This is a genomic window from Thiorhodococcus mannitoliphagus (genome assembly GCF_010915725.1).
GTDB lineage: Bacteria > Pseudomonadota > Gammaproteobacteria > Chromatiales > Chromatiaceae > Thiorhodococcus > Thiorhodococcus mannitoliphagus.
This window is the reverse complement of record NZ_JAAIJR010000041.1, coordinates 1-42857: the sequence shown is the minus strand read 5'-3', so window position 1 is coordinate 42857 and position 42857 is coordinate 1. Positions and strand designations below refer to the sequence as shown.

At 62.2% G+C, this 42857-nt stretch carries 31 protein-coding genes; 22 read left to right on the top strand and 9 right to left on the bottom strand.

Translation table 11 applies throughout. The features are described 5' to 3' along the window. Positions 1 to 110: 110 nt before the first annotated feature. Entirely contained in the window at positions 111 to 716 is a 606-nt protein-coding gene (locus G3480_RS11805; protein WP_164654087.1) for a glutathione S-transferase N-terminal domain-containing protein, read from the bottom strand. Positions 717 to 1380: 664 nt separating this feature from the next. Between G3480_RS11805 and G3480_RS11800 the strand changes: the two genes are divergently transcribed. The 3 genes from G3480_RS11800 to G3480_RS11790 all read left to right on the top strand — a co-directional run bounded on the left by G3480_RS11800 (position 1381) and on the right by G3480_RS11790 (position 6382). Further along, positions 1381 to 2391, top strand: a complete 1011-nt coding sequence (locus tag G3480_RS11800) for a hydrogenase small subunit (protein ID WP_164654086.1) — start codon at positions 1381 to 1383, stop codon at positions 2389 to 2391. Positions 2392 to 2498: 107 nt separating this feature from the next. Further along, positions 2499 to 4223 carry a nickel-dependent hydrogenase large subunit gene (locus G3480_RS11795; protein ID WP_164654085.1) on the top strand — a complete coding sequence of 575 codons (1725 nt, stop codon included), beginning with the start codon at positions 2499 to 2501 and terminating at the stop codon, positions 4221 to 4223. Positions 4224 to 4387: 164 nt separating this feature from the next. Further along, a complete protein-coding gene (locus G3480_RS11790; protein WP_164654084.1) occupies positions 4388 to 6382 on the top strand; it encodes a PKD domain-containing protein in 1995 nt (664 codons plus the stop codon). A 511-nt stretch (positions 6383 to 6893) separates the two neighbouring features. Here G3480_RS11790 and G3480_RS11785 read toward each other — a convergent pair. Continuing rightward, positions 6894 to 7115, bottom strand: coding sequence for a hypothetical protein (locus tag G3480_RS11785; RefSeq protein WP_164654083.1), 222 nt, complete (start codon positions 7113 to 7115; stop codon positions 6894 to 6896). Between the two features lie 344 nt (positions 7116 to 7459). On the opposite strand from G3480_RS11785, the gene G3480_RS11780 reads away from it, so the two are divergent. Next, positions 7460 to 9022, top strand: coding sequence for a universal stress protein (locus G3480_RS11780; protein ID WP_164654082.1), 1563 nt, complete (start codon positions 7460 to 7462; stop codon positions 9020 to 9022). 21 nt (positions 9023 to 9043) lie between these two features. On the opposite strand, the gene G3480_RS11775 is transcribed toward G3480_RS11780, so the two are convergent. Then, positions 9044 to 9634, bottom strand: a complete 591-nt coding sequence (locus G3480_RS11775; protein ID WP_164654081.1) for a metallophosphoesterase family protein — start codon at positions 9632 to 9634, stop codon at positions 9044 to 9046. A gap of 46 nt (positions 9635 to 9680) precedes the next feature. Beyond that, a complete protein-coding gene (locus G3480_RS11770; RefSeq protein ID WP_164654080.1) occupies positions 9681 to 10616 on the bottom strand; it encodes an AraC family transcriptional regulator in 936 nt (311 codons plus the stop codon). Between the two features lie 701 nt (positions 10617 to 11317). Here G3480_RS11770 and G3480_RS11765 point away from each other — a divergent pair. The 13 genes from G3480_RS11765 to G3480_RS11710 all read left to right on the top strand — a co-directional run bounded on the left by G3480_RS11765 (position 11318) and on the right by G3480_RS11710 (position 28342). After that, positions 11318 to 12697: an ABC transporter substrate-binding protein gene (locus G3480_RS11765; RefSeq protein ID WP_206171684.1), complete on the top strand. Its 1380-nt coding sequence runs from the start codon at positions 11318 to 11320 to the stop codon at positions 12695 to 12697. Between the two features lie 153 nt (positions 12698 to 12850). After that, positions 12851 to 14167 (top strand): ABC transporter substrate-binding protein, encoded by a 1317-nt coding sequence (locus G3480_RS11760; protein WP_164654079.1) that lies wholly within the window; start codon positions 12851 to 12853, stop codon positions 14165 to 14167. 90 nt (positions 14168 to 14257) lie between these two features. After that, complete coding sequence (locus G3480_RS11755) at positions 14258 to 15178, top strand: carbohydrate ABC transporter permease (protein ID WP_164654078.1); 921 nt, start codon at positions 14258 to 14260, stop codon at positions 15176 to 15178. Between the two features lie 15 nt (positions 15179 to 15193). Further along, on the top strand, positions 15194 to 16015 hold the full coding sequence (locus tag G3480_RS11750; protein WP_206171683.1) for a carbohydrate ABC transporter permease: 822 nt from the start codon (positions 15194 to 15196) through the stop codon (positions 16013 to 16015). Positions 16016 to 16079: 64 nt separating this feature from the next. After that, entirely contained in the window at positions 16080 to 17216 is a 1137-nt protein-coding gene (locus G3480_RS11745) for an ABC transporter ATP-binding protein (RefSeq protein ID WP_164654077.1), read from the top strand. A 93-nt stretch (positions 17217 to 17309) separates the two neighbouring features. Next, a complete protein-coding gene (locus G3480_RS11740) occupies positions 17310 to 18098 on the top strand; it encodes an L-iditol 2-dehydrogenase (protein ID WP_164654076.1) in 789 nt (262 codons plus the stop codon). A 126-nt stretch (positions 18099 to 18224) separates the two neighbouring features. After that, a complete protein-coding gene (locus G3480_RS11735; RefSeq protein ID WP_206171682.1) occupies positions 18225 to 19625 on the top strand; it encodes a mannitol dehydrogenase family protein in 1401 nt (466 codons plus the stop codon). A 137-nt stretch (positions 19626 to 19762) separates the two neighbouring features. Beyond that, entirely contained in the window at positions 19763 to 21097 is a 1335-nt protein-coding gene (locus G3480_RS11730) for a carbohydrate porin (protein WP_240905769.1), read from the top strand. A 148-nt stretch (positions 21098 to 21245) separates the two neighbouring features. Further along, positions 21246 to 23789: a phosphoenolpyruvate--protein phosphotransferase gene (gene ptsP / locus G3480_RS11725; protein WP_164654074.1), complete on the top strand. Its 2544-nt coding sequence runs from the start codon at positions 21246 to 21248 to the stop codon at positions 23787 to 23789. Positions 23790 to 23805: 16 nt separating this feature from the next. Then, complete coding sequence (locus G3480_RS11720; protein WP_164654073.1) at positions 23806 to 25905, top strand: PTS transporter subunit EIIC; 2100 nt, start codon at positions 23806 to 23808, stop codon at positions 25903 to 25905. A 606-nt stretch (positions 25906 to 26511) separates the two neighbouring features. Further along, positions 26512 to 26646: a hypothetical protein gene (locus G3480_RS28955; protein ID WP_276611699.1), complete on the top strand. Its 135-nt coding sequence runs from the start codon at positions 26512 to 26514 to the stop codon at positions 26644 to 26646. 751 nt (positions 26647 to 27397) lie between these two features. Next, positions 27398 to 27763, top strand: coding sequence for a DUF1924 domain-containing protein (locus G3480_RS11715; RefSeq protein WP_164654072.1), 366 nt, complete (start codon positions 27398 to 27400; stop codon positions 27761 to 27763). 12 nt (positions 27764 to 27775) lie between these two features. Beyond that, positions 27776 to 28342, top strand: a complete 567-nt coding sequence (locus G3480_RS11710; RefSeq protein WP_240905768.1) for a diheme cytochrome c — start codon at positions 27776 to 27778, stop codon at positions 28340 to 28342. Between the two features lie 157 nt (positions 28343 to 28499). Here G3480_RS11710 and G3480_RS11705 read toward each other — a convergent pair whose 3' ends face one another. The 5 genes from G3480_RS11705 to G3480_RS11685 all read right to left on the bottom strand — a co-directional run bounded on the left by G3480_RS11705 (position 28500) and on the right by G3480_RS11685 (position 34455). Beyond that, positions 28500 to 29318, bottom strand: coding sequence for a shikimate 5-dehydrogenase (locus G3480_RS11705; protein WP_164654071.1), 819 nt, complete (start codon positions 29316 to 29318; stop codon positions 28500 to 28502). Between the two features lie 129 nt (positions 29319 to 29447). Further along, positions 29448 to 30155, bottom strand: coding sequence for a response regulator (locus tag G3480_RS11700; RefSeq protein WP_164654070.1), 708 nt, complete (start codon positions 30153 to 30155; stop codon positions 29448 to 29450). Then, a complete protein-coding gene (locus G3480_RS11695) occupies positions 30152 to 31684 on the bottom strand; it encodes a sensor histidine kinase (protein ID WP_164654069.1) in 1533 nt (510 codons plus the stop codon). The genes G3480_RS11700 and G3480_RS11695 overlap by 4 nt, the downstream gene beginning before the upstream one ends. Then, a complete protein-coding gene (locus G3480_RS11690) occupies positions 31685 to 33130 on the bottom strand; it encodes a TrkH family potassium uptake protein (protein ID WP_164654068.1) in 1446 nt (481 codons plus the stop codon). Between the two features lie 539 nt (positions 33131 to 33669). Further along, complete coding sequence (locus tag G3480_RS11685; RefSeq protein ID WP_164654067.1) at positions 33670 to 34455, bottom strand: IclR family transcriptional regulator; 786 nt, start codon at positions 34453 to 34455, stop codon at positions 33670 to 33672. Positions 34456 to 34689: 234 nt separating this feature from the next. Here G3480_RS11685 and G3480_RS11680 point away from each other — a divergent pair, with 234 nt between their 5' ends. The 5 genes from G3480_RS11680 to oadA all read left to right on the top strand — a co-directional run bounded on the left by G3480_RS11680 (position 34690) and on the right by oadA (position 42581). Continuing rightward, on the top strand, positions 34690 to 36933 hold the full coding sequence (locus G3480_RS11680; protein WP_164654066.1) for a phosphoketolase family protein: 2244 nt from the start codon (positions 34690 to 34692) through the stop codon (positions 36931 to 36933). Positions 36934 to 37178: 245 nt separating this feature from the next. Then, positions 37179 to 38510 (top strand): four-carbon acid sugar kinase family protein, encoded by a 1332-nt coding sequence (locus G3480_RS11675; RefSeq protein WP_164654065.1) that lies wholly within the window; start codon positions 37179 to 37181, stop codon positions 38508 to 38510. 136 nt (positions 38511 to 38646) lie between these two features. Then, positions 38647 to 40065, top strand: a complete 1419-nt coding sequence (locus tag G3480_RS11670; RefSeq protein ID WP_164654064.1) for an acetyl-CoA carboxylase biotin carboxylase subunit — start codon at positions 38647 to 38649, stop codon at positions 40063 to 40065. Between the two features lie 157 nt (positions 40066 to 40222). Continuing rightward, positions 40223 to 40621: a four helix bundle protein gene (locus G3480_RS11665; protein ID WP_338114121.1), complete on the top strand. Its 399-nt coding sequence runs from the start codon at positions 40223 to 40225 to the stop codon at positions 40619 to 40621. A gap of 136 nt (positions 40622 to 40757) precedes the next feature. Continuing rightward, positions 40758 to 42581, top strand: coding sequence for a sodium-extruding oxaloacetate decarboxylase subunit alpha (gene oadA, locus G3480_RS11655; protein ID WP_164654063.1), 1824 nt, complete (start codon positions 40758 to 40760; stop codon positions 42579 to 42581). Positions 42582 to 42857: the final 276 nt, after the last annotated feature.

Here is a 42857-nt window from a genome sequence, read left to right as displayed (position 1 = left end):
CCTTTCGCAAAGGGGGGCTAGGGGGGATTTCGGGCGGCATCGCTCGCATCGGGAAACAATTGATGGACACTTGCTAAGGCGTTGCGAGCCCATGTTCGCCGCCTTGGAGATCAGGCCGGCGGCGCCGTCGCGATCATCGACGGGCGCTGGCTGAATTCCGCATACCAGTCGGCCAACGCGGGACGTGTATCCCGCCACTCGCCGGCCGCGCCGCGCAGGTCCAAGTAGCCCAGTGCGGCAGCGACCGCGATGGTGCCCAGATCGACGCGCTCCTTCAGCGCCTCGACGTCCTGCTCAAGGCTGTCCAAGGAGCGCTCGATGGCGCGCCGCTTGAGGTCCAGCCACCAGTCCCAGCGCAGTGCCTCCGGGCGCTTCTCCAATTCGATGAAGATGAGGATGGCGCAGTCCATGATGCCGTCCGCCAATGCCTGATCGCAGAGGACTCGGCAATGCATCTCGCCGGTCCGCGGGATCATGGGCCGTCCGACCTGTTGGCGATCCAGGTACTCGCAGATCACCGCGCTATCGAAGAGCGCCCGGCCGTCGTGGAGCACGAGGGTTGGGACCATGGATAGCGGATTTTCGCGGGTCAGTTCCTCTGGCTCGGACCAGCCGTCGATCGTCTCGATCTGGACCTGGTCGATGAACCCCGTCTCATGCAGCAGGACCGTGACTTTGCGCGCATAGGGTGAGGTGAGTGAGTTGCGAAGCAGCATGATGTCCCCCCGTGTGTGAACTGCAACCTGGAGCCGGGAGTTTACGCTGGATCCCAATCCCTGACTGCGGATTTTTAGAAGTTTAGCGAATACTGATGCTTCTGGCCTCTCTCCTCGGCGGCCTGGGCCAGGTAGAAGCCAGGCGATGGCATTGAACTCGGGATTCCTCAGGGTGCCGATCACCTCGCGGCGCACCAATCCCATTTCTTCGATTGATCCGGCAGGGAAAGAAGCAGGTGCCGCCGGTTGCGCCCTCGGCCGCGCCCAGATCGTGCCGAGCGTGGCAAGGCCGCCCGCGCGACATTGACCGGCTGCCCTTAAGGTTTTCTTAAGGCTCAATGCATTAGGGTGATCGTCACTTGACCCAGCTGCGTCCAGCGTGACAGGCGTCCTGCTCTTCAGGGCTCGCTGCCGAGGCCGCTCAGTGCTCGACAGATTTGGCCTGACACGCCGGAAGGGGCAAGAAATTGATAAATAGCTGCGAAATGCGAACTCCGTCTAGCTAAAGCAAGTTTTTTATCACGATAATTGTCTGGCGGGACAAGGATTGATAATTATCATGGACTTTGCTGCGTTCGCAGCATGCTGGAAGCGCCGCTCGGCCGCGATGCGCGAGGAGTCTGCCTTTCTGCGGCCCCCCTAAATCCATGAGGAGGCACGCTAGATGAGCTGCGACGAAACCTTTACCGAATTCCTCACGCGCCGAGGTGTATCGCGCAGATCCTTCTTGGCCTTTTGCGCCACGACCGCCTCGGCGCTCGCCCTGCCCGCCGAGGCGGCGCGACAACTGGCCGCCAATCTTGCGACAGCCAGGCGACCGAGCGTCATCTGGTTGTCCTTTCAAGAATGCACTGGCTGCACCGAATCCCTGACCCGCTCCGGTGCGCCGACGGTGGAGGCGCTGATCCTGGATCACCTCTCGCTGGACTATCATCACACCCTGCAGGCGGCCTCTGGAGCGGCGGCCGAGCAGGCGCGACGCAACGCCATGGCGGCCAACTACGGGAGCTATGTCCTCGTGGTCGATGGATCCATACCCACGGCAGACGGCGGGGTCTGGTCGACGATCGCCGGTGTCACCAACCTGGAGATGCTCCGCGAGACCATGGAGGGGGCCGCCCTGGTGATCGCGGTTGGGACCTGCGCCGCCTATGGCGGTATTCCAGCCGCCGCTGCGGTCACCGCGCCCCGCCTGAATCAGAGCGGAGCGCGCAGTGTCGGCGATTTGATGGATGCCGGCGCCATTCCGTCACTCCCCCTTGTCAACGTGCCGGGCTGCCCGCCGGTCCCGGACGTGATTTCCGGCACCATCGCTTACTTCCTCGCCAACGGGTCATTGCCCGAGCTGGACGATCAGAACCGCCCCCGGGCCTATTACGGCAAGACGGTGCATGAGCGGTGCCCGCGGCTCTCGCACTACCGAAATGGCGAGTTCGCCTTCGCCTTCGACGATGAGGGGGCGCAAAAGGGGTATTGCCTCTACCTGCTGGGCTGCAAGGGACCGGAGACCCACAACGCCTGCCCAAAGGTGCGCTGGAATCTCAATACCAGCTTTCCGATGCACTCGGGTCACGGGTGTTTGGGCTGCTCCGAGGCCGCGTTCTGGGATCGTGCCATGGCGGTGGACGGCAGCGGATTCACCGGAAGCTGCTTCTACCCCGACATCCGCCCCTGAGTCGACGGGGCTCCTGACTTCCAACCGCGCCGCCCGATTGCGTCCACGGGCGGGCGTGCCCGCCAGGTGCAAGGCGCTGGGCGGGCGTCATCGAACGGAGAGAATCCATGAGCACTGTCGTCGTCGACCCGGTCACGCGTATCGAGGGTCATCTGCGTATCGAGGCGGAGACCGAGAACGGAATCATTTCCCGCGCCGCAAGCTCCGGCACCATGCTGCGCGGGATCGAAAATGTCCTCATCGGTCGCGACCCGCGCGATGCCTGGGCCATCGCTCAGCGTATCTGCGGGGTCTGTACCCTGGTCCACGGGATCGCCTCGGTGCGGGCGGTGGAAAATGCCCTGGCCTACCCCATCCCGCCCAACGCGGAGTTGATCCGTAACCTGATGATCGGCGCCCAGTTCGTCCACGATCATGTCATGCACTTCTACCACCTGCACGCCTTGGACTGGGTGGACGTGGTCTCGGCGCTGGACGCGGATCCGAAGGCGACCTCGGATCTGCAGAAGTGCCTGAGCCCCTGGCACAATTCGTCGCGGTCATACTTCGCGGATGTGAAAGAGCGCCTGAGCGGATTCGTCGGCAGCGGTCAGCTCGGTATCTTCGCCAACGGCTATTGGGGGCATCCCGAGTACAAGCTGCCCCCCGAGCTGAACCTTCTTGCCTTCGCTCACTATCTCGAAGCCCTCGACTGGCAGCGCAAGGCGTCTCGGCTGCATGCGCTCTTCGGCGGCAAGAACCCGCACCCGAACTTCATCGTTGGCGGCGCCCCCTGCGCGCTGGACGGCAAGTCGGGCGCGACCGCCCTGGATGCTCAGGGCCGCGCCTTGGTCGTGGATGTCATTGCGGACATGCGTCGCTTCGTCGATGAGGTCTATGTCCCGGATACCCTGGCCATCGCCCGTTACTACAAGGATTGGGCCAGGCGCGGGGAGGGCGTTGGGAACTTCATGACCTACGGTGAGTTCCCTGATCCCTTCTTCGGAGCCGACGACACGAGCCGGCTCTTCGTCCCCCGTGGGGTCATTCTCAACCGGGATCTTTCCAACATCCATCCGGTGGATCTGGACGACGAGACTCAAGTGCAGGAGTACGTCAGTCACTCTTGGTACAACTACAGCGGCGGCCAGGATCAACCGCTGCACCCCTATGCGGGCGAGACGCGTCCCAATTACACGGGGCCTCAGCCGCCCTACGACAACCTCGCGATGGATCAGGCGTATTCCTGGCTCAAGTCGCCGCGCTGGAAGGGCAAACCGATGGAGGTCGGTCCCCTCGCGCGGGTGCTCATGCTCTATGCCTCCGGGCACGCCGAGACCAAGGCGTTGGTGGACGGAACGCTCTCGCAACTCAAGCTGCCTCAGGGCGCGCTCTTCTCAACCCTCGGGCGCATCGCCGCCCGCACCCTGGAGACCAAGCTGCTCGCCGACAAGATGTCGGTCTGGTGCGACCAACTGCTGAGCAACCTCCAGGCGGGAGACAGTCGCACCCACAACGACGACTTCTTCTATCCAGACACTTGGCCGACCAGTGCCCAGGGCGCCGGTTACACCGAGGCCCCGCGCGGCGCGCTGGCTCACTGGGTCGTGATCGAGGACGGGCGCATCGCCAATTACCAGGCGGTGGTTCCCAGCACCTGGAACGCGGGGCCGCGGGATGCCCAGGGGCAGGAGGGGCCTTATGAGGCCGCGCTGCGGGGGCATCGTATCCACGACGCTCAGCAGCCGCTCGAGATCCTGCGGACCATCCACAGCTTCGACCCCTGTCTCGCTTGCGCGGTGCATCTGGTTGATCCGGATGGAGAGTCGCTGGTGCGGGTTACGGTTACCTGAACCCCGTCCGGCATGGTCGGCGTGGTCTCGCGCATGGAATGGATTCCAGGCGTATCCGCGCCAACAAGCGTCCCATCGATCGCTCCTGCTGACCGCGAGGCCGTGGTCGGCCAGGAGACGAGCGCTTCACTCTGGACGCGGTTTGACGATTTTCGAGACTCGATATGCCTCATTCAAAGATGCCCCATTCGATCAAGAAACCTTCCTGGGCGGTCCTGATGGTGCTGCTCTCGGTGTGCCTTGGGTCCGGACCAGCGGCGGCCAAAAGCGCTAATGACTACGGTCCAGCCGTCGACACCTATTGCCAAAGCCTAGACGGATCCGCCCCCTTTACGTCGCAGGGCTGTCAGCTCTGTCATCTGAGTTCGAACTACTCGACTCCCAAGGGCAGCACCTGGGATTGGTATGGGAGCGGCAATTTCAGCCCCTTCTGCACCGGCCCTGTGGCCAATCGCGCTCCAAACGGCACCATTACGGACCCGGCCTCCAACCAGCAGATTGCGGTTGGCGGCACCCTGATCTTCCAAGGCACGGGCTCGGATCCGGATGGCGACTCCCCACTGAGCTATAGCTGGAACTTCGGCGTCTCCACCGCGACCGGCGCTGGCCCCCATGTGGTGTCTTATCCGAATGCAGGGACCTATACCACCACCCTGACGGTCTCTGACGGCGCGCTCTCGGATCCGACTCCGGCGACCAGAACCATCAGTGTTCAGGCGGCATGCGCCGGTGCGGATGCTGACGGCGATGGCTACTACGCCAGCGGTGTCAACTGCGGCCCGCTGGATTGCAACGACAGCGATCCAGCCGTGAACCCTGGCGTCGTCGAGATCTGCGGGGACGGCATCGACAACAACTGCGACGGCCTAAATGCCTCCTGCTCTGCGGCGTGTCTCGACAACGATGGCGATGGCTACAGCCCGGACGGCGGGATTTGCGGCCCCGAGGATTGTGATGATACCGACTCGAACATCAATCCCGGCGCCATCGAGATCTGCGACGACCGTGTCGACAACGACTGTGACTGGGCCATGGATGAGAGCGACGAGGAATGCAACGGTCGGGACTGTCTTGGCGAGAATTTCCCTGTCTCGGACCTCGGTCTGCTCATCAGTCGAGATCCCTCGCACGACCCCGCCGAGCCGCTCGACGGACTCACCGTCTCCGGCGATATCTATGTCTTCATCCCCGAGGTGTCGGGCATTACGGCGGTTCGCTATTACCTCGACGAAAACCTGTACACCAGCCTTTCCCGGGCGCCTTGGGACTTGGTGAAGGGCGGGCAACCCTTCGACACCCGGACCCTCGACAACGGTTGGCACTCGATCCGTGTCGAGGTCGACCTGAGTGGCCAGAGGACTGGTGATGATGATGACGACGAGGATCGGGATGATCGGGATGATGACCGTGATCGGAGCTACAGCCGCGAGCGAGACGATGACGATGACGATGACGGCGAGCGGAGTGCGAGGACTCAGACGACCAACGCCAGCTTCCTGGTCGAGAATCTATCCCAGAATCAGGCGCCAAGCTGTGCCATCGACGCCCCGGCCGACAATAGGACCATCAGCGAGGGTGAAGCCCTTGACTTCGCCGGGACAGGGGCGGATCCCGACGGCAACCTGCCCTTGACCTACGCCTGGAGCTTCGGCGGGGCTGCCGCCGCTTCCAGCGCCGAGGATCCAGGAGCGGTGACCTTTAACCAGGCCGGCAGCTACCAGATTAGCTTCGTGGTCACCGACAGCGCCGGTCTACCCTGCCCCGAGCACGCCACACGATGGATTAGGGTCGAGGAGCAATCCGGCGAGGACGACTTTAGCGCGCATGCCATCAGCACTCGCTATGTCAAGGATGGGCACGAGGACGACTGGAAGCGTCGCCCTGATTTCTGCCGGACCTGCCATGGTGCCGACCTCCGGGGAACCGCCGCGTCCGCGACCTTTGCCGCCCGCGTCTGGCCCTCCAAGGAGCGTCAGCCCGATGGCTCAAGGCTCAAGCACTATGCCAAGGGAGACATCGTCGGCTGTCTGGAGTGTCATCGGGCGCCGGAAGACGAGGATGACGACGACCGAGATGACGATGATGACGATAGGGATGATGGCGATAGGGATGATGGCGACCGAGATGACGACGATAGGGATCGGGATAGGGACGACTAAGAAAGTGACCATCAACACCTTCCCCCCTTTCGCAAAGGGGGGCTAGGGGGGATTTCGGGCCGGATCGCTCGTATCGGGAAACAATTGATGGGCGCTTTCTAAGGTAGTGTCCGTCAACAACTTCCCCCCTTTCGCAAAGGGGGGGGCAGGGGGGATTTCGGGCGGGATCGCTCGTATCGGGAAACAATTGACGGGCGCTTTCTAAGGGGCGATAGGCCCCCATTCGTCGCCATGCCATCTGATCGCGCGGGCAGGGAGTGCCCGCCCAATCCGCCCTCTCGGCACAGCGTCTTTGAGCATCCGTTCGCGCTGACATTGAGGTTGTGCCACGCGTTTTTCTCAAAATCAGCCGCTATGCGAAGGTCGCGACTAGGAGCCTGTCCGACTTGGGGGGGTCGAAGCGAGGAAGTGGGAGAGCGAGGCCATTTCGTTCCGGTTTTGAGGCGCATAGTGGTTCTATGTAACGAAAAAGCGGGGCGAAAGGGACCGTTCTCCCGATTCCGCAGCCGATTCATCCTAAGTCGGACAGGCTCCTAGGCAAAGATTCCTTGTTGACGTTCGCATAGGACGCGGCAAGTCTCGCGTCTTCGCGGCGAAATTCGCGCCCCCAGCCAGCATCTGTGGACTTGACGATCTCTTCGCCTTCCAGGTCGAATATCCAGTCCTCGATCCCGCCCTGCATCTTGATCCCGCCCTGCATCTTGATGACCTGATAGCCCAGTTTGCTCAACATCAAGGTCGCAACCGAGCTGCGCCTGCCTGGTTGAGTTCATCAAGGCGCTGCCGCAGCTGACAAAAGAAGGTCGTGCAAGGATCGAAGTCTTGTTCTCTGGTGCGAACATGGACTGCAGTTTAGCTGACGAGGTATCCAGTCAGGTTTAGCGAGCATCCCCGGAGGGTTCGATGAGTCCCGCAGATTTCCAAGGTCGCGCAACGGTGGCGGAAGATTTTCGTCTTGCCCGGCGTCGCGCTGCGCTGCGATCGATTGTTGCCCGCTTGAGCGGAAAATCTGCCGAGCTCCTATCCTACGAGGACGTAAGGCAAAAGCTGCGGGGGCGCGAGACGTCGGCCCGCAAATTGACAGATATTCCGCTGAACGCAATCGTTGGCAGCTCGGGACGCTACAAGGAGTTTACGCGTGACTTCTTGCCCGGCAAGACCGTCGACGCAGACCGCTGGATACGCGTGAAGCTGGCGATGATCGGTGCGCGAGGGGTACCCCCGATCGAGGCCTATCGGATCGGTGATGTCTACTTCGTGCTGGACGGCAACCATCGCGTATCCGTTGCGCGCGAGATGGGGTTGACCCATCTGGAAGGCTATGTCACCGAGGTGAAGACGCGATTGGCCCTCTCGGCCAACGTCCGCCCCGATGATCTCATCGTACAGGCGGAGTACACCGACTTCCTCGAGCGAACCCAGCAGGATGTGTTGCGACCAGACGCCGATCTGCGGCTGACCGCCTCCGGGCGCTACCCAATCCTGTTGGAGCACATCGACGTTCATCGCTATTACTTGGGCCTCGATCAGCGCCGAGAAATACCCTACGCGGAGGCCTTCACAAGCTGGTTCGACAATGTCTATCTGCCGGTCGTGCAAGTCATTCGCGAACGAGGACTGTTGCGGGATTTTCCGGAGCGCACCGAGACCGACCTCTATCTGTGGATCTCGCAGCACCGTGGTGAGCTTGAAAAAGCGCTCGGCTGGCAGATCAGCGCCGACACGACCGCTCGCGACCTAAAACCCCACCACGACGCCGGTCATCGGTCTATCCCCGCCAGAGAGCGCCTGTTACAGGTGCTGACGGTAGACCAGCACCCGGCGACTCAACGCGTGCCGACAGCAGAGCAGCTGCGGCCACGACCTGAGCGAAAAGATCGCGTCGTCGACGCCCTGCTGGTGGCGATCGATGGCGAAGAGTCCGGCTGGAATGCATTGGACCAGGCCTTGCTGACGGCTCGCCAAGAAAACGCGCGCCTGCTTGGGCTGCACGTCGTCCCCACAGAAGACCGTCGTTCGAGTCCGCAAGTCAAGGCCATCGAGGAGGCGTTCGAGCAGCGCTGCCGTAACGCCCAGATTTCGGGACGACTCGCGGTCGACGTCGGCAAGACTGCGGAAACCATCTGCAAGCGCGCGCGCTGGGCCGACCTGGTGATCACTGGCCTGGTGCCGCCGGCAAAGGGGGGTATCCGAACCCGGCTCGGCTCCGAGTTTCGCACCTTGATGCGCTGCTGCCCGCGATCCGTCTTGGTCGTCCCTGGTAAGTACGGTCCGCCGCAGCATGCCCTGCTTGCCTATGACGGCGGCCCCAAATCCGAAGCCGCGCTCTATGCGGCCACCTACCTGGCCGGCTGGCGGTCGCTTACCCTGGCCATCGTTACGGTCAGCGACAGCGTCCAGCGCGCGTCACGCATTCAAGCCCCGGCTCGATCCTACCTGGAGCAGCATAGTATCCAGGCCGAGTGGATCCCGCGCAAAGGTCCGGTCGCACAAAGGATTTTGCAGGAGGCGAGGGAGCGCGAGATCGATCTCATTCTGATGGGTGGCTACGGATCCATTGCGATGGTTGAGGCGGTATTCGGCAGCACCGTGGACGATGTGCTGCGAATGAGCAAGAGCCCTGTCTTAATCTTGATGTAAAGGACCATGGAAAACGGCACTTCAATACTCGAAAAGATGGTACCCGTAGCCATTGATGATGACTGTCTTGCCGTATTGGCATCGGCGTGGATTGCTTGAATAATCGAGATGGGCGTGACCGTGAAGAAAATACTTGGGTTGATAAGCGCCGATAATGTCTCGAAATATCTTGAAGCCGTGATGCGCTGTGTCCGCCAGGTCATTCAAACCCAAGGCTGGCGCATGGGTCACTAGAATATCGATCTGTCCGCCTTTCCACCACAATGCCGGTTTCATCCTGAGGAATCGGCGTTTCATTTCGGCCTCGGTATATTGGTATGGCCCTGGCTTGTAGCGCATCGACCCGCCCAGGCCCATCATGGTTACGCCTTCATGGGTGATCACCTTGCCGTCTAGGAGCGTCCATCCTGATGGCGGGCTCTCGATGAAGCTGACATCATGATTTCCCGGGACGTAGTAACAGGGCACATTCAACATCGATAGGACGAAATCCAGGTAGCCCGGGGCCAAGTCACCACAAGAGATAACGAGATCCACCTGCTCAAACACCTCTGGATCATAATGATCGTACAAGGCGGGCGATACCGCGTCTGAGATCAATAAGATCTTCATTGGTGACATGCTGATTTAGACTTTCTTCCGTCTGCTCTCTCTTGTGCTATGGCAATGCCATTCCAGCAGCACTGCCGCTCGTGGCCTCATTGCAATCTCGCGATAAGCGCTCTCGAGTCTGACGCCTATATTCGCGCGGTGTCATCTTTTTATGCTCAAGAAACCGGCGGTTGAAGTTGGCGATATTGGTGTATCCAACGTCGTAACAGATGCTGGTGATGTGCTGATCGGTCGTAGACAACAATTCGCATGCCTTACCGATCCTGATCTGAGCCAGGAATCCGCAGAATGTGGTGCCAGTCGTTTTGCTGAAGAAACGAGAAAAATAGCTTGCGTTCATATTGAGTAGATTCGCAGCCTGGCTGAGCGATATCTTCTCCTGGAAATGCTGCGCCATAAAATTCACGACGATGTTGATCTTCTCCACGGCAAGGTCATTGGCAATGGTCTCGACATAGCCCGCTGACAGCGTCCTTTGCTCAGAGTGCCGGGCCAACTCATGAAGAAATTGGCAGAAATAGCTGAGTCTCGTTAGGCCGGACGAATCGCGGATCTTGGACATATAGTGACTAGCTTGCTGCTGCATGCCCGCGAACTCGATGCCCAGGCGCGCACTCTCCATCAGGGGCAGGACTTCGCAGAACTCAGGCAGCAGTGCTGCGGCGCCTTCGATGGTCGAATGATCGAATTGCACAAGCATGTCACGCACGGCGATACGATCCGCGCACGCGATATCGCTGATCCAATTATGTGGTAGACGAGGCCCGGTAAGGATCAAGCAGCCGGGCTCGAACTCCCCGACGTAATCACCGACGAACACTCGGCCCGAAGACGCGACAATGTAGTGGAGTTCGTAGGCGTTGTGGTGATGCCAGCGTACCAGGGGGCTGGGATATCCATGCTCAAGATAGTGAATCGTTCCGGAGTGAGGTGGGCTGAGTTCGAACTCAGGGGCTCTGTCTTCACTATCTGAACCCTTCATGTTTTGAGGCTCCCGCGACTCATGGCGCAGATCCAGCCGTGTCCGACTTCGGTCGACGCCCGCGCATGACGCAGCAAAGACTCGATTGCCGCAGTCTGGTGTGAACTTGTCGACTGAAGCCAAGTGCCGGACCTCTGCTTAGAAAGCGTCCATCAACAACTTCCCCCCTTTCGCAACGGGGGGTAAGGGGGGATTTCGGGCGGCATCGCTCGCGTCGGGAAACGATTGATGGACACTTTCTTAACGCCGACTGGCACTGACGGATAGCGAGCGCAGGCTGGTCATATCCGAACCACACTGACAGAACGCCGTTATCTATAAGGTGGCTCAGGAGGCACGAGAAGCGGCGATGCTTTGTCATCTTCGAAAGTCTATTAGCGGTTACTCATGCATCTGCGCTGAGGCTGCGAAAAGCCCCGGTTGCGCCAGCTAGAGTCGTCCTGGATTGGGTCTTAACTGATTGTTTTGTAATGTACTTGTCGGGCTTTGCGCCAATCTTCCAAGGCCTGTGGTCTGTTCCGAGTATAGGACCTTCTTCGTGGAATCTGAAGTCTAGGAGGTAAAAAGAGTACTGATATTCTACAGATGGGTATGAGAAGTCTGTGCGTTGTTAGGCTAACTTCTGATGATCAGATTGATCGATCAATCAGATTGATCGATAAAGAAGAACAACTAGACCACAGGCGAGGAGAGGCAATGTCATGAAGAGTGCCCTATCGACAATCATCTGCACCCTCATGTTTGCGATGGTGGTCAGTCCCGCGCTGGCGCAATCACGGGTCATTAAGATTGCTACGGTCAACAATCCCGAGATGCTTGTGCTTCAGGAGTTGTCGAAGCAATTCGAGGAGCAGAATCCCGACATTCAACTCGATTGGCAGCTCTTCTCCGAAAACGAGCTTCGCAGCTATTTGGCCCGAAGCTACCTCCGACAGGTCGGTCGGGCATCGGAGCCAGCCCCTGGCGCGGGCCTGCCGCCGGAAGTAGAGCAGTTCGACATCGTTACCCTCGGCAACTACGACATCCCGATTTGGGTCAATTGGGGCTGGCTGGTGCCGCTGAAGGTCTTGCCCGCCAGTTACGATGTCAAGGATTTGCTGCCCCGGGTTCGGAAGGGCTTGTCGCAGGGAGGCGTGCTCTATGGTTTGCCTTTCTATGGCGAGAGTTCGATGACCTATTACAGGACGGATCTGTTCCAGAAAGCTGGGCTGACCATGCCCGATAACCCCAGTTACGAGGATATCGCGCAGTTCGCCAAGGCGGTTCACGATCCAGACAAGGAGGTTTATGGGATTTGCCTACGCGGCAAGGCCGGTTGGGGCGAGAACATGGCCTATGTGTCTACCTTGGTCAACACCTTCGGCGGTGGCTGGTTCGACGAGCATTGGAATACGACGATTGACAGCCCGGCGTGGAAAGAAGCGGTCGCCTTCTACATCGATCTGCTGCACAACTATGGCCCGCCGCATGCCACCCGAAATGGATACAAGGAGAACCTGGCGCTCTTTGCGCAAGGGCATTGTGGGATCTGGGTCGACGCCACCGTAGCCGCCGGATTCTTGTCCGACAACGCCAAGTCCAAGGTCTCCGGCAACCTCGGCTTCGCGGCGGCACCGATTGCGAAGACGCCGAAGGGGTCTCACTGGCTGTGGTCCTGGAATCTCGCGATCTCCGCCTCGGCCGAGGCTCCTGAAGAGGCCCTCAGGTTCCTGGTCTGGGCGACATCGAAAGACTACATCGATCGGGTCGCTCAGCAGGACGGTTGGGCTGCGGTTCCGCCGGGTACGCGCCAATCGACCTACAGCAACCCCGATTACCTCAAGGCAGCCCCTTTCGCGGGAGCCGTCCTTGATGCGATGCAAAGCGCTGATCCGAATGACAGCACACTGCAACCGACTCCCTATTCCGGAATTCAGTTCGTCGCCATCCCCGAGTTCCAATACATCGGCACCCAAGTGGGGCAATTCATCAGTGCCGCCCTCGCGGGAAAGCTGTCGGTCGACAGCGCCCTCGCAGCCGCCCAGAACGCCACATCCCAGACCATGCGTTGGGCGGGTTACACCACCGGCTATCCGCAATAGGGTGCCCTTTGTGTGCCGCGCCCTCCCGTCCCGCGTGACGCCGAGCAGCCCCAAGCGCCTTGGGTTGTTCGTTCTCCGATGACAAGAATGTGTTGAACAGAGACTGGTAGAAGACTGACAACAATAACCAATCATCCCGAGGAGACACCGCCGATGAACCATCGATTCTTGACCGCCTCACTTGCCGCTGTCGCCCTGACCTTGTCCGCCGAGTCCGGGGCCGAAACCACGCTCAGTATCGGCACGGTGAACAACGGCGACATGATCATCATGCAAAAGCTCTCGCAGCAGTTCGAAGCGCAAAACCCGGACATCAAGCTCGATTGGGTGGTGCTGGAAGAGAATGTGCTGCGCCAGCGTCTGACCACCGACATCGCCACGGGTAGCGGCCAGTTCGACGTCGTCACCATCGGTACCTATGAGGTGCCGATTTGGGCGAAGCGCGGCTGGCTGGAAGGGCTGGACAATCTGCCGGCGGACTATGATGTCGACGATGTCTTAATGGCGGTCAGGGAAGGGCTGTCCTATGAGGGCAAGCTCTACGCCCTGCCGTTCTACGCCGAGAGTTCGCTGACCTTCTACCGCACCGATCTGTTCGAAAAGGCCGGACTGACGATGCCGGACCAGCCGACCTGGGATGTCGTCAAGCAATTCGCCGCGAAGCTGACAGACAAGGACGCCGGAATCTACGGCATTTGCCTGCGCGGCAAGCCGGGCTGGGGCGAAAACATGGCGCTCATTTCCACCATGGTGCATACCTTTGGTGGTCAGTGGTTCGATGAAAACTGGAACCCCACCATCGATTCGCCAGAATGGAAGAACGCGGTGGGCACCTATATCGATCTGTTGACAGAGTACGGACCGCCAGGTGCCAGCTCCAATGGCTTCAACGAGAATCTCGCGCTCTTCACCAGTGGTAAGTGTGCCATGTGGATCGACGCCACGGTGGCCGCGGGTCTGGTGTTCGATCCCGCCGAGTCTCAGGTGGCTGACAAGGTTGGCTTCGCTCAGGCCCCGATTGCGAAAACCCCCAAGGGCAATCACTGGCTTTGGTCCTGGGCGCTCGCGATCCCAACCTCGTCAGACGCCAAGGACGCGGCGCTGAAGTTCATCACCTGGGCAACCTCTAAGCCCTATGTCGAGCTCGTTGGCGAAAAGTTTGGTTGGGCCAAGGTCCCGCCCGGGACCCGCAAATCCACCTATGAAAACCCGCTGTACGTCGAGGCCGCACCCTTTGCCAAGCCTGTCTTGGAGGCGATTCAAACCGCCAATCCGTCGGACCAGACGCTGAATCCCGCACCCTATACCGGGATTCAGTATGTCGGTATTGCCGAGTTCCAGGGCATCGGCACCCAGGTCGGTCAGATGATGGCCGGTGTGCTGGCGGGACAGATGTCGGTCGATAACGCCCTGAGATCCGCGCAGTCGTCTGTCAAGCGCACCATGCGCCAGGCGGGCTATCCCAAGTAGAGCCGTGCCGTCCTTCCGCCTTCGATCTTCAGATCGGAGGTGGGAGGTCTGCAGCTTGAAATTGACGCCCGTCTTGAGGAGGTGACTCAAATGACCACTGCTGCAAATCCAAGCGTGACGGCTGGCGAGCAAAAACAAAAACGGACGAAGCGAGAGATCGACACGCGACCACTCTTGTGGCCATCGGTGATCGTTCTCTTTCTCTGGATGATCGTCCCGTTGGGGATGACGATCTATTTTTCGTTCATTCGCTATAACCTGCTCAATCCGGATATCTCCGGGTTCGCCGGCACCGAGAATTATGCCTTTCTGTTCGAAGACCCGGCGCTCTGGGCGTCCCTGTGGAATACCCTGATTCTGACCGGTTCGGTGCTGGTCATTACCGTGGTTTTCGGCACCCTGCTCGCTGTGCTCTACAACCGCGAATTCTTCGGTCGGGGCGTGGCGAGGTTGCTGGTCATTGCGCCCTTCTTCGTCATGCCGACGGTCAGCGCCCTGATCTGGAAGAACATGATGATGCACCCGGTCTATGGGTTCCTCAGTTGGCTGCAAAGCAGTGTCGGCTTGACCCCCATCGACTGGTTCACCCATTACCCGATGCTGTCCATCATCATCATCGTCTCCTGGCAGTGGGTGCCCTTTGCCTTCCTGATCCTGCTGACAGCCATTCAATCTCTGGACAAAGAGCAGCAAGAGGCCGCGCGCATCGACGGCGCCGGCCCCATTGCCATGTTCTTTCACATTACCCTGCCTCATCTGGCGCGGGCCATCTCGGTGGTCATCATGATCGAGACCATCTTCCTGCTGACCATCTTCGCCGAGATCTATGTCACGACCTCGGGCGGTCCAGGGCTGGCCACCACCAATCTCGCCTTCCTGATCTATTCCGTGGGTTTGTTGCAGTTCGACGTGGGCTATGCCTCCGCTGGCGGCGTCATCGCGGTAATCCTGGCCAATATCGTGGCCATCGTCTTGGTGCGTACCGTCTCTCGCAACCTGCATCAGACTTGATTGAGGAGCGACATCATGAAACAGATGGCCAACGAAAAACGATGGACCACGGTGATTGCCTGGCTCGTCGCCCTAGTGATCTTTTTTCCCATCTTCTGGATGGCACTGACCGCCTTCAAGACCGAGACCGAGGCATTCTCCGTCCCGCCGTCGCTCTTCTTTAGCCCGACGCTGGATAACTTCGTCGAGGTGTTCGCCCGTAGCGATTACCTCAAGTTCGCCTGGAACTCGGTCGCGGTGTCCTTCGGCTCCACGCTGCTGGCGCTCGCGTTCGCCATCCCGGCGGCCTACGCCATGGCCTTCTTTCCCACCAAGCGCACGCCTGGGACCCTGCTGTGGATGCTATCGACCAAGATGATGCCCCCGGTCGGCGTACTGATTCCCATCTACCTGTTGTTCAGGGATATGGGTCTGCTCGATACGGTCACCGGGCTCCTCATCGTCTTCACCCTGATCAACCTGCCGATCGTGATCTGGATGCTCTACACGTACTTCAAGGACGTACCCGGCGAGATCATGGAGGCGAGCCGTGTCGACGGCGCAACCCCCATGCAGCAGTTGTTCCTGCTGCTGATCCCGCTGTCGCTGCCGGGCATCGCCTCAACCGGTCTGCTGACGGTGATCCTGGCCTGGAACGAGGCCTTCTGGAGTCTCAACCTGACCAGCTCCCAGGGCGCGCCACTGACCGCCTTCATTGCGTCCTTCTCCAGTCCGCAGGGCCTGTTCTGGGCGAAGCTCTCGGCGGCCTCCGTGATGGCGATTCTGCCCATCATGATCGTTGGCTGGATGAGCCAGAAACAACTGGTCCAGGGGCTGACCTTTGGCGCCGTCAAATAAGATTTCAGCGGATCCTTTTGCGCGTTCGCAATCAATCCGACTGAGCTAAACGAGGAGTTCCGCAATGGCTGAGGTCACACTACGTAATATCCGCAAGGCCTATGGCGACGTCCAGGTCATCAAGGGTGTCGATCTGGAGATCAAGGACCGCGAGTTTGCCGTCTTCGTCGGCCCCTCCGGCTGCGGCAAGTCCACCCTGCTGAGGATGATCGCGGGACTTGAAGAGATCACCGACGGTGAACTCTCGATCGGCGGCCGCCGGGTCAACGATCTGTCCCCGTCGGAGCGGGGGATCTCCATGGTGTTCCAGACCTATGCGCTCTACCCGCACATGACGGTGCGGGAGAACATGGGCTTCAGCCTGAAGTTGGCCAAGTTGCCCAAGGCGGAGATCAAGCAGAAGGTCGACGAGGCGGCCCGCATCCTCAAGCTCGAGCCGCTGCTGGACCGCAAGCCCAAGGCGCTCTCCGGGGGTCAACGCCAGCGGGTCGCCATCGGTCGGGCCATCGTCCGCAATCCCCAGGTGTTTCTGTTCGACGAGCCCCTGTCCAACCTGGATGCGGCATTACGGGTGCAGATGCGCATCGAGATCGCCCGGATGCACAGCGATTTCGACGCGACCATGATCTACGTGACCCACGATCAGGTCGAGGCCATGACCATGGCGGACAAGATCGTGGTGCTGCGCGATGGGATCGTCGAGCAGGTGGGCTCGCCGCTGGAACTCTACCATCACCCGGGAAACCGCTTCGTCGCCAGCTTCATTGGCTCACCCACCATGAACTTTCTCGAGACCGAGATCCAGGCGATCGAGTCCGGAAGCGTCACGGTCGGGCTTCCGGGCGGCTCCCGGATCAAGGTTCCGGTTGAAGGGGAGGGCCACACACCCGGCGAGAAGGTCACCCTGGGCGTGCGCCCTGAACACATGGTCGAAGGCGGCGGGGCCGATGGGGAAATCAGGGCGAGCGTCCTGGTGGTCGAGCGGCTCGGCGGGTCGACCTTTACGCATGCGGAGGTCGAGGGCAACGAGGTCATCACCGCAGCCCTCGAAGGCAACAGTGAGGTGAAGATGCGCGATCAGGTGCTGCTCGGCATCAAGGCCGATACCTGTCACCTATTCGGCAGCGACGGCATCGCCTTCAAGCAGATCGAACGACACCCGCTCGCCGATATCGCGCGCGCCGCTCCAGCAGCGCACTGAAGAGCGCTGATCCTCGAGCAGGGCGTGTCTGCCATGCGGTCATGAGCCCCGCGCCCGTCAATCGTCATGAATCCCGAGAAGGGGTAAGCCAGAATGACCCAGGTCCAGACCGAGCGGCTGAAGGGTAAATCAGCAATCATCACGGGGGCTGCACGCGGAATCGGTCAGGCATTTGCTGCGCGCTATGTGCAGGAAGGTGCTCGAGTCGCCATCGCTGATATCAATATCGATATGGCTAAAGAGACTGCCAGCAAGCTCGGCGATGCTGCGATTGCGGTGCATCTCGATGTCACTCAACAGGATTCGATTGACGCTTCGGTGGAGCTGGTCGAGGAGTGCTTTGGTGGTATCGATATTCTCCTCAACAACGCGGCATTGTTCGATCTTGCGCCCGTCGTGGATATCACTCGGGAAAGCTACCAGCGGCTCTTCTCGGTCAACGTTCAGGGTGCCTTATTTATGCTGCAAGCGGTCGCCAAGTCCATGATCAGGGCAAATAAGGGCGGCAAGATCATTAATATGGCAAGCCAGGCGGGGCGTCGTGGAGAATCCTTGGTTACGGTTTATTGCGCGACGAAGGCGGCCCTCATCAGTATCACCCAATCCGCAGGGCTCGACCTCATTAAGTATGGTATTAATGTCAACGCCATCGCCCCTGGTGTCGTGGACGGGGATCATTGGGAGCATGTCGACGCCTTGTTCGCGCAATACGAGCATCGCCCCTTGGGAGAGAAGAAGCGGTTGGTCGGTGAGGCAGTGCCCTTTGGGCGGATGGGGCGCGCCGAGGATCTGGCCGGCATGGCGGTTTTTCTCGCCTCTGAAGAAGCAGACTACATTGTCGCGCAAACCTATAACGTCGATGGCGGAAACTGGATGAGCTGAGTCGCGCCGCAGCGACTTTCCAGTTCAACGCGACTTTTGAGAATGATTATGGCTACAAAGCTTTGCGCAAGGAATCTTGGCAGTATTTCCGCTGTCGCGGCAGTTCCTACCTATGATCGCGCACTCTTGTCACCCGGAATTCTGCATTTCGGCGTCGGAAATTTCCACCGCGCACACCAGGCCCTGTATCTCGATCGATTGTTCAATACGGGCGTCGGTCACGACTGGGCGATCATCGGCGCTAGCGTCATGTCGTCGGACGAGCGATTGCGGCAATCCCTCAAGGAGCAGGATTTTCTCAGTACGGTCGTGGAACAATCGGCGACCGAGAGCAACGCCCGAGTGACGGGTGCGATGGTCGATTTCTTGATGCCTGGAAACAGTGCGGACATCATTCGTTCACTCGCGGATCCGGCGATAAGAATCGTCTCCTTGACCATCACCGAGGGCGGCTACTTTATCAACCCGGGCTCAGGTGTATTCGATCCCAGGCACCCAGTGCTGATTAGCGATAGCGCCGATCCAGAGAACCCCAAGACCGTCTTCGGCTTGATGATCGCTGGCTTGAAAGAGCGCCGCAGCGCGGGCATTCCACCCTTCTCGATCTTGTCTTGCGACAACATCCCGCACAATGGTCGCGTGACTCGGGATGCAGTGGTCGGATTGGCGCGCTTGTCCGATCCCGGACTCGCCGATTGGATCCAAGACAAGGTGGCTTTTCCGAACAGCATGGTTGATCGCATCTCGCCGGCCACCAGCACGCGCGAGCGTGAACTCTTGGCGAGGGATTTCGGCATTGAAGACGCTGCGCCTGTGTTTTGCGAGCATTACTCACAATGGGTCCTAGAAGATCGGTTCACGAGCGGCCGACCTGCCCTTGAAACGGTCGGCGTCCAGTTCGTGCCCGATGTCACGCCTTACGAGACGATGAAGATCCGAATGCTCAACGGCGGACACGCGACCATTGCTTATGCGGCCGGCCTCTTGGGAATCCAGTATGCGCATGAGGCAATGGAGCATGCATTGCTGCGACCTTTCCTCGCGAAGGTCGAGCACGACGAAATCATCCCCATTGTTCCACCGCTTCCGACGACCGATCTCAATGCGTATTTCACCTTGATCGAGGAGCGGTTCTCGAATCCTAAGATTGCCGATACCGTGCGTCGGCTTTGCTATGACGGTTCCAATCGGCAGTCGAAATTCATCACCCCTTCGATCAATGACCGGCTCAAGGTGGGAGCCGATATACAGGGTTTAGCGCTGGTATCGGCGCTGTGGAGTCGCTATTGCTTCGGGACCCTGGAGAACGGCCAGGAGATCGAGCCGAATGATCCCGAGTGGAGTCGGCTGAACGCGGTCGCTCACTTGGCTCGGCAGGATCCGCTGGCCTGGCTTGCGATGGATGATATCTACGGCGAAGTCGGTCGGGTGCCGCTCTTCCAGGAGCGTTTTTCGGCGGCCCTTCTTGCCCTCTATGCGGAAGGTGTCGAGTCCGTCCTCGCAGGATATTTGGAGGGGGCGAGTTAAAGGGTTCAATGAACTGCGTATGCAGATTCCGGGGCAATGCCAACAACAATCAAATGATCGCGGAATTCGTAGAGCAGGGGTCGGCAGGGTTTGTCGGCTCACGCATCTCCGGCCGCATCACCAGCGGAGCGAACGCAATGACCAACCGAATCACGAGCCAAATGATTCAGGATGAATGCAACTGGATTGGGCCGGGCCTCCCGGCGACGGCCATCCTTCTGGCGTTGACAGCGCCAGGAGTTCTGGCATCGGACTATCCATCGAGCGACTACCTTCTCTCTGACTCTGAGACAAGGGATGCCTGGAAGGGGCATGGGGTCAGTTTCGGGCTCGGTTATACCTCAGAGCCCATGTTCAACATCGTCGGCGGGGAGAAGCTCGGCGGCACCTATGCCGACAACATCGCCCTGGAGTTTGGCTTCGATCTCGAACGCATTCTCGGCATTCCTGCGACTAACCTGGTGATCAAGGGGTCAAAACGAGATGGAACCTCGGTCTCGGAGCGCTTCGTCGCGCCTTCGGAGGGCGGAAACCAGTTCACCGTGCAGGAGCTCTACGGCGGGCAGAATGTCAAACTCGTCGATGTCCGGTTCAACACCCTGCTGTTGGATGAGCGGCTGATGCTCTCCTACGGGCGGCTCACGGCGAACAGCGACTTCCTGAGCTCGCCATTGAACTGCCAGTTCATCAACAATTCCTACTGCGGCAATCCAAAACCGGTCTTCCTGCAGAACCCCTTCACCTTTACCTCCTACCCGCTGGCAACCTGGGGCGCATTGGCTCGCTATGACACGCCGTCGCGTGTCTGGACCCTCCAGGCCGCCGTCTATGACGGCGATCCCACCGGCAAGGGAGGGGACCCGGCGAGCCCTGACCACAACCAACACGGCACCAGTTGGGGTGTGGGCAACAACGGGGTGACCATGGTTGGCGAACTCCACTACCACGTCAACCGCGATTCCGATACGGCCCTGCCGGGCACCTACAAGGTCGGCGGCTACTACATGACCGGCGACTTCCTGGACGTCGCGAGCACGGACAACTCCACTACGACCGGAAGTGCCATGGGTTGGGTGATGGCCGACCAGATGCTCTACCGGGAGAAGCCCGGCGCGGACCGGGGGCTGTGGGGTTTTGGCTCCCTGGTGTTCAGCTTCACCAATGACACCAACCCCATGCCCTGGTATGTCAGCGCCGGTCTCGTCTACGAGGGATTGTTCGAGGCTCGGCCGAGGGATACCACGGGTGTGGCCATCAGCAGTGGTTGGTTCGGTGATGAGGTCAACGTTGCGCGCACTGCCGAAGGCCTGCCGGAGAAAGACTATGAGGCGGTCATCGAACTGAATCACCAGTTCGTCCTCGGCAGGGGCATCAGCATCCAGCCGGATATCCAGTACATTATCCGTCCGGCGGGAACCGGCGACATCGATAACGCCTTTTTGATCGGCGCCCGGGTCAGCGTCAACTTTTGAGCGATTCGTCTACACTGCATCCAGGCTCAATGGTCCGATCAACAGCAAGCGCCTCGCACTCAGGGTGCGAGCAACAGCCTCGCTCCCCTAAGGCGATTGACAGACATCGCCTTAGGGCGACTACCACCGGAATTAGGAGTACAGCGCCTTGGCTTCACTGATCCTGAAGGCGCCGCTCGACGGCGTTGTCGTGCCCTTGGAACAGGTTCCGGACCCGGTCTTCGCGCGGAAGATGGTCGGCGATGGCGCGTCCATTGACCCGACCAACCAGTTGCTCACCGCGCCCTGCGAGGGTCGCGTGACGCAGTTGCACCGGGCACATCATGCGGTGACCCTGACCACTGCCGACGGCATCGAGGTGATGATGCACATCGGCCTCGACACCGTGAACCTCAAGGGCGAAGGCTTCACCGCCAAGGTCGCGGAGGGTGACCAGGTCAAGACCGGTGACCCACTGATCGAGTTCGACGCCGATTATCTGGCAACCCACGCCAAGAGCCTGCTGACTCAGATCCTGGTGGCCAACATGGAGCGGGTGTCGTCTCTGGCGGCTGCCAGCGGATCGGTCATGGCAGGCAGTGATTCCTTCCTGACCATCCAGACCATCCCCTCCGATGCCGCCGAGGCCGAAGCCGCCGGCAAGACCTCCAGCTCAGAGGCCATCCTCATTCCCAACGCCACCGGCCTGCACGCGCGCCCGGCGGCGGTGCTGGCGAATCTGGCCAAGCGCTTCAAGTCGCGCGTGCTGCTGACCCGAGGCGACGACCAAGCCAACGCCAAGAGCGTGGTCTCGATCATGGGCCTGGAGATCGCGCAGAACGACAAGGTGGTGATCGTCGCCATCGGGCCGGATGCGGACTCGGCCATCGCCAGCATCGCGCCGCAGCTCGCCGCCGGACTCGGTGACGAGGGCACGGCGCCCGCCCCGGCACCGGCGACCACCGAGCCGGACCCGGCCAATGCCCCGGCGCCGCGACCGCGCTCGGATGATCCCAAGGTGCTGCTCGGTGTTGCCGCATCACCTGGACTTGGCGTCGGGCGGGTGTTCCAGTTGCGCCGCGACGAGATCGATGTCCCCGAAGCGGCGGACGGCGAGCCGCGTGTCGAGCGCCGCCACTTGGAGGACGCCGTCGAGCGGGCCAAGAACGAGCTGGAGTCGCTGCAGACGGAGCTGCGCGCCAAGGCGGACCCGGCCAAGGCCGCCATCTTCGCCGCCCATCAAGAATTGCTCGAAGACCCGGACCTGATGGAGATCGCCGAGAGCGCCATCGCTAAGGGCAAGTCAGCGGCCTTCGCCTGGCAGCGCGCCTACAGCACCCACGCCGATCGACTGGCACAACTCAAGAGCGAGATCATGGCCGGGCGCGCCATCGATCTGCGCGATGTCGGCCGCCGCGTGCTCGGTATCCTGACCAATCATCCCACCGAGGAGCCCGAAATCCCGGCCGATTGCATCCTCATCGCCGAGGAGATGTCGCCCTCCGACACCGCCAAGCTCGATCCAAAGCGGGTGCTCGGCTTCGCCACCATCGGCGGCGGCGCGACCTCCCATGTCGCCATTCTGGCCCGCTCGCTGGACATCCCAGCGGTCGCCGGCATCGAGCCGCGCGCGCTGGACCTGGCCAACGGCACCCAGGTGATCCTGGACGGCGGCACGGGCCGGATGCGCATCGACCCCGACCCGGCTGAGGTCGATATCATCCTGACCCTGAAGCACAAACTGGCCGAGAAGAAAGAGGCGGACCTGGCCAGGGCCCATGAGCCGGCAACCACCAGCGACGGCCATCGGGTGGAAGTGGTCGCCAACATCGGCGGCCTCGACGATGCCAAGCAGTCGATCCCACTCGGCGGCGAGGGCGTCGGCCTGCTGCGCTCCGAGTTCCTCTACCTGGAGCGCCAGACCGCGCCCACCGAAGACGAGCAGGTGCAGATCTACTCAGACATCGCCACGGCGCTCGACGGTCGGCCGATGATCATCCGCACGCTCGACGTTGGTGGCGACAAGCCGCTGCCCTACCTGCCGATGCCGCGCGAGGAGAACCCCTTCCTCGGCATTCGCGGCGTGCGCATCGGGCTCGAAAAGCCTGAGATTCTGCGCACCCAGGTGCGCGCCATCCTGCGCGCCGGCATCGGCCGAAAGCTACGCATGATGTTCCCGATGATCGCGACCATCGACGAGATCCGCTCGGTGAAGGGCCTGGTGATGGAAGAACGTGCCAAGGTCCCCGGCGCTGAACTGGCTGAGAACGCGGTCGAACTGGGCATCATGGTGGAGGTGCCCTCAGCGGCGGTCATGGCCCGGCAGTTCGCCCGTGAGGTCGACTTCTTCTCCATCGGCACCAACGACCTGACCCAGTACACCCTGGCCATGGACCGCGGGCATCCGAAGCTCGGCGCCAAGGCCGACGCCATGAACCCGGCCGTACTGCGGCTGATCAAGCAGACCGTCGACGGCGCCCATGCCGAGGGCAAGTGGGTCGGTGTCTGCGGCGGCATCGCCAGCGACCCGCAGGCGGTTGCCATCCTAGTCGGCATCGGCGTCGATGAGCTGTCGGTCAGCGTCCCGGCCATCCCGGCGGTCAAGGCCGAGGTGCGCACGCGCTCGCTCGGTGATTGTCAGGGCCTGGCCGAACGGGCCCTGGCCTGCGACACCGCCGCGCAGGTCCGCGCGCTGATACCCACCGAGTATTGACCGGGAGCATGCCGAAATGAATCTAAAAGCAACCTGGGACGGCGCCTTCGCCAACCTGCAAAAGATCGGCAAGGCGCTCATGCTGCCGGTGTCGGTGCTGCCGGTGGCGGGCATCCTGCTCGGCGTCGGCAGTTCCATCGCGGGCGCCGAGGATCTCGCGCCCTGGCTGATCAAGATCGGCGAGATCATGGCCGCCTCCGGCGGCGCGGTCTTCACCATCCTGCCGCTGATCTTCGCCATCGGCGTCGTGCTTGGCTTCACCAAGAACGACGGTGTCGCGGCCATGGCCGCCACCGTCGGCTATTTCGTCCTGGTCGCCGCGCTCGGTGTCATCGGGCTCATGTTCATCGACTGGATGGCGCCCGTCGAACCCCTGGCGCTTCAGGATGGCAAGAGCGCCTATGTCGAATACGACGCCGCCCGCGAGCGCTTCATCTGTCTGGATGCCCAGGGGCGCACCCTGAGCAAGGTCCGACTCGACGAGGCTGCTTCCGACGGCAGCGGCACCCGCAGCATCAGCTGCGGCGATGGCAATGCCGCCGTGCCCTTCTCGATCCAAGAGGTGGAGGACGGCGGTGGCGTGCTGGCCCTCTATCAAGACAGCAGCGGCAACGCGGTCCCCTTCCCGGTGGCCAAGAGTCGCGCCGAGATCAAGGAGATCTTCGGCATCGAGTCCATCGACACCGGCGTGTTCGGCGGCATCCTCATCGGCCTCATCGCCGCCTGGCTGTTCAACAAGTACTACCGCATCCAGTTACCGGCCTATCTGGGTTTCTTCGCCGGCAAGCGCTTCGTGCCCATCGTGGTGTCGTTCGCGGCCATCGGGCTGGCCGCAATCCTGGCGGTGATCTGGCCGCCCATCGGCGGCGCCATCCGCAGCTTTGGCGACTGGGCCGCCTACGGCAACCCGGCGGCGGCGGTGACCATCTACGGCGTCGTCGAGCGCATGCTGTTGCCCTTTGGTCTGCACCACATCTGGAACGTGCCGTTTTTCTTCGAGGTCGGCACCTACATCGACCCCAAGACCGGCGAGGCGGTGCATGGCGTGCTGAGCCGCTTCTTCGCCGGCGACTACGAGGCGGCCATCCTCGGCGGCGGTTTCGTGTTCAAGATGTTCGGTCTGCCCGCTGCGGCGCTGGCGATCTATCACACCGCCAAACCCGAGAACAAGGCGCGGGTGGCCGGCATCATGGGCTCGGCAGCGCTGACCAGCTTCCTGACCGGCATCACCGAGCCGCTGGAGTTCGCCTTCCTGTTCGTCGCGCCCTTACTGTACGTTGTCCATGCGGGGCTGGTTGGCATCGCCTACCTGGTGACCTATCTGCTCGACGCCCGGCTCGGCTACAGCTTCAGCCACGGCTTCATCGACTATGCCCTCTACTGGGTCAACAACATCAAGCCCTGGATCATCCTGATCCTTGGGCCGATCTTCGCGGTGGTCTATTACCTGGTCTTCCGCACCCTGATCCAGTGGCTCAACCTGAAGACGCCGGGCCGCGAGGAGGCCGTCGCGGATGCCGAGAACTTCAAGGACATCATCGCCGACGACTTCGCCAAGGAACTGGTGCTGGCCTTCGGTGGCAAGAGCAACATCGCCGGACTCGACGCCTGCATCACCCGCCTGCGCGTCGAGGTGGTGGACATCCACAAGGCCAACCCGGACAAGCTCAAAGCCATGGGTGCCGCCGGCGTGGTCGTCGTCGGCAACAACATGCAGGCCATCTTCGGGCCTAAGTCCGACAACCTGAAGACCGACATGGAAGAGTACCTGGCCCATGCCGGCCCTGAGGCCGAACTGCCCGAGGGCGCCGCGGCCCCCAAGGTCAATTACAAGGCCGACGATCTCAGGCCCCGCGCCCGCGACCCGAAGGCACCGGAGAAGGCCCGCGCCATCCTCGCCGCACTCGGCGGCACCCGCAACGTCCAGCAAGCCGAGTCTGCCGCCGAGACCCGGCTGCGCGTTGCCCTTGGCGACGGCGCGCAGCTTGACGAGGCCGCCCTCACGGCCGCCGGCGTCCAAGGCATTCTGCGCCTGCCCGACAATGTCCTGCACCTGATCGTCGGGCTCAATGCCGATCAATACGCGGCGGAGATGAAGGCGGCGATGGCGGGTTGAGGAATGGCCGGCAAGGCCGTGCTCGGACCAGGTCGCCCGGAACCACGGCTTTGTCAGGCCCCGCCGCGATACAGCTGTGCAGGCTGGGAGTCCAAATAGCGGCAAATCCGCTCCTCGATCGAGAGCGTCCGTTCCTCGGCCTCGCCCGAACCCGGCGCTCTCTTTTCTCGAGCGATCGTCATGAGGCGGGGCAGGGAGCCCATGCGGGCGCGACGGACCGCGCGCCCTGGCCGAACCGAGAGATCGCAGCGGTGTGAATCGAGGGCTTGTATCGAATAGCTGATCATGGGTAAGCACTCCAGGTCGTGGCAGGGTTGAAGAAGACTCTCGCCACCATGCATGGCGGCATGAGGTCAGCTTAGAGAACCCCGCCTGACCGATCCCTACACAGGCTTGTCAGCCAATGCTCAGCTCACCCGCGCGTCTTCGCCGCGTGCGGTTACCATTCACATCCTTGGCCCAAGTCAGGTCTGTGCGTTCAGCGGTTGCCCAGGCCCGGACGGCGGGAAAATGCCGCACGGACAGGGCATTGTGCTTATTGGGGAAATGCGAGACAGGCCCTGAGGCATCCCCAAACTTTCGCGACCCACCTGCCGCAGATTTTCCATGTCTCCGAGCATAGGGGCGACGATGGCCAACATCTCGCGTCCAGGCTCGGTCACCTCGGCTGTCGATACCAATAACCTCAACACCTATCGGTTTCCCGAAATCAACCTGAACAGCCGCTCCAAGCCTGCGTAGCCAGGCCATCCTGGCCTGGTTTGCCAGGGCTGGAAGCCCTGGCTACATAAAACCGATAGGTGGTGAGACCAATAACCACTGCCATGGACAGGATGCGATGAACGCACTCACCCATTTACAACGCCTCGAATCCGAATGCCATCGGCCTTGGATGGTCGGACGCCTCATCGAAATTTGACTCATCTGCGAGCATTTTGCGCCCTCAAGGATCCCAGGGGGCCTCTACGATGATTTCCGGACGCCTCTCAGAGGCTGTCTGAATATTGTAATCGCCCGAGCTGTAGGGGCGAATTCATTCGCCCTCCCGCCAGTGCCAAGGGCGACTAAAGTCGCCCCGAGGTTTTTCAGACAGCCTCTCAGGGTGCGACCACAGCTGCTGCTGACAATTCGCTGACAGTAGCGGGCAGCACTTCGTCAGCTACACCAGCGTAATCTCTCGGGCAACAGATCGCAGTCAGACCTGAGAGGCTGTCTGAATATTGCAATCGCCCGAGCCGTAGGGGCGAATTCATTCGCCCTCTCGCCGGTGCCAAGGGCGCCTAAGAAAGTGTCCATCAATTGTTTCCCGATGCGGGCGATGCCGCCCGAAATCCCCCCTAGCCCCCCTTTGCGAAAGGGGGGGAGTTGTTGATGGACGTAGCCCCCCTTTGCGAAGGGGGGAAGTTGTTGATGGACGCTTTCTAAAGTCGCTCCGAGGTTTGTCAGACAGCCTCTGAAGCCGATCACCGAAAATCAACGGGAGATAACCCCCATGAGACCAACGCTCGCCGCCTCGTTCCTGACCACTGTGGCTGCCCTGACACTAACAGCTCCAGCGTCCCTGCTCGCCGCCGATCCGGCGGCGGGACAGGCCGCCTGGGTCGAGACCCATCCGCAAGCCGATGGCTCCCCTGCGCGCAGTTGCGTGAGCTGTCACGGCCGCGACCTGACTCAGCCGGGAAAACACGCCAAGACCGGCAAGACCATCGATCCCCTGGCGCCCTCCGTCAATCCTGAGCGCCTGACGGATCAGGCGAAGATTGAAAAATGGCTGCTGCGCAACTGCCGCTGGACCCTCGATCGCGAATGCACGGCCACCGAGAAGGCCGATTTCCTCGCCTACATCAAGACACAGTAACCAGGAGAATCCATGATGATGCAACGCACGCCACCTTTCGTCCTGCTCATGCTCGCATTGGTTTCACTGAGCATCGCCGGGCTCGCACTCGCCGACGATGATGATGATGACGACCGCAGGCGCGGTCATGCCTCGAAAGAGTGGATTGACGATGACGTTCCACTCGCGCCGATCCGCAGCCAAGCCTATATTGACGAATGCGGCGCCTGCCATATGGCCTATCAACCGGAGCTATTGCCGGCTCGCGCCTGGGCGCAGATCATGACGCCGGCCGCGCTCAGCGACCACTATGGCGACGACGCCACCCTGTCCGAAGCACTGCGCCTGGAGATCAGCAGCTTCCTGGGTGCCGATGCGGTCGGAGTCGCTGCGACCACTGCCACCGGCGCGCAACTCCCAAGGATCACCAAGATCGCGAAGTTCCGCGATGAGCACGATGAGATCCCTGCGCGGCTCGTCACCGGCAATCCCGATGTCGGCAGCTTCAGCAAATGCAACGCCTGTCACCGTCGTGCTGCGGAGGGAAACTATAACGAGCGGCAAATCGACATTCCGGGCTATGGGCCATGGGATGACTGACGTATCCCGATCTTGACGGAGTCCGGCAGCGGCTGGCCATCCCGGTCGGCTGCTCGGGGCAGCGCGGCGTCGGAGCACTGGATAGCCGCCGTGGTGCATCTCAGCTGTGCGCAGGCATCACCACACATTCGCCGCTGCGTCCGCCCGCGGGTGCTGCTCAGCCGCGGGCATGCTCAGCCGCGCGGCGGATCTGCTCCGCGGTCGGTCGCACGCCCGTGTAAAGGGCGAACTGTTCCACCGCCTGCAAGGTGACCACCTCGTAGCCGGTGATGACGGACTTGCCCGCCGACCTGGCGTATTGGATGAGCGGTGTTTCGGGCGGCACGGCGACCACGTCGAACACCACCTGAGCCTGATCGATGACCCCTGGCTCGTAAGCCAAGGTCGCGGCTTGAGGGCCGCCGGTCATGCCGATGGGGGTCGCGTTGATCAGCAGACCGGGTCGGGCGTCGCCAAGCGCGCTCCGCCACTCATAGCCATTGGCCTGCGCCAGCGGTCGGCCCGTGGCCGCGTTGCGGGCCAGGATGATGCCGTCGCGAAAGCCGCTGTCGCGCAAGGCGCCGGCGACCGCCTTGGCCATGCCGCCGCTGCCGCGCAGGACAAAGGGTAGGTGCTTGGGCACGGCGTGCTGCTCAAGCAAGGTCGCGACCGCGATGTAGTCCGTGTTGTGGCCACAGAGGTTGCCGTCGTCGTTGACGATGGTGTTCACCGCCTGCAATGCCTCGGCCGATGGCGCCAGCGCGTCCAGATAGGCAATGCAGCCTTCCTTATATGGCATCGAGACGCCGCAGCCACGGATGCCAAGCGCGCGGATGCCGGCAATGGCCGCGGCCAAGTCCTTGGTTGTGAAGGCCTTGTAGATGAAGTCTAGGCCCAGTTCTTCGTAGAGAAAGTTGTGGAACCTGGTGCTGACATTGCTGGGCCGGGCTGCCAGGGAGATGCAGAGGCGGGTATCTTTATTGATGCGTTGCGTCATGCTTGACCTCGTTGATTCTGCCTACCTGCGGCTCTTTTGCCCCTGCGGCCATTTGTCCCTTCGATTTGGAATCTGGGCTGGCCCAAAACCGAACACGCAGTTGCGACGGCGGTCCATGCTGAACAGCACTCAAACGTCTGCGCCGATGAAGCGATAGCCGACGCCGGGCTCGGTGCGAAGGTAACGCGGATCATTGGGATCATCACCGAGCTTCTGGCGGAGCTTGCCGATGACGATGCGCAGATAGTGAGTGTCCGCGAGATGGGTCGGCCCCCAGATTTGACGCAGCAGCTGTGATTGCGTCACGACGCGCCCGGCATGACCGATCAGCATTCCCAGCACGGCGAATTCCTTGCGCGTGAGATGGACCGGAACGCCGTCCTGGCTGACCAGCCGCCGACCAAGATCGACGGTCAGATGACCGTCGGTGAAGACCGCCTCTCCCGTCGCTGTCGGCTCGGGCCGCGCGCGCAGCAGGTTCCGCACGCGCGCCAGAAACTCCTGAATGCCAAAGGGCTTGGTGACATAGTCGTTGGCGCCGCTGTCCAAGGTCAGCACCTTCTCCGTTTCGCTGTCGCGGACCGAGAGGACGATCACGGGCACCGATGACTGGGCCCGAAGCTCGGCGAGCACGGTCCTGCCGTCGGCATCCGGCAGGCCGAGGTCGAGCACGACGAGGTCGGGCCTGTGGGCCTGTGAGACGGCGATGCCCTCGGCGGCACTCGCGGCTTCCGCGACCGCGTACCCCTGACTCTTGAGGCTGATCCGCAGGAAGCGGCGTATCTGCGGCTCGTCATCAATGATCAGGATCTGTGCCTGGGCGCCGGCATCGCTCATGTGCCGGACTCCGGCTTCACTGGCGCCTCGATCAGCGGCAGATGAACGACAAAGGTCGTGCCCCGACCGTCGAGACCATCCATCACCTCGATGCGCCCGCCATGGGCGCCGATCATACCGCTGCAGATGGCGAGCCCCAGTCCGCTTCCGTGCTTACCGCGGTCACCATCGCGGCCGGTGTAGAACATGTCGAAGATGCGGGCGCGCTCGGCTTCGGCAATGCCCGCCCCTTGGTCGGAGACGCTGACCCTGAGCGCATCGTCTTCGCGGTTTGCCGTTAGACGGATCTCGCTGTCGCTGGGCGAGAATTTCGCCGCATTCTCGAGCAGATTGATCAGGGCTTGCTCGATCAACGCCGGATGGACGTAGAGCAAGGGCAGGTCCGGTTCGATCACGCGGATCACTCGATGGCTGCGAAGCGCATCGCGCAGACGCCGCAGAACCGCGCCCAGGATGTCGTCGATGCCGATCCAGTCGCGTTCCAGCTTGAGGGTGCCATGGCCGAGCCGGGTCATGTCGAGCAGGTTCTGGATGTAGCGGTCGAGCCGTTCGCCCTCGCTCAGCACCGCCTCCAGTAACTCGTCGCGATCTTCGGCGGAGAGCTGCCGATCGAGGGCGCGAAGGCTGCTTGCGGCGCCGATCATCGAGGCCAGCGGCGTGCGCAGATCATGGGAGACCGAGGAGAGCAAGGCCGCGCGCAGGCGTTCGGTCTCCTCGCCGAGGCGCGCCTGCTGCAGATGATCCGTCAGCCGGGTCCGCGCCATGGCTAGGGTGGCATGGGCGATCAGGCCGTCGAGTGCCGTCAGTTCGGTCGTGGTTGGTTGCGCTTGCCCGCAATAGGAGATGCCGACCACGCCGAAACACTCCTCTTCCAGGCCCAGCGGCAACAGACGCCAGTCGAGTTCGGCCTGAGTTGTCGTTTGCAGCCCGCAGGGACGGCGATGCGCGAAAGCCCAGTCGGCCGACTGGCGAATCCTGTCGTCCAAGCTCGGTTCTGGCTCGGAATGGGCGGCCAGGATCAACGGCTGGCCCTCTTCTCCCGGCGCAAAGAGGACCACGGCCAGGCGCATGTGCTCACTGAGCATGCGCACCGTCTCGCGCTGGACCTCAACCAGATTCGACAGTCCGGCGAGCCGACGCCCGAGATCGAGCAGCACTCGCGCCTGATCGTTGGCGACGCGCAAGGCCAACATTTGTCGACGCAGCCTTGCCGCGACCTGACCGCCGATCAGGCCAACCAGCAAGAAGAAACCGACCGTCAGCAGCTCATCGGTATGCTGGATGAGGAGGCTGTAGTGCGGCTCGGTGAGAAAGAAGTTGTAGGTCAGCGCGCTCAGCAGCGCGGTGAAGAGCGCGGGCAGCGGGCCGGTGCGCACCGAGACCCACAAGACGCCGATCAGAAAGACCAGCGAGAGGTTCGCCAAGGGTAGCCAGGGGCGCACCAGGAGCGCCAGCGTCAAGGCCGCGAGCACGACCGCTGCGGCGAGGAGATAGTCGGACGCTGGTCTCGGATAGGACGCCTGGTCCATTCAATTCCGCCAGTACGAGGGAAGAAAGAGAATCAGCAGCGTAAAGATCTCCAAGCGTCCGGCCAGCATGCTGAATACGGCGAGCCATTTGACGAGCGGATCGACGGTCGTGAAGTTGGATGCGACCTCGCCGAGCCCAGGTCCCATGAGATTGATCGTGGCCACTACGGCACCAAAGGCCGATTCCAGATCCAGACCCGCCGCCATCATGGCCACCGTCAGTAGCAGGGCGGTCACGATGTAGAGCACATAGAAGCCCCAAACTGAGAAGAGTATTCTCTCCTCCACCGGTCGGCCGCCAATCTTCACCACGGTGAGCGCCTGCGGATGCGCGAGCTGGAACAATTGCCGCACCCCCATCTTGGCCAACAGCATGATGCGCAGCACCTTGATGCCGCCCGCCGTTGAACCGCCGCAGCCGCCGATGAAGGACAGCATGACCAGCACCAAGGGGACATGCAGAGGCCAGTCAGCGAAGACGGCCGTGCCAAAACCTGTGCTGGTGAGAATCGATGCGACCTGGAAGGCCGCGTAGCGTAATGATTCCCAGATGCTCTCATAAGCGCCGGCCCAGTACAGACTTGCCGCGATGAATAGCGAGGCGCCGAGGAAGATCAGCCCATAGACCCGAACCTCCGGGTCGCTGGTATAGGCTCGCGGATCGAGCTTGCGCCAAGCGATGAAATGGATGGCGAAATTCACGCCCCCAGCCAGCATGAAGACGATGGCGATGAACTCGATCATCGGGCTGTCGAAGTAGCCCAGACTGTCGTCATGAGTGGAGAAGCCGCCGGTCGCGACGGTGGTGAATGCGTGGCCGATGGCGTCGAATACGCTCATTCCCGCGGCCCAGAACGCCAAGGCGCAAATAGCGGTCAAGCCGAAATAGAGCGTCCATAGCACGCGCGCGGTCTCGGCGATGCGCGGCGTCGGTTTTTCATGTTTGGTGACCCCGGATGATTCCGCGCGATACAGCTGCATGCCGCCAACCCCCATCAGCGGCAGCACCGCGACGGCGAGCACGATGACACCCATCCCGCCAAGCCACTGGATTTGTTGGCGATGATAGAGGATCGAGGGCGGCAATCGATCCAGGCCGACGATGACGGTCGCGCCCGTGGTGGTGAACCCCGAGATGGACTCGAAGACCGCATCGGTGAAGCTGAGATGCAGACCCAGCAGGAAGGGGGTCGCGCCGACGACGCCCAGCACGGCCCAAAACAGGGCGACGATGAGAAAGCCTTCCCGGACAGACAGTTCGCTGTGCTCGTTCCGGTTCGGAAACCAGAGCATGGCGCCGAACGCGGCCCACAAGATGAGGGAGAGCGTGAAGATCTGCCACTGTCCGTCCGCGTAGATCAGGGCCGTGGCGACCGAAGTCAGGAAGCTCAGGCTGTAGATCAGCAGCAGAATCCCGAAGAGACGAATAATGGCGCGCCAGTGCATAGCGTTTTTGCGAAGCCTTCGATGGATCCGACCAGCCGAAGTTTGAATCCCGGTGAAACCCAGACAAGGATCTAGCGAGGCTTTGCCTCAGACCGACGCGTCATGCCATCGGAATCGCTATCGTCGGTTCGATCCCGATCCCGATCCCGATGGCCTTGGATGATCGGACGCTTCATCGAAATTTGACTCACCTGCAAGCATTTTGCGCCCTCAAGGCTCCTAGCGGGGAATCGAGAAGCATGGGCTTCAATGCGTTCGAACGCTAACCATTATCCTAGGCAGGAGCAAGCTTGCCCCGTAAAGCCTGCGTAAATGTTCGCTCGGGAATCTTCGTTCGGGTGCGATCAGGACCGCTGTCGGGCGCTTCCTCGAGGTGTCGGAGCGCAAGGCTTGGTGGGGCGCCGAAGTGCGTCGCGCCCCCTGATGTTGCCCGCTGATGGCGCGCTTGGGTGAGGGCCTCAACACCCTGGTCCCAACTGGGCTCGTCCAGCCAACTGGGCTCGTCCAGCGCCTTGCGCGTCGTCACTGGGCGAAGGGGCTCAGTTTCTCTCGTCTTGCCTTGACCGATACCCGAGCCGCTCCGACAAGGTTTGCCCCGCCGCGACCAGCTCCTCCACCCACTCGATGCGTCGCCGATTGATCGGCGCGGAGACGGACAGTCCCGCGCTGACGTTTCCGGTGCTGTCATAGATCAGCACGCCGATACAGCCGACGTCCATCTCGGCCTCCTCGTCGTCCAGGGCGTAGCCGCGCTCGAGGCACTCAGAGCATTCGGCGATGAGCCGGGGCAGGGTGGTGAGGCTGTTGCGGGTGTAGGCGGGGAGGTTGGTGCGCGTGGCGTAGGCGCGCATGGCGTCTTCGCCGGCCGCGCCGAGCATGAGCTTGCCCACGGCGGTGACGTGCAGCGGCGCGCGTGCTCCCACGAGCTGCTGGACGTGGATCATGCGGTTGGGCGTGGCCTTTTCGATGTAGACGACGGCGTCGCCCTCGCGAATGGTCAGATTGATGGTCTCCCCGAGCTGATCCCTGAGCGCCTCCATGATGGGGCGAGCGATGGCGCGCACGTCGACGTTGCCGTGCAGGCGCACGCCCAGCTGGAGCAGGCGCAGGCCGAGCCGGTAGTGGCCGGCGGCATCGCGCTCGACAAACTGATTCTGGATGAGCGAGGCGAGGATGCGGTGCGCGGTGGACGTATGCAGCCCGGCCTCGGCGGCCAGAACCTTGAGGCTCACGGGATCCGGGTAACGGGCGACCGCGTCGAGCAGGGCGGCGGCTCTGTCGATGACCTGAATGCGGGCGGCGGTCGTGGTGCTTTCTTGCGTCATGAGAAATCTCTGATGAGAAATTTCATATCATGAAATCACAAAATCCCGAAGATGTCCCAGCTCGATCGCAAGAACGCCTTTGCTCGCGGTAGCTTCGAGTGCCCTGCCGTCCTTATTCCACGATGTGGGATCTATTGCTTATTGCGGAATTTCGCTCGGCGCCCTAGAGTCTCCCCCAGCGCTGGCGGTCTCGCCAGCAAGGGCTCAAACACCTGAACTGAGAGGGGACAGACCATGACCACCGCGACCTACCCGAATCAATCCGCGCCCGCCTTCTGCGACGGCGTGCTGCACTTTGCGGCGGCCGGTCAGGCGTTCGCGCGGCACGGCCGCCAAGCTGCGATCCAAGACGGCCAGACGGGTATCCGGGAGATCGATGACGCGGCGGTCTACCAAACGCAGCTGACGGCCGATGCCCTGCGCTATCTGACCCTGCAGCTCTGCGCCTCCAAGCAGTCCGGTCATCCAGGCGGTTTCGCCAGCTCGGCGGACGCCTATGCGTCCCTGGTCATGCTCGGGCACACCAATATCGTGACCGAGGTGGGTCACCATGCGCCCGGCTTCTACAGCGCCATGTTCCTGGATGGATCGCTGGAGGACATGGGCATCCGCACGGTGACCGATCTCCAGTCCAGGTTCCGCGAGCGTGACGGGTTGCTCGGGCATCTCTCCGGCGCCATTCCGGGTCTGCTGGCGCCGGCCGGCCCGCTCGGGCAGGGGCAGCACTTCGCCATGGCCGGGGCCTATCTGAATCGCGACAAGCTGTTCCCCTGCACCATCGGCGACGGCGGTCTCGGCGAGCCCTACATCCTCTCGGCCATGAAGCACTTCCACACCGCCTACCCGGAGGTCACCAACTTCCTGCCGGTGCTGGTGTGGAACGGCTACAGCCAGGAGCATCACTCCATGGTGTCGCTCATGGACAACGCCCAGATGGAGGCCTACTGGCGGGCGCACGACTTCGAGCGCGTGATCCTCATCGATGCCAAGGCGTTCGATGACGCTGGACAGGAAGGCGCCTACGTCGACAGCACTCGCTTTAGCCCGGAGGCGCGGCAGGCCTTCTCGCGCGCCGTGCTCGAAGCCATGCATGAGGCGGCGGAGTCGGCCATGGGCGGTACCCTGACCTGCGTCATCCTCAAGCAGCTCAAGGGTGCCGGCGTGCATGCCAGCGGCGCCAAGGCCCACAACCTCTATCCCGGCGATACGGCCGACAAGCCCAACATCGCCGCAGCGCTGGAACGGGGTGCCTTGGCGCCCGAGGCCTGGGCGCTGGTGCGGACCAACATGCAGCGCGCGGGCGGTGGTCCGGCGGGGCGGACGGTGGTGACGGAGTTCGAGCGTCCGCTGACGGACATCGGCACGCTGCCGACCCAGGAATTTGCCCCCGGCGAGCAGGCCGTGCCCGCGACAACCATGGCGCAGATGGTGGCGGCGCTCGGTCAGCGCGACCCGGACTTCGTGGTGACCAACGCCGACGGCAACGAGGCGTCCGCCATGAAGGCGATCAACGACGCCTTGAAGATCCGCCATCCGACCGAGGATCCGCTCTACAACCAGTCGCCCAACGGTCAGGTCTACGAGCCCCTGAACGAGGACGCCTGCGCCGGTTTCGCGGCCGGTCTGGCGCTCTTCGGCGGACGCTCGCTGTGGCTGTCCTACGAGAGCTTCGCCATCAACGGCTGGCCCATCGTACAGACCGTGGGCCAGGCGATGGCCGAGCTGCGGCACAGGACGCCGGCCGTGGTGTCCATGTTCACGGCCGGCGCCTTGGAGCAGGGGCGCAACGGCTGGACCCATCAGCGGCCCGAGATCGAGAACTACATCGGCGGCCAGATGCGCAACGGCAACGTCTATCTGCTCTATCCCTCGGACGCCAACATGATCCAGGCGGCCTACGGCTGGGCGGTGGAGCAGTCCAACAAGTGCATCAGCATCATCGCCTCCAAGTCCGCGCTGCCGGTCCACACCAGCATGGAGCAGGCGCGCCAGGCGATCGACGAGGGTGCCACCTGTCTCTACGAGTCGGCGCAGGGGCGGCAGGGCACCATCGTCTTCGCCGTGACGGGGGACATGGTGTTTCAGCCGGTGTTCGCGGCGAAGGACCGACTGGAGTCGGAGGGCTATCGGGTGCGCATCGTCGCCGTGGCCAACCCGCGTCGCCTCTATCGGCCGGATGATGTCGCCTGGTCGCACAGCTCGGAGCCGGACGACCGCTTCATGAGCGACGCCGACTTCGAGGCACTCTTCCACGGCGACGCGCTCATCGGCGTCAGCGGCGGCGGCACCGTCGCCCTGGAGTCCGTGCTGCTGCGCAGTCAGACGGCGGCGCGGGATCTGGTCGGCTGGCAGCGCGGCGAGACCACGGCGAGCCCGGCGGAGATCATGGCTTTCAACGGCATTTCGCCGGAGAGCCTGGAGCAGCGGGCCAAGACCCTGATGGAGCGGGTAGGGCCAGCGCTGGAGAGCGCGGCCTAGCGGAGCTTGAGTCGGGTGGACGAGCCTGAGCGAAGTCCTCCGCATTTTGCACCGACGCTGGTGGACTGCGCTGTGCTTGTCCACCCTCTACGACTAGCCGATCGCGCCTAGGTGGGAGCGGCGCCCCGCCGCGACGAGGCCTGCTCCGATGTTGGCGCAGGTCGCGCCGGGCGGCGCTCCCACGCAGGGTGCTTCTATGAGACGGCCGAGCGAGCCCCTTCGCGGCCGCCCTGAATGAGAATCCCATGACCCAGACACCCGCCACCAAGATCATCGCCATCGACGATGACCCGACCGGCTCCCAGACCGTTCACTCCTGTCTGCTGCTGACGCGCTGGGACCCGGAGACCCTGATCGAGGCGCTGACCGACGCGGCGCCGCTCTTCTTCGTGCTGAGCAACACGCGCGGCATGAGTGCCGACGACGCGGCGAGCGTCACCCGCGAGATCTGCGTCAACCTGCGCCAGGCGCTCGCGAGGCTTGCGGAGGCGGGGAGTCCGATCCAGCCGCTCATCGTGAGCCGCTCGGATTCGACCTTGCGGGGCCACTATCCGGTCGAGACGGACATCATTGCCGAGGAACTGGGTCCCTTCGATGCCCATTTCCTGGTGCCGGCCTTCTTCGAAGGGGGCCGCATCACGCGCGACGGGGTACATTACCTGGTGGTGGACGGCAAGCCCGTTCCGGTCAACGAGGCCGAGTTCGCGCAGGATTCAGTCTTCGGCTTCCAGCACGCCTTCTTGCCTGACTATGTCGAGGAGAAGACCGCTGGACGCATCGCGTCCGCTGAGGTCGAGCGCTTCTCCCTAGACGATGTGCGCGGCGACATCGCGGCGCGCCTCCGAGGTCTGACGGACAACGTCTGCTGTGCGGTCGATGCCGAGCAGCAATCAGACCTCGACAACTTCGCGCGCCAGGTCCTGGCGGCCGTGGGCGAGGGCAAGCGCTTTCTTTTTCGCAGCGCGGCGAGCCTGCTGACCTCATTTGCCGCCTTGCCGCCGCAGCCGGTTGCCGCCGAGGCGATGTCGGCCTATGTGCGCGGCGGCCGGCCCGGAGTTGTGCTGGTGGGCTCGCATGTCGCCAAGTCGACGCGGCAGTTGGAGACCCTCATCGAGCAGACGGACGTCATCCCGATCGAGATCGACCTGGAGCGTCTGACGCGGGACGAGGAGTCGCTCTTCCACGAGCTGATCGACCGGCTGGAGACGGCCCAGCATGAGCACCATAGTGCGGTGCTCTATACCAGCCGGGGCGAGCGGCAGTTTCCGACCAAGGCGGAGCGGCTGGCCTTTGGCGAGCGTGTTTCCGGCTTTTTGGTCAGGCTGGTGCAGAATCTCCCGCGCGAGACGGGTTTTCTCATCAGCAAGGGCGGTATCACGTCGAATGACACCCTGAGTAAGGGGTTGGCGCTGCGCACGGCCCGCGTCTTGGGTCAGATCCATCCCGGCTGCTCGGTGGTGCGCTGTCCGACGGATCATTCGCGCTTCCCGGATCTGCCCGTCGTCATTTTCCCCGGCAATGTGGGCGGTGATGACGCTCTGGCTAGGGTCTACCAGATTATTGATTCATCTGATTGACGAAACCGCGATTTCAATTCCCGCCTTGCCTTTGTACAATCCCCAGGAGTGCCAATGCTGCTAAGCAGCATTGGCGGCGAGCGTCTCTCGATACCGCCACACTGACCGCCTAGGCGGTCCTCCTAAAGGCAAACCGATGCTTCGTAAGATCCTGATCGCTAATCGTGGCGAGATTGCGGTGCGTGTCATCCGCGCCTGCGCCGAGATGGGTGTCCGCTCGGCGGCCATTTACGCCGAGGCCGACCGTCACTCCCTCCACGTCAAGAAGGCCGACGAGGCCTACAGCCTGGGCAGCGACCCGCTCGCTGGCTACCTGAACGTCCACAACATCGTCAACCTGGCGGTCGCGACCGGCTGCGACGCCGTGCATCCCGGCTATGGGTTCCTCTCCGAAAACCCGGAGCTTGCGCTGGCCTGCGCGCGGCGCGGCATCACCTTCATCGGTCCCAACGCCGAAGTCATTGCCCGCATGGGTGACAAGACGGCGGCGCGCCAAGCGATGCAGAAGGCCGGGGTTCCTGTGACGCCTGGCAGTCCCGGCAATCTGGAGAACCTGGATGAAGCCTTAGCCTGCGCCGAGCAGATCGGCTATCCGATCATGCTCAAGGCGACCTCGGGCGGCGGCGGGCGGGGTATTCGCCGCTGCGACGATCCGGCCGCGCTGCGCAACAATTTCGAGCGCGTCATCTCAGAGGCCACCAAGGCCTTCGGCCGCGCCGAGGTCTTTCTCGAGAAGTGCGTGGTCAATCCGCGCCACATCGAGGTCCAGGTCCTGGCCGATCACCACGGCCACTGCGTCCACCTCTACGAGCGCGACTGCTCCATCCAGCGCCGCAACCAGAAGCTGATCGAGATCGCCCCGTCGCCGCAGTTGGATGACGCGCAGCGCCAGTACGTCGGCGGACTCGCGGTGCTCGCGGCGCGCGCGGTGAACTACACCAATGCGGGCACCGTGGAGTTCCTGCTGGACTCAGACGGGCGCTTCTACTTCATGGAGATGAACACCCGCATCCAGGTCGAGCACACCATTACGGAGACCATCACGGGTGTCGATCTGGTCGAGGAGCAGATCCGTGTGGCGGCGGGCCTGCAGCTGCGCTACCGCCAGGATCAGATCAAGCGCCGCGGCTTCGCGATCCAGTTCCGCGTGAACGCGGAGGACCCGCAGAACAACTTCCTCCCCAGCTTTGGACGCATCTCGCGCTACTACGCACCAGGCGGCCCAGGCGTGCGCACGGATGGCGCCATCTACACGGGCTACCACATCCCGCCGTACTACGATTCCATGCTCGCCAAGGTGATCGTTTGGGCGCTCAATTGGGAGGACGTCGTCAACCGCGGCCATCGCGCACTGCGGGACACCGGACTCTTCGGCGTCAAGACGACCATCCCCTTCTATCAAGAGATCCTCCGTCACCCGGATTTCCTCGCGGGCAGCTTCGACACCGGCTTCCTGGATGCACATCCCGAGCTGCTGAACTATTCGACCAAGCGGCGGCGGGAGGATATCGCGGCGGCCTTGGCGGCGGCGCTCGCCGCACATGCCGGGCTTTAGTGGGAGTTGTCAGTTGGCAGTTGGCAGTTGTCAGGTGTCAGTTGTCAGGTGTCAGTGGGAGCTGCCTGGGGGTCATGGCGCAGGATCTTGAGGTCTGGAAGCGCTTGGCGGGGAAGTTGTCAGTTTTTAGTTGGCAGTTGTCAGTTGTCAGTTGTCAGTGGGAGCTGCCTGGGGGTCATGGAGAAGGATCTTGGGGTTGCTGCGGTTTGAGGATCTTGAGGTCTGGAAGCGCTCGGCGCGGCTGAGCGTTGAGCTTTACAAGGCGATGTCCGGATTGAGGGATTTCGGTTTCCGGGATCAGATCACGCGGTCGGGGCTCTCGGTGCCAAGCAACATTGCTGAGGGGCTGGAGCGGCGGCCAAACAAGGATCGGCAGCGTTATATCGACATTGCCCTGGGGTCCTGCGGAGAGCTGCGCACGCAGATCTATATCGGTATCGAGATCGGTTACATCCAAAGGCAAGAAGGGGCATCGTGGATCGCGGAAACGCGAGAAATCTCCGCCATGCTCGTTGGACTGCGCAACAATCTTGCAAAACTGAAAACTGAAAACTGAAAACTGAAAACTGAAAACTGAAAACTGAAAACTGAAAACTGAAAACTGAAAACTGAAAACTGCCAACTGCCAACTGCCAACTGCCAACTGCCAACTGCCCACCGACCACCGACCACCGTTCCCAAGTGAGCGAACCATGCCAAAGATCAACATCACCGACGTCATCCTCCGCGACGCCCATCAATCACTGCTCGCGACGCGCATGCGCACCGAGGACATGCTGCCGATCTGTCCCAAGCTGGACGCTATTGGCTATTGGTCGCTGGAGTGCTGGGGCGGCGCGACCTTCGACGCCTGCGTGCGTTTTCTGAAGGAAGATCCCTGGGAGCGGCTGCGCAAGCTGCGCGAGGCCTTGCCGAACACGCGCCTGCAGATGCTGCTGCGTGGTCAGAATCTCCTCGGCTATCGGCACTATTCCGATGACGTCGTCCGCGCCTTCGTGCACCGGGCGGCCGACAACGGTATGGACGTCTTCCGCATCTTCGATGCCTTGAATGACCTGCGGAATCTCAAGACCGCGATCGAAGCCACCCTGGCCGCTGGCAAGCATGCTCAGGGGACCATTTGCTATACGGTCAGCCCGGTCCATGACGTGCCCGGCTTCGTGAAGATGGGCAAGGAGCTGGCGGCCATGGGCTGCGATTCCATTGCCCTCAAGGATATGGCCGGCCTGCTCACGCCTTTCGTGACGGCCGAGCTGGTCAAGGCGCTGAAGGACAGCGTCGACCTGCCGCTGCATTTGCACTCCCACGCTACCGCCGGACTGGCCGATATGTGCCATCTCAAGGCGATCGAGAACGGCTGCGACACCATCGATACGGCCATCTCCTCCATGGCCGGCGGCACCTCCCATCCGCCGACCGAGAGCATGGTCGCGGCACTGCGCGGCACCGAGTACGACACCGAACTGGACCTGGAGGCGATCCAGGAGGTCGGCATGTACTTCTATCAGGTGCGCAAGAAGTACCACCAGTTCGAGAGCGAGTTCACCGGGGTCGACACTCGGGTTCAGATCAATCAGGTCCCTGGCGGCATGATCTCCAACCTGGCCAACCAGCTGAAGGAGCAGAACGCCCTCGACCGCATGAGCGCGGTGCTGGAGGAGATTCCGCGCGTGCGCAAGGACCTCGGCTACCCCCCGCTGGTCACGCCCACGTCGCAGATCGTCGGCACCCAGGCGGTCCTGAACGTGCTGACCGAGAAGCGCTACCAGACCATCACCAACGAGGTGAAGCTCTATCTCCAGGGCCGCTACGGCGCCGCCCCGGCGCCCGTCAACCCGACGTTGCAGCAGGAGGCGGTCGGCAAGGAAGAGCTGATCGACTGTCGCCCCGCTGACCTGCTCAAGCCTGAGATCGAGCGTTTGACCAAGGACATCGGCAGCCTGGCCGGGACGGAGGAAGATGTCCTGACCTTTGCCATGTTCCCGGAGATCGGGCGGGCCTTCCTGGAGCAGCGTGCTGCCGGTACCCTGCATCCGGAGCCGCTGGAGCCGCTGCCGAGCGCGACCGACGAGGTCAAGTCCGCCCCAACCGAGTTCAACATCAACGTCCACGGCGAGAGCTACCACATCAAGGTCACAGGTGCCGGTCATAAGGGCCAGGCCGAGCGCCACTTCTACTTCACCATCGACGACATCCCGGAAGAGGTCGTGGTCGAGACGCTGGACGAGCTTGTCCTGACGGGTGGTGCCGAGGGTGCGGTCAAGACGGCGATCGCCGGCAAGCGCCCCAAGCCCAGCCAACCCGGGCATGTGACGACCTCCATGCCGGGGAACATCGTCGACGTCTTGGTCAAGGAGGGCGACAGCGTCACGGCGGGGCAGGCCGTGCTCGTCACCGAGGCGATGAAGATGGAGACCGAGATCCAGGCCCCGATCGACGGCACCGTCACCGGCGTCTTCGTCAACAAAGGCGATGCGGTGAATCCGGACGAGGTGTTGCTGGAGATCACGCCTTAGGCAAGCGCCCGCGCGGCAGGATTGAAGGTCGGAGTAGGGCGCAATCGCGAGCGCCTATTGCGCCGCAAGCTGGTGGCACCGCAGTTGTACTGGTTGCTGTGGCTTGTCTGCGGCGGCCTCGACCATCCTTTGGCCCAGGCGCGCAGTTGGTGGGAGCGGCGCCCCCCCCCCCCCGGGGGGCGGGAGCGGCGGGGGGCCCCGCCCCCCGGGGGGTTGGCGCAACGGTTGCCCGGGCCCCCGCAACCCCCCCGGGGGGCCGCCCCGAAAACAACCCCC

Coding starts and splice junctions, on each gene's coding strand:
- G3480_RS28955 (WP_276611699.1), top strand. CDS start 26,512: ATGTCTCCGAGCATAGGGGCGACGATGGCCAACATCTCGCGTCCAGGC.
- G3480_RS11700 (WP_164654070.1), bottom strand. CDS start 30,155: ATGAGCGATGCCGGCGCCCAGGCACAGATCCTGATCATTGATGACGAG.
- G3480_RS11805 (WP_164654087.1), bottom strand. CDS start 716: ATGCTGCTTCGCAACTCACTCACCTCACCCTATGCGCGCAAAGTCACG.
- G3480_RS11685 (WP_164654067.1), bottom strand. CDS start 34,455: ATGACGCAAGAAAGCACCACGACCGCCGCCCGCATTCAGGTCATCGAC.
- oadA (WP_164654063.1), top strand. CDS start 40,758: ATGCCAAAGATCAACATCACCGACGTCATCCTCCGCGACGCCCATCAA.
- G3480_RS11720 (WP_164654073.1), top strand. CDS start 23,806: ATGAATCTAAAAGCAACCTGGGACGGCGCCTTCGCCAACCTGCAAAAG.
- G3480_RS11745 (WP_164654077.1), top strand. CDS start 16,080: ATGGCTGAGGTCACACTACGTAATATCCGCAAGGCCTATGGCGACGTC.
- G3480_RS11755 (WP_164654078.1), top strand. CDS start 14,258: ATGACCACTGCTGCAAATCCAAGCGTGACGGCTGGCGAGCAAAAACAA.
- G3480_RS11750 (WP_206171683.1), top strand. CDS start 15,194: ATGAAACAGATGGCCAACGAAAAACGATGGACCACGGTGATTGCCTGG.
- G3480_RS11715 (WP_164654072.1), top strand. CDS start 27,398: ATGAGACCAACGCTCGCCGCCTCGTTCCTGACCACTGTGGCTGCCCTG.
- G3480_RS11695 (WP_164654069.1), bottom strand. CDS start 31,684: ATGGACCAGGCGTCCTATCCGAGACCAGCGTCCGACTATCTCCTCGCC.
- G3480_RS11775 (WP_164654081.1), bottom strand. CDS start 9,634: ATGAAGATCTTATTGATCTCAGACGCGGTATCGCCCGCCTTGTACGAT.
- G3480_RS11710 (WP_240905768.1), top strand. CDS start 27,776: ATGATGATGCAACGCACGCCACCTTTCGTCCTGCTCATGCTCGCATTG.
- G3480_RS11675 (WP_164654065.1), top strand. CDS start 37,179: ATGACCCAGACACCCGCCACCAAGATCATCGCCATCGACGATGACCCG.
- G3480_RS11705 (WP_164654071.1), bottom strand. CDS start 29,318: ATGACGCAACGCATCAATAAAGATACCCGCCTCTGCATCTCCCTGGCA.
- G3480_RS11680 (WP_164654066.1), top strand. CDS start 34,690: ATGACCACCGCGACCTACCCGAATCAATCCGCGCCCGCCTTCTGCGAC.
- G3480_RS11760 (WP_164654079.1), top strand. CDS start 12,851: ATGAACCATCGATTCTTGACCGCCTCACTTGCCGCTGTCGCCCTGACC.
- G3480_RS11670 (WP_164654064.1), top strand. CDS start 38,647: ATGCTTCGTAAGATCCTGATCGCTAATCGTGGCGAGATTGCGGTGCGT.
- G3480_RS11790 (WP_164654084.1), top strand. CDS start 4,388: ATGCCTCATTCAAAGATGCCCCATTCGATCAAGAAACCTTCCTGGGCG.
- G3480_RS11785 (WP_164654083.1), bottom strand. CDS start 7,115: ATGTTGAGCAAACTGGGCTATCAGGTCATCAAGATGCAGGGCGGGATC.
- G3480_RS11800 (WP_164654086.1), top strand. CDS start 1,381: ATGAGCTGCGACGAAACCTTTACCGAATTCCTCACGCGCCGAGGTGTA.
- G3480_RS11730 (WP_240905769.1), top strand. CDS start 19,763: ATGACCAACCGAATCACGAGCCAAATGATTCAGGATGAATGCAACTGG.
- G3480_RS11770 (WP_164654080.1), bottom strand. CDS start 10,616: ATGAAGGGTTCAGATAGTGAAGACAGAGCCCCTGAGTTCGAACTCAGC.
- G3480_RS11740 (WP_164654076.1), top strand. CDS start 17,310: ATGACCCAGGTCCAGACCGAGCGGCTGAAGGGTAAATCAGCAATCATC.
- G3480_RS11795 (WP_164654085.1), top strand. CDS start 2,499: ATGAGCACTGTCGTCGTCGACCCGGTCACGCGTATCGAGGGTCATCTG.
- G3480_RS11690 (WP_164654068.1), bottom strand. CDS start 33,130: ATGCACTGGCGCGCCATTATTCGTCTCTTCGGGATTCTGCTGCTGATC.
- G3480_RS11765 (WP_206171684.1), top strand. CDS start 11,318: ATGAAGAGTGCCCTATCGACAATCATCTGCACCCTCATGTTTGCGATG.